We start from the raw sequence: 47,538 nt of genomic DNA, 5'->3' as shown, positions 1-47,538 counted from the left end.
CAGCTTTCTTCAAGTGGAGGTAAACGAAAGGTGAAGCAGGAGGTGAAGAGGTTATGGTCGAATTCAAAGATCTGACTGTTACATACAATCCAGGGATGGAAAACGAAAGGGTGGCACTGAAAAATGTGAGTCTCACAGTTCTAGAGGGGCAGTTCGTGACAATCGTGGGGCCAAACGGTGCGGGAAAATCCACCCTTCTTAAGGTGATACTCGGTGAGGTTCAGCCGACATCCGGTCTCTACATGATCGACGGTAAGACAATGAATTACATGAAGCCACACAAACTTGCGGAGTTCATCGGTAGGGTTTACCAGGATCCGAACACAGGCATATTTCCGGCCCTCACCATTGCCGAAAATCTGATAATAGCTTCAAAGAAGGGAAATAGGCCTTTCAAGTTCAGTTCCGTCAAAGAAGAGGCAATATCGTTGCTAAGGGATCTGGGACTGGGGCTCGAAGACAGACTGAATACCAAGGCAGGCGAGCTTTCAGGTGGGCAGAAACAGTCTCTGGCCATGGTGATGGCGATCTTGTCGAAACCGCGGCTTCTCCTTCTCGACGAACACACTGCTTCTCTAGACCCTGACAGCGCTTCCAGAGTCATGGAGTTGACTGAAAGAATAAACAGAGAATATGACATTACGATAATCATGATCACACACAATATGGATATCGCTAATTCTTATGGAGAAAGGCTGATGAGACTGATAGAAGGTGAAGTGGTTAATGACGGGATGAGAAATATCGTTCCTCGGGTGACTTCAGCAGTGTAGTTGGCGATTTGAAATTCCGCGAGTGAACAGGCTTTTGAATGCGAGTCTGTAAGGACCCTTAACATAGTAGCTCAGATAGTTAGAAAGAAGTTTTCCAGTCATTCTTCCCTTGAGAAGATCTAAATGTTCTTCTAAATTTCTGTTGAACCTTTTTCTGAAGGCGTCTGCGATTTGCAGATGCCTGGCGGCCGGGAAGAGCCTTTCAAGATATCTTTCGTTAACAGTCTTGCCTTTGTAACCATCCTCAATGATCGAAAGTGCAGCCTGTCTGCCAGAATCGAGAGCGAAATCGATACCGGCGCCCGTCCAGTTATCAACAAGTCCCGCGCTGTCTCCTGCAACCAGCAAATTCGTGTATATGTTGTTCAAACTAAGAACTACATCGGTATTGAAAGTAGGGATTGGTGTCCCCCGCAAATCAATCTCTTCACCGAAAGATCTCTTTATCAAGGTACTCATCTCTTCATAAGAGGGAGTCTTCTCCGAATCGGGGTAAATCCCACCTCCAACAGAGTTGAAAGACTCACCAGGGAAACTCCAAAGGTAACCATTGGGGATAAAGGTGACGGAAGCACTTCCCGTGGGAGAGCTGTAACCATAATATGCAACTCCAAAAGAGGGTGGTTCATGTCCAAGGAGTTTTGCCCCAAAAACGCCGGCCGAAACGATTACATAGTCAGAGGTCAACTCTCTTTCATCTGTCTTAACGACAAAACCTTGTTCCTCTTTCACGATCTCTCTCACTCTTGAAGAAAGGAATCTACCGCCTCTCTCAACTATGGATTTGAGAAGAGCATTATCAAATTCCTTCCTGTCAACAGTTTTGAATATTGTCTTCTTTGACATCAGAGTAGTAAGATGCTTCATCTGTCCGTCGATTAACCTGTTTATGCTTAACTCGTGACAGTCGAAGCCCTCGATATCCACTTCGGGAAATATCTCGTGGACCCTCTTCAAAGATCTTGGCGTCAAACCCCCTCCGCAGCCCTTTTCTCGTGGGAAGCTTTTAGAATCAAGAAGAAGGAAATCTATTCCGTCACGGGCAAAGATTCTTGAGGCGGCGAGTCCAGCGGGACCGGCTCCAACAACTATTACCTTACTGTGCATCGACTCTCACCTTCCTGACTCTCATTATTAAAAGCACAACGACCATCTCAAGAAAGATGAGAAACAAGATGAAGATAACACCGGCCATCATACCGAAGTGATGGCCAAGAAGCCCTACGAGGAAATTAGACATTGCGCCGCCAATTGATGCAGCAACTGTGAACATTCCAATTGCGAACCCGATTCCATTTTTCATGGAGGATATGAGGATGGCTTGAAGCGTGGGAAAAGTTCCAGAAAAGCCAAAACCAGCAAATACTACCGCTAACGCAATCGCAATAGCGGATTGGAGAAGCAACGCTGCTCCAAACGAAACAAAAGCTATTATCACCATCATCAAAAGCGACAGCTCGTATCCAAGTTTATCGACGAAGATCCCGGCCAGTAATCTCCCGACGAATATCCCTGCCCAGAGAAGCGCCGGAAAGATGCTCGCGTATCTCATCTCAATACCCTTCGATTCAAACATGAAGCTCGAAAGCCATGAAGTGAAACCAATCTCGTAGCCCACATAAAGAAGAACACCCACCATAATAAGCCAGAAGATCTTCTTGGAAAAAATCTCCTTTCTGAAGTGAGTAGCCTTCTCATCACTTCCTACAAAGGGTATTCCGTAAAGAAACGGAATGAATGATAACAGCAGAAGCGATACAAAGAGAGCTATGAGAAACGGCTTCCACCATGACGTGTAGTCAACAAGAAAGGCCGCCACGATAAGAGGCGAGATAATTGAACCTATCGCAAAGAAAGAATGCATGAGGTTCAAAGCTCCCCCAGGCTTTTTGTAGTTCAGTCCTGAGACTGCTATTCCAATTGAAGTTTCCATACTTCCCGTCCCGAAGCTCACTGTCATGCTTCCTACTAACAAAAGCCAGAATGACCGACCAACAGAGAGGACGGTCAATCCTGCAGCAATGCACACAATGCCTGCGGCAAGCAATTTAAAGGGTCCAAATCGATTAGAGAGAGAACTAACGACAATAGCCGAAGCCATAAAGGCAAGCGTAGGAAGCGAAAGCAAAACGCCTGCGATCTGATGGTCTAAGCCAAAGCTCTTCTCGATAGCCGGCAATGCGCTTCCAAGTATTATTGATGTAAACCCAAAGAGAAAGAAACCATAAGATGAAATCAGGCTAAAAGCTTTCTTTGTGTCCATGAGAGAATTCTAACACGAGGTATTGCAACTTTGACAGAGGTACTTCAAGAAGAAAAAAGCGCGGTCTTGAAGACCGCGCCAACCATATAACTATTTTACATAAAGAATGGTGTTACCGGGAAGAGAGAGCCAAAGACCAGAGAAACTACAGACATCAACTTGATAAGAATATCCATAGAAGGACCAACGGTGTCCTTCAGCGGATCTCCCACTGTATCTCCTACGACTGCAGCTTCGTGAGTCGGCGTACCCTTTCCTCCATACTCACCGGTTTCAATGAATTTCTTCGCATTGTCCCAGGCTCCTCCGGAGTTTGCACTGAATATAGCTATCATGATTGCGCTGGAGAGTCCGCCAACCAGCAAACCGGCAACTGCCGACCTACCAAAAAGGAATCCAACAATGAACGGTGAGGCGATCGCCACAACTCCGGGAGTAAGCATTCTGCTAACCGCACCCTTTGTCGTAATTTCAATGCATCTCCTGTAGTCAGGCACAGCTTCTCCAGTCCTGATCCCAGGAGTTTCCTTGAACTGCCTTCTAATCTCAACTATCATTAGATTTGCTGTATCGGCCACTCCCTTGATCAAAAGTGACGTGAAGAAGAAGGGAAGCATTCCTCCTAAAAGAATTCCGATAAGTGTATAGGGCTCTACCAGATTAATTACTGGATTGTTTATGATTTCTTCCGCTGTCCCAGCCGAACCCCATATGTAAGATACTATTAGTGAAAGAGCAGCAAAAGCTGCAGAGCCTATTGCAAAGCCCTTCCCTATGGCCGCAGTAGTGTTGCCTACAGAATCTAGTCGGTCTGTGAGCTTCCTTACCTTCGGATCCAGATTTGCCATCTGAGCAATACCGCCCGCGTTGTCCGCAACTGGGCCGTAAGAGTCAACAGAAACGATATATCCGACAAAGGAAAGCATTCCAAGGGCCGCTATGGCTATTCCGTAGACCCCTGCAGACAAATATGCCGCAAGTATGGCAATAGCTAAGGTTATCACTGGCCATAGAGTGCTGCCCATTCCAAGAGCGAGACCGCCGGTGATGTTTATCGCGACTCCACTTTGAGTGTCTTTCGCGAGTTTTCTTGTAGGTTTGTAGTCATCGGACGTGTAATACTCGCTGAGCTTTGAGATGATTATTCCTGCAATCAAGCCGGAAGCAATTGCAAAGAAAAGTCTCCACCGTGAAACGAATTCGGGATTGATTAAGAATGCATCTTTGAATGGATAATCGGGCGCTGCGATCCCTATAACTATCGCTACCGATGCCAGGACAAGACCGCCGGTAAATAGATTCCCAAAACTGAGACTCTTGCGGGCATCCTTAGACTTCAAGCTTGCAACTACAAGAACACCAATCAGTGAAGAAAGAACACCGGCGCCGGCTATCAGGACCGGAAGCAATATCAGCCCATAATATTGGGACTCGGTCATAGTTCCATGATCAGCAAACTTCATGAAAATAGCAAGAACTATTGCAGAGACGATCGAAGCCACATAAGACTCGAGAATGTCCGCCCCCAAACCTGCAACGTCGCCAACGTTGTCACCTACGTTATCGGCTATTGTTGCGGGATTTCTTGGGTCGTCCTCTTCGATATGCTCTTCGATCTTTCCCACAAGGTCGGCACTCATGTCAGCCGCCTTAGTGTACATACCTCCGCCTACCCTGTCGAACAGCGCAATGAGACTGGCTCCGAGTGAATAAGAGCTGAGTATCATTACACCGTCTATGTAAGAGATCCTTCCAAAGGCTTTCGAAAGATCGGTAATGCCTTCAAAAACAAAGGAGCTCTTAAAAACCAGCATTACAACTGCCAAACCCGTTAAGGAGAAACCGGCGACGGCGAGCCCCATAACGGATCCGCTTGAAAAAGCAACTTTGAAAGCACTTGACAATCCGCTCTCTGCCCCGGCTGCTACCCTTGCATTCGCTCTCGTGGCCGCATACATTCCGATTACTCCTGCGGCCTCAGAAACAAGGGCTCCAAAGAGAAGGACAATCGGGTACTTGAAAGACTGAAAGATTATTCCCAGAACGGCTGCAAGAATTACCGCAACAAGGAATATCTTTTTTGCTTCTTCCTCCAAAAAAGCAGAGGCACCTTCTTGAACGTACTTAGATAGCTCTTTCATCCTGTCGTTACCCTGCGAAAACCCAAGAGTTCTCCGCAACATGACGAAAGCAAAGATGGTAGATATGATCCCTGCTAAAAGTGGTAAGTACAGTGAGTTCATTTCTTCTCCCTCCTACTTTGCTACTATATTGGAACAATTGTCTCCATTAGGAATCCCAGCTGACATCCCATCTTTCGAAGCAGTTTTTAGGGAGCTTCTCTACGAAATCATGCCCGCTTCTAAAGACGTATCTGTTCCCTATCATAGGTCTCGATCTCCCGCCCTTCTGCCTGAGTATGTAAAGATAATCTTTCGCCCTAGTAACGGCAACATAGAATATTCGTTCTTCTTCGCTGAGAGAACCTTCTAATATTGCCATTGAATTTGGGAAATCGCCGGGATTGGCCGCTAGAATAAACACGACCTCCCATTCAAGACCCTTCGCCTGATGCACAGTGGAAAGTACAACCGACGGCTGTTTTTCAGCCGACTCGCGCTCAATGTCTATCTTTTCGCTGACAGCCAGATCCTCAAGCAGATCGGATATGGAAATGTAGCGGCCCGCGATCTCTATAAGTCTTTCAACATCCATTCTTCTCTCTCTAGCATCCGGAAACTTCTCGTCGAGATAATCACCGTAAAAATCGGCATAAAACCTTCTAACGATTTCCGTTGGAGGCTCCTCTTCATTCGTTGCACCCAAAATACTCACGAGTTTATCGAGTTTTATCCGTTTGCTCACATGGGAGTTTACTACCTCCTCAGCTCTGTGACCGTCGTTGGCAGCTGCTGAGATACCCTGAATTATCCTGAGGGAGGTCGCATTTCCCACGCCGGGAAATAGCCTCAAAATCCTACCCCAGGAAACTTGATCAAGAGGATTCTCTATTACTTTGAGCAACGCGAGAATATCCTTCACGTGGGCCGTCTCTGTAAATCTGGGACCCGAGTAGAGAGTGAAATTCATTTTTCGCTTGTCCATCTCCATCTGTAGCTCAAGGGAGTGATAGTGCGAACGATACAGGACGGCGATGTTTTCGGGATCTACCCCGTCATCTATATGTTCTTGAATTCTCTGGGCAACGAAAGATGCCTCCTCAAGATTGTCCCAGGTCTCGGCAACAACCGGGATCGGCCCGTTCATACGAACGGCTCTCAGCTGTTTTTCAATTGAATCCTGAGGAACTATCGAATTTATCAGTTCGACTATTTGAGGAGTTGAACGGTAGTTCGTCTGTATCTTGTAGATCCTGGCATCTTTAGCCGAAAGAAAATCATAGACATTCTCAAACCTTGCTCCACGGAAAGAGTAGATGGACTGAGCGTCATCACCTACGACAATGAGGTTCCCATGGACCGAGGAAAGCATTTCAACGAGTCTGAACTGAAGAACGTTCGTATCTTGAAACTCATCGACTAGAACCCATCTGAACCTCTCGGCCTCTTTGTTCAAGATCGATGGATTGTCGTTGAAGAGCTTGAGTGCTTTGAGGAGAAGATCGTCGTAGTCGACACAGTTCTGTACAGTCTTCTCCTGAACGTACCGTTTCCAGATCTCTTCAATCTCATCATAAGAACCGAGAAACTTCCTGTTCTTTCTCACCGTAGACTCTCTGAGAGATGAAAGAACGTTAACCGAATACGAGTAGATGCTCTGCAGCACGCCCGCTGAGGGAAGAGTCGAACTGTTGATACCCTTTCTCTCTTCCAGTAATTCTGTTCTACAGTGTTTTATGAGGTCTTTGGCATCTTCTCTGTCAAGAATCGTGAAGTTTTCCGCCAAGCCAGCGGCCTTAGCATACTTTCTCAAGAAATAATTGCAGACATGGTGAAAAGTACCCGAAAGCATTCCCTTAAGATTCGATCCACTAACACGTCTTGCGCGATCGATCATTTCTCTAGAAGCCGCCCTGGTAAAAGTCACCAGAAGAATGTTTTGCGGGTTTATTGAATTTGAAACAAGATGAGCGATTTTGTAAGTTATCACTCTTGTCTTTCCAGAACCCGGTCCCGCAACTATTAAAGAACGGCCGCTTGATTCAATGACAGCCTTCAACTGCTCTTCGTCAAGTCCTTCAGTTAAAAATCCGGGAATTTCTGAACTTTTGAGAGTATATTTCTTCATCGACGACAGCGGCCCCCTTCTGATAAGATTTTACCATAAGGGCGAAGTGGCTTCACTTTGACTCTTTCCACCTGGAGGAAATCATGACGAACGAAACCGGCGGTGCAAAACAGATCGTAGTCTCTCTCATTCTACTGGCAGCAGTGTTTCTGATTGGAATTATCGGGTACTCGATAATCGAAGGGTACAGTCCGATCGATTCAATATTTATGATAATGATAACGATCTCTACTGTCGGTTATGGGACGATTACCGAACTTTCTCAGGCAGGAAAAATCTTTACGAGCTTAGTGATTCTTGCCAGCATCACCATAGTTGTTTACGCTGTATCCAACATAACTGCCTTTCTCGTTGAAGGTAGGGTAAACAAAATGATCAGGAGGAGAAGAATTTTGAAAACCATAGAGAAGCTTGAGAATCATTTTATAGTAATCGGCGGTGGTGATCTGGGGTCGACTATCGCTCAAGAGATGTCAAAGAGAAATAACGATGTGGTGATTGTTGAGAAGAGCGAAGAGAGGCTCAAAGATTTGACTGCAAGAGAGGGAGGAAAGCTGATCTATGTTTCTGGAGACGCCACTGAAGAAGAAACGCTAAAAAGCGCGGGAGTAGAGAAGGCTCAAGGTTTGATGTCATGTTTACCGGACGACGTGGACAACATTTTTGTTGTTCTCACCGCCAGGGGAATGAACAAGAGCATGAAGATAATCTCAAAAGTTGCCCATCGCGAGAACATCAACAAGCTGAACTATGCCGGGGCCGACAAAGTGATTCCCATTCAAGAAATCGGTGCGCATCGAATGGTTACGATGATGCTTAATCCAACTGTAATCGGCTTTCTTGACAGTATATCTCAGTCGGGTTCGCTTCAGCTTCGCTTCGAAGAAGTGAAAGTGCCAGGCAATTTCAGAGCAGAGGGCATGACGCTTGAAGCTTTGAAAATTCCTCAAAGGATTGGGTTGATTGTGATCGCAACGGTCTGCGACGGTGTGAACAAATTCAACCCAAGCGCGTCAACTATTGTGAAGCCAGGAGACAGTCTCATGGTACTTGGTGAGCATGAGCAGGTTGAAAAACTTCAGAGCTTGCTCGGCGGCAATTTGAACGTCCAGCTTTAAGAGAGCAACTCGTTCATCCCACTTATCTGAGAGGGAAACTATCTTTCGACGTCTGTAGCAGGACAGTTTGGAAATTAATAACCAATAGTGTTCAACGACCATAACTATGTTTGATATTAAAAGGAGGACTAAGATGGCAGAAAAGGCGATCAAATACTCGGCAAACAGTCTTGATTTCGCGCAAAAAGTGGCTGGCTTCTCGGCAAAGGCAGTAGAAATCAAAGCTCCGTTTTCAGGAAGACCAGAAGCACACAGGAATCAGCACGATCTTTATGTTGTAATCTCGGGAAAGGCAAAGGTCAAGACCGGTGAACTCACAGGCAAGGTGGATGAGATTTCTGAAGGAGAGTACAGAAGCGACGAAATGATAGTGGATGAAGAACATACGCTTCAAATTGGCGAATCTCTTCTCATTCCAGCCGGCGTAGCACATACTGTGATCGTTGAATCAGGAGTCTTTGCACAGTGGGTATTCAAAATAGATAAAAGGTGACTCAGTTGCAAATGTTCCATTGAAACCTATTAGGGCAGAAGTGAAAACCGCTTTGTTTAAGAAATCTCACGGAGTATAAAACGACTACTCTTATCTCGTTTTTACTCATCGCTTTCGCCCACGGGTCTTTTTTCCTCTCTGAGACGCATTTGTAATTCCAACCAGGCAAGATATGATCTTGTTTAGTTGTTCAGGTAATGTTTTGGTGTTCTAAGATTAACGCCTGGGATCTTGAGGCTGCTTGGTTCTGTTGACTCCTGGACTTCCATACTCGTTTTTCAAATAGATTGAACTTTGCTTTGACAAGATAGCGTGGCCTCATAGCGCAGTTTACTTCTTTCTTCCAAAACAACAGATGTTACGAAATCTTTCAGTGTCTGGACAATCTATTATGAAGTGCCACAGGAATAAACGCTCTCGTAGCCCCAAAGCATTCTTGAAGAGACTTATCAATTCACACGGTTTTGTTTTTCCACGTTTCCATTTGATTCTTGAATCACAAGTCTTCTATCGGGGTGTTCCTGGCCATCTCTGAGGCCGCCTTAACTGCATCGACCTTCTCTTCGAACAAACGAATCACCTTCGCTTCACTTTCATGGTCGACTAGCCATTTGTCCTCGTGGGGTTTCACATGAGAAATATCCTCAATAAACCTTCTCTGATCTCTGGAACTTTCTTCAGTCAATCATCAAAATCCATTAACACACTTCCCAAGTTTTATGAAGAAGCAGTATTGAGTGAAGCTCACAAGCTCATCAAAGCTAATCTTCAACAACCGAGTCTCTTGCGATCAGCGCAGCTCCAAAGGCCCCTACTATCTCCGGAGCTTCAGGAACTATGATCTCTGTTCCGAAAAGTTCCTTCAAAGCATCAACAACTCCAGAGTTTCTCGCGACGCCCCCGGTGAAAACAAGGGGAACGGGAGATCCAAGTCTCGAATACATTGCTCCAACTCTCTTGGCAATGGCCCTAAACAGACCAGACGAGATGTTCTCTATCCTCTCTCCCATTCCGATCAAGGAAACGACTTCGGACTCTGCGAAAACTGTGCAGACAGAACTTATAGAAACATCTTTATTCCGTTTCCTAGCCATAAGGGCCATCTCATCTATTTCAAGTTCAAGTGCAGACGCCGTAACTTCCAGAAACCTTCCCGTTCCAGCTGCGCATTTGTCATTCATGGCGAAGTCATCGACATTACCATCCGGGGATAGTCGAATTACCTTGCTGTCCTGACCACCGATGTCGATTATCCCCCTTGCCTCTGGAAAGAGTGCGAAGACTCCCCTGGCGTGGCATGAGATTTCCGTAATCCTGTCACTTGCAGATGAAACCAGCAACCTTCCGTAACCAGTGGAAACACATTTTCCTATGCGTTTGCCTTCCTTCGAAGCCACTTCAGTCATCTCCGCAATTAGAGCTTCGGCCGTATTTGAAGCTCTTACACCGGTCTTCAATGTCTTCGAGAAAATGATTCTTCCTTCTTTGTCTATCAGACTCCGTTAGTCGTGGTAGAACCGGAATCAACCCCGGCAAAAAGCATCTTCATTCCCTCCTTGGAAGGTGACACTGATCTTACGCTATTCTTCTCCATTAATGCTCCTATTCTCGTTGACAACTGCCCTTGGGAATTGATAGGATAATCAAGTTCTATTCTGTAGACACTTTTGCCATCATTAGGACGCACAAAATCATAGAAATCACAGAACTTCGGAGCCACAAAGACCGTCGCATCAACTTTCCCATTTGAACGAAATTCTCCTTCCGAGAATCGAGCGCACGGCGATCTCCACTTAAGAAGTCTCTCTGCAACTGCATGAAGCGGATCGGGTTTCTCTTGAGTTTTCTCTGAAAATGGTCTACCTCCCAAACAGGTGTCGTTAGCAACGATCATGCCTCCCGCCTTTTCAACTGCTGCATCTAAAGCTCCAATGTCAGTTATCCCGCCGGTTATTGCAAGCCGGCTCTTGCCAGCAGTTGCTCCGTATTTCGAAGTGTAAGTTGCCTGCATGCCATTAAGTGCCTGAAAATATAGGTCCGTAAGGTCTTCTGCTGCCGATCTCTTTTCATTCGCTTGCACAAAATCGACAAGTTCGTTGAATCTACGAATGCCTTCTCGAAGATCGGTGGAAATACCTGAGCTCTCGAGGAAGTAAACTAACCTTTGAATCTCGGCTGCCAAGAATCTTACTGCTTCTCTATCCCTTTTCCAGGGTAATCTGAGGATGAATACGTTTGCCAAGGAGAGTTCATCGAGAAGGTCTCCAACTCTACGCATTGCATCGCAGGAATCGACTATCAAGAGACAATCATTCGAGTCAAGCTCCATGCCCTTCTGATAGACTGTCTTTGCATATCCGCAAAGGTTGCATCCCAGTTCATGACTTAAGGTCGGAGAAGATGTCATCAGCCTCTGGAAAGCAATATCACTACCCATAAGTACTTCCAAAGGTAAATAGCTACATGTGTAGTAGATCATCTTCTGTTCTCCAGTATTTCGAGGAAGGCTTCCACTCTTGTTCGAAGCTGCCCCGCACCTTGTGATGAATGATCGACACAGTCTCCCGTTAACTCTAGAAATGGAATCTTCTCACTTTCAAACAACCTCTTGAGGAAAGGCACGCCTCCGGAAGACTGCCTGCAACCCCAATGAGAGAAGTGAATAACCCCATCGACATTGAAATCTCTGGCGAGGCCCAAACAGAACTCGCCCCGATCAACGACGCTACCGCAAAGCGGATTGAAAACAAGCTTTTTTGCAAGGCTTTCTAGCGGTCGGTCGGGATCTACTGGATATATCCAGTCCCACATAAGTTCGTTACCTACAACTAGATTTTCACTATTAGGTGAAAATAACTCGAATAACTCATTGTCGTAATAAGGTGGTATGTGTAGCCATAGTATCCTCTTTGAGTTTTCGGGGATTACTTTAAGGCTCTCCGCGATGTTTCTGGAGCCCAATGCAATTCGAGGATCACCGGCAAGAGTATGAAGGACATACAGCGAGTTCATATGTTCGTAGAGATGCTGAGGAAGATACGAGCCGTGCGCTCTGAGCCTAGCCTTTTCGAGGTTATTTATCAGTTCTCTTTCATAAGATAATCTCAACGACAACTCATCCATCTTGAAAGGCTTCCCGGTGATCTCTTGAATTGTGACAATTACATCTTTCAGTTGAGACACGACGTACCCTACCGCTTCCTGCTTCCGACCTCTGGGCACATCGATCAAAATAAAAGGCACGTCATACTCTCCAGCTATTCTTTTGAAGGTCGGGAGGTTTCCGTCGCATAGAATGCTTGTGGTCATCACCAGTTTCGGCGGAGGAAGTAGCTTTCTCAAAGAAACACCGAGAGAAGCCCTATGAAAAGTACAAAGAGAATCGCTTATTCCAGCCTGTGAAGAAACTGAGATTGCCGTGTCCTCAAGATGCATAGACGAAAGTGCGCCCGAAATGCCTTCGGCCGAAACGGGGTTTAGCCCCGCCGAAAGAAGTAGTTCTGAAGGGTTCATCAGATTTACCCACGCGGTATTCTCGCCCTTGACTGCAAAATAGACTTCCTCCAGAGCCAAATGATTGACCGTATTGACAAATCGCGGTCGATCTCTGTCTGGAAAATGCTTTCTTCTGAAGTTCTCAAATGCCATGCCGAGCTGAAGCCATTTCTTGAACCTATCTTTGTCATCTATGTGATTTCTGAGAAAGCTCCCGAATCTAACACTCTTTCTTGACATTAACTATGCCCTCACTCCCGCCATCGAAAATCGCTGACACCACCATTATCCTTATTTAGTCAGGAATGTTAGAAGAGATTCAATTATAACCTCTTGAGAACAGAGAGTTTATCGTTCATCATAATTACTCTTTCCGCTGCCAGTACCAGCCTGACAAGAATCCCTTCTAACTGCTCGGCGGTTGAGCTTCGTTTTCCGCTTGCAACCCAAATGAAAGGGACTTTCTGAAGTGATAGCCGTATATTGCAAATTCGACTGACAAAGGGAAAAGCGACGGCTTGAAGAAAATCGTCCACAAGAGCAACGACCAGTAGTTCATTCTGCCTTTATCCTTAATTCCAAGTACCCATAGGGACTTCAAAAAAGCCTTGATACTATCGGTGAAAGGCCTAACGTGTTTAACTGAATTAGGTTTGTAGTTCTTAAGAAAGGTAATTACTCTCTGGGTGTAAGGCTTCGGCGCGTAGATGCTCTTGAGAATTCTGTAGTATCCGTCTACCAGATTCTTCATTCCCATCTTGGGAACTATGTTAGTCATAGTGCTGGTGTTGTTGCCGGAGAACTCCGATACGATCCTGTTCTCTTTTTTCAGTCTCTGGAAAAGTCTCGTTCCCGTTGGTGCAGTAAGAACACCGACCATCGCCGTCACTATACCGCTCTTCTGAATGAAATCGATCATGTTGCTAAATACCGAGGGTTTGTCATGATCGAAACCCACAATGAATCCTCCCTGAACCTGAAGTCCGAACTCCTGCATCTTTCTCACAGATGAAAGCAAGTCCCTGTTTCGATTTTGGAACTTACCGCACTCAACTAGACTTTCCTCTTCGGTAGTCTCTATCCCAACGAATACGGTTCCAAAACTTGCATCTACCATGAGTCTCATGAGTTCGTCGTCATCTGAAAGATCGATTGAGGTTTCTGTATTCAGCACGAACGGATAGTTCCTTTTTTTCATCCATTCTGCAATGGCTGGAAGAATCTCTCTCTTCAGTTTTACCTTATTGCCGATGAAGTTATCGTCAACTATGAATACTCCTCCACGCCAGCCGGCTTTATATAAAGCTTCCATTTCAGCGACAAGCTTTTCAGCGCTCTTTGTCCTGGGAATGTGCCCGTTGAGCAGAACGATGTCACAGAACTCACAGTTGTAAGGGCAGCCTCTAGAGTACTGGATGTTCATTGAAGAGTACTTTCTCATGTCCAAAAGACTCCAGTCTGGAATGGGACTACTTTCAATATCCGGAAAATCATCGGATTTGTAGATGTGCTTGGCCTGCCCTTTCTCCAAATCAAGGAGAAATGGCTCCAAAGTCTTCTCTGCTTCGCCGAGAACAAGGTGATCGACCTCACTGAACTCCTCGGGTCTTGTTGTAAAAAGCGGCCCGCCCGCTATAGTCTTGACGCCTAAATCTTTACACTTCTGAATAACCTTCTTTGCCGAGTCGAACTGAATATCCATTGAGCTAATCATTACGTAATCTGATTTCTCTATATCTTCATCGCGTAGAGTATCTGTGTTCATATCGATAAGTTTCTTCTCCCATTCTTTAGGCAACATAGCGGCAACGGTCATGAGCCCCAGCGGTGGATATGCAGCCTTTTTGGAGACGAATTTCAAGGCATGTTTGAAACTCCAGAACGTCTCTGGATACTCTGGATAAACCATCAAAACTCTCATATCTCCACTTCCTTTCTCTAACGATGCTCAACACTCTGAAAATTATTTCTTTGTAAATCGATTCCTGCAGGAAAAATTATCGCCCAACGAGTCGCTGATTTTTTTCTGCTGAGTTAACCGGCTTCGTTCACTAGAAGTCTTTATAAGACAAAGATTTGCTAATGTTGGAAAGAGTAGTAATCTGTTGGTGACCGAAACCTGGTTTATCCCGCAGTCCTTCATAAATAATTCTATCACACAGCGCCAATCTTAAAAGTCCATCGGTCCATCCTGTCTTGTCAACACAAGGTCTTCTCAACTAGACTCAAGATCTTCTGATAAAGTTACCTACCACTGAAGACAGTGTCTGTTTACTTGAAAATGAAGTTACTCTTATACATCAATTACCTTCTTACACAAACCAGTTGGAAAACCCCTTCAAGAAGAATAATAAGATGAAAACTGCTTTGCCACTACGGAAATGGAGTACCTCCTATAAATAGTTTTGCTCCCGTTCTCGGCAATCATCTTCATTCTTCTTGCGGAGGGTCTTGCATCTATCAGCAGTCTCCTTAGCTCCTTTTCGAACGAAGCCTCGTCGGTTGTATCAATGAGAAAACCATTGTATCCGTCACGTATATAACTCTTCACTCCCCCGCGCTTTGGCGCGATAGCCACAAAGCCTGCAGCCATGGCTTCAAGTATGGCTATTCCAAACTCCTCTTTGAAGGAAGGAGCAACATACGTCGGAGGCCACGGAGTGGCTTTTACTCGCGAAATACTATTTTCAAGACATCTAATCTCATCGTTGTTCATCGCAGGTAAGTGGCAGAATCTCCCGTGGAGTTCTTTGTTTTGTCTCACGTATTTCCTGATCTCCTCAAGTTCGTTTGCTTCGATTCTATTTGGATGATCCAGATCTCCCCCGACTATAACTAAATTAAACGAATTCCAGAGACCAGAGTTTCCCCAGGCCTTTAGTAGTTTCACCTGGCCCTTTGCAGGATCAAGTCTTCCAACCGTAAGAAGCAGAGGATTGCTTCTGAAAGATCTTTCGAGGTAGAATTCCTTATCTTTCTCGAATAGCATCGAATAGAGAGGCCCATTCACAAAAATCGGGCACTCATTCCGTAATGATATACCTTCCGGCATCATCGTGAGTTTCTTTGAGATACTTTCGTCGAGAAGTGGCGGATAGTATGCAAGTAGCTGATTCCTGCTCTCCTCACTTCCTATTCCGAAAAGCCTGTCGCAGTCCCTAAGCATCTTCCACGATACTTCGACTTTTGAAGTCTCTCTTAATGCATCAACAGCATCCAGTTTGATAAGAGACCCTTTCTGATCTACGAAGCGCCGCTGGGGATCGGGTGTTACCGTAAAAAAGGACCGGACCCCAGTCTTTTTCGATAGATCGAGCATCGCTTGAGAAGCGAAATCCGAAAACCTCAAATGAAATTGTCCCGGGCTAATTCCCGCAATTGAAAGTACGTCTGTAACGTTCGAAATTACAGTAGTTCTATCTTTAAGAAAGTTGTTCGTAATCATCTTTTCGAAGTCTAGAAAAGGAACGTACATGAAGTAGTGATGTTCTCTTTCCGTTCTCCACAATCGGTCCATTCTCGATATTTCCCTCATTTCGAGTGGAACGATTGTAACAACACCCGGTAAGTTCTGAGTCAGTTCATTTCCGAGTGTTCTGAGAAACGTTCCCATTCCACCACTGGAACCCTTTCCTGTCTTCAGAGGATCACCATAGAAACTGAACTGAACAAGAACTGAGTTCACACGAATCTGATCTCTCAGATCTATAAGCAAAGAGTAAATCTTTCTTAAACAAGGATCAGCAGTTAAGACCGGGTGATTATCGGGAAGATTGATTCCATACCTCACCGCTTTCAAGATAATACCGAGGTGAAGTGAAAGATCATCTCCGAAAGACTTACCTATCATTTCCCTTATTAATGGTGTTCTCTCACCTGATAGCAAGAGCAGAAGAGGGCGGACCTTTTCATTCTCTTTCCATAGATCTAGCAGGGCTTCCGGATCGAAGCCATCTCTTCCGTCAAGTACCGCTGACTCGAGAAGGACTGAAGCATGCTTTTTTGCAGCAACTAGATCGGAAGAATCATAGCGGATTACTCTTGAGAGAAGTGAATCGATCTCTTCGGACTTTCCAATAACAGTCAGCAAATCTTTAAATGCAAGTTTTCTTCCACTACGTTGTACTCCTCTGAACAACGATGTGGACAAAAGAATGTCATTCTCCCACTCCCTAAGCTTTGCTTCTAATGCCTCATAGCTAAGAACCTCACCCATCCTGATTGCAGAAAGAATTCTTACTAGATTGCTTTGACGAAGAGATAATTTCTCAAGCTTCTTGGGTTCGTTAAGCTGAGAGATCAAGTGTTGAGAAGCCGAGAAATCATCGTTAATGACAACACCGTCACGAACTTTCTCACAGGCGTCTTCGAAGGCAAGTACTGATTTCTCCACCCTATCTGCGATGTTCCGGACATTTTCGAACAGTCTCGATTCTTTATCTTGCACCTTTTCACCTCAACAACGATGATATCAGTTAGAGTCTCTTCCACCGAAGTGAAGATACACTCTAATCCAGTCTCTAAAAACAGTCTAGTCCGCAGTGCATTGTGATTATAGAGCACGCTTAGTATAGAAATCGGCCAGCAGCAATCTTTTCAAATTACTTTCATGCTGTGCAACAACTGGTAAAGGATCTTTAGAAGATCGAAGGGAGACAAAGAATATTTGATCAATCACTCTTTTCCGAAAAATGGAGTCTTTTCATACGATAGTTCATCTTTTGAAGGCGATGAGGATTTTTAAGCAAGAACAAGAGTAACTGTCCAGACAGAAACAAAAAAGGGGAGATAACTCCCCCTGGTGGAGCCGAGGGGATTCGAACCCCCGGCCTCCGCCTTGCGAAGGCGGCGCGCTCCCAGCTGTGCTACGGCCCCACATAAAATTGATTATAGCCTGAATCAACAAGGAATTCAATCATATGCAGATTAGAGACTAGACGGAATGCCTATTAGCTCCCCGAATTTGAAGATACTCAAATCAGTTGAATGACATGGCTTTAGGACAAAAGCAGTATCTATCCCGTGGTTTGTTCCGCCTGCCGAAATCACCCACTGATCAGTTCTTACAATTCCTGCATCGGCTGCCATTATGGCTATCTCAACGGCTACTTTCGTTCCCTGGCCAAAGAGGCGCAGGGCTGTCGCAAAAATCTGTAAAGGATACACGCCGCCATTCGCTTTGGCAAAAGCTACTTCTATTCCTCTGAAGAGATGGGTCACTGTAAGTAGTGAATGTCGACTTCCAGAATAGAGCTTCCTAACTTGAGGGTCGAATTCATCTTCATCTGGTTCTCGAAAGCCAACACTATGAGTGACGATTATCAACCGGACTGAATCAGGGACAAGATCAAAAGCCATTCTTGCAACTACACCACTCGTAGAAGGCAAGATCACTTTATCGATCTTCTTCTCCTCGGCCCTTTCAAATATTCTCTCAAGGAGTGTTTTAGTTGTCTCTTCGTCACTCTTTGAAAAGTACATCGTCATTGCTTCATTTCTCCTTTTCGGTTTCAGCTTCTTTAATCGCTTTGCTGATGATTCCTTCATCCACCAGATAAGGAAGCGTTATCTGCTCGCTCCCCCTCTTTTGCCTGTTGAATTCAGATGCAACGGACAGGGCGTTTTCGTTTCTCGCCCAGGCTCTTCTGGCCACACCACTCATGACGTCCCAAGATATTGATGTTCTGATAATCCCATCCACTCTCTCGCTTCCATCCAGTACAAGACCAAAGCCACCGTTTATTGCCTTGCCTATTCCAACGCCTCCACCGTTGTGGAGCGAGACCATGCTCATGCCTCTTGCAGCATTGCCAGCGAAGCACTGGGTTGCCATGTCTGCCATAATATTGCTTCCATCTTTTATATTCGATGTCTCCCTGAAAGGCGAATCGGTACCGCCGGTGTCGTGATGATCTCTCCCAATCATTACCGGCCCTATCTCTCCACATCTCACCATCTCGTTGAATTTCAGAGCGATATCGCGTCTTCCGACAGCATCCTGATAAAGTATTCTCGCCTGCGTGCCAACTACAAGTCGGTTCTTATCGGCGTCCCTAATCCAGATGTAATTGTCCCTGTCCAGGCCTCGTCGATCTGGATCAATACAACTCATTGCTGCGGCATCGGTTTTCAACAAGTCCTCCTTTTTGCCGCTCAGGCATACCCATCTGAACGGTCCGTACCCGAAGTCGAAAAGCATCGGCCCCATTATATCTTCTACATAAGAGGGAAAAATGAATCCTTCCGAAGTATCCGTTCCATTCTTCGCAATTTCTTTTGCACCGGCATCGAAAACCGCTTTCATGAAGGAATTACCGTAGTCGAAGAAATAGGTTCCCTTGTCAACAAGCATTCTAATCAGACTGAAATGCCTGACGAGTGATTTATCTACCAGTTCTATAAATCTTTTCCTGTCACTTCTCAGTAGCTCGGTTCTCTCATCGAAAGTCAAACCCTGAGGACAGTAACCTCCATCATAGGGAGCATGACAGGACGTCTGATCCGACAACAACTCAATGTGAACATCATTGTCGACGGCATATTCCAGAAGATCCACTATGTTCCCGTGAAAGGCAATAGCTTGGCTTTCTCTTTTTTCCATCTTCTTGGCCGCGAGAGCGAATGCTTCAGAAGGATCTTCGATCACCTCGTCAACCCATCCCTGTTCGAGTCGCGTCTGGATTCTTGATCGGTCAACTTCGGCAATTATGCCGACACCGCCCGCTATCTTTACAGCCTTTCCCTGAGCTCCGCTCATTCCTCCCAGTCCCGATGAGACAAAGAGATGGCCAGCAAGATCGCCTTCGTCACCAATGCCGAGTTTCAGTCTTCCTGCATTGAGAATCGTGTTGAAGGTTCCATGGACAATTCCTTGAGGCCCTATGTACATCCAGCCACCCGCGGTCATCTGGCCATAATTAGCAACTCCAAGCGCCTGTGCCCTTATCCACTGTTCCTGATTATCAAACATTCCTACCATAAGGGCGTTCGTTATGATTACTCTTGGACTAGATTTGTTTGAACTGAATAATCCGAGCGGGTGTCCAGACATTACAACCAGAGTTTGATCATCAGTCAGTTCCTCAAGGTACCTTTTGATAAGCCTGTACTGCATCCAGTTCTGACAGACCTGTCCCGTCTCACCGTAAGTGACGAGTTCATAAGGGTAAAGAGCAACATCGAAGTCAAGATTGTTATCTATCATTACCTGAAATGCTTTACCTTCAATGCACTTCCCCTTATACATTTCGATAGGCCTGCCCTTTATTTCACCCCGAGGCCTATATCTATATCCGTAGATCCTGCCCATCGTTAGAAGTTCATCTAGGAATTCTGGGGCAAGTTTATCATGAAGCCTTACAGGTATGTAACGCAGTGCATTCACTAGAGCAAGCTCTATCTCCTTTTTAGAGAGATTTAGTTCTCTCTTCGGTGCTCTCCGGATTCCCGGCTTGAATTCTGGATCCGGTGGCAAAGTATCTTCCAGCTTGATTTCCATAGATTTGAAAATCTCTTCTGAAGAAAGCAAGACATTACCTCCTTTTATTCTGATGAGTCATTATTCCTGTAATCAAAAGACCAGCTGCTTTCGACTATGCTAGATCCCGAAAGCTCCCGCTATTGATTCTCTAAAGGGCTCCCAATGGGGCGGCAGAAAGGTGAACACTACGAAGGTGACATCAAGCAAGACCAACATTACAAGTAATGCCTGCAGTCTTCTCTGCAGCAATCCTGGATGAGATCTTGAGCGCCACTAGCTGCCCCAGCGCAACTGCCATTACCATGAGAAGTACATCAAGAATGAGACCGTGGTGAATGACAAGAAAATAGGAATACAAACCTCCATGAATTGTTACGCACATACCTAGATTCCAACTGCCTTTCCAAAGAGAAAAGAAGCGGTTGGCACCTCTCTGCAAAACAGCGGTTCTAGAAAAAGGTGTATCAGTCCCGGCGTAAAAACCATTTTCAAGTGCTTCCAGACAGTTCCATTTACTGGTGTAAAAATACCTGCTATAGTATTGTCCCCGCTCCAGTCATAGGCCATGTGAAGCAAGGTACCGACAATAAATACGAAAGAGAAGCCTACTACTTCACAACTAAGAAAACTGGTCTTTCTCACCGACATCTCCACACACTACCAAATATATCCTTCCGTGAACTTCGATTTGACGATTCTCAATTTTCTGGGAATGTCGATTTCGTACGGGCACCGTTCATTACATACACCGCAATCATAGCAACTATCTACGCCGGGAGACATGGTACTGTACTCTGAAAGACCCTGCTCTTCACTTCCAAACCAGTGAGCCAGTCTGTCCCTCAAGGCATAATCTGCAGCATCCCTTACTTTTCCGTCGAGCATCTGCCTGTCATAGCGACCTTCTGCGAGAAAGAATCCGGGAATATTTATCCCTTGTGGACATGGGAGACACTTCATGCACTGCCTGCAAACATAGTTACCGAGTTCAGGAGCGGTTAGAAGCAATTCGTCAAGTTCTTCAGAAGAAAATGGTTCCTTCTCAATGAGGCGAAGATCTTCTTCAAGCTGCTCAATAGAATTTATCCCACTTACGATACACGAGACGGGAACTGTCAAAGTATACCTGAAAGCGTTTTCAGTGCTCTTCCATAAATAGCCGTCGGCAAGTGGTTTCATCGCAACTATCCCTATGTTGTTAGAGACTGCAAAGGGTATCACCTTTGTTTCTATCTCAGGGAAATTGAATCTGTCATAGTAGTTCATCTGTGTCATGAAGAGATCGAAAGGATATTCCTTGAGCGCTCTCAAGAGTGTTCCACCATAACCATGACTGGTTATTCCCACGTAACTAATAAGTCCTTCCCTCTTGGCCCATTCTATAGTCCTCAGTGCACCATCTGAGGAGGATATCTCTTCCCAGTCGCTATTCTTTGTAACGGCGTGGAGAAAGAGTATGTCTATGTGCTCTCTCCCAAGAGCTTTCAAGGTGGCCAAAAGATCTCTTTCGGAAGACTTTCTGTCTCTTCCTCCAGTCTTTGAAGCAACTATTATTCCTTCTTTAGGTAGAACTAGAGAGAGTTTTCTCTCGGATACTCCATCACCGTAAGACCTTGCGGTCTCAAAATAATTCCCGCCCGCTTCGAGGTATCTTTCGACGATCTCCTTCACAGTCTCAAGCTCTATCTCGAGAAGATGAAACCCTCCCAAGCCCAGAAGAGATACCTCAAGATCAGTCTTCCCAAGTCTGCGATATTCCATATCTTCACCCCCCGGTGAGAATCTTGCTAGGTAGTATGCGGGATGTAAACTTTCTCTTTTAACTTCGAAAGAAACGCATTGTAAAATCAATAACTGCCGAAATTCCTGCAAAGCGCTTTCCGCATTTGAATTCAATAGATGAACAAAGTTCAGTAGCCTTAAGTCATATAAATCGTGAAAAGCTTCTTCTACTACCACCCTGCCCGGACATCTTCCGGGCTTTTTGTTTTCTCGACAATCCCAATAGAGTGCTAGTTCCATTTGACACTCAGAAATCTATTGAAAGTATTATCCCTATTCTTCGATTTGCACGGCTACTCTTTACCCATTCAACGATTTTCCCTACAGGAGCGTAACCCGGGGAAAGCTCAGAGAACCGTTTTGTAAGCCTCTCTTCATTTGTAAGCCTGTACATGCTTTGTAGAAAGTCAAAGACTTTTCCATACCTTGTCTCTATTCTTTCCAGCGCATCCAAAACTCTTTTTCCTCCAGTCACTCCGATCTCTTTAGAAATCCCTCTGCAGTATCCTTATTTTGTCATCGTGAACTTCAGCTGCCGTTATCACTTCATTTCACTGATTACTCCTATGCCTTGAGGACCGAGATGAGTCCCGATAATTGCTTCGATAACTCTCAGTTCTACTTCAGCTCCGGGAGCTTTCTCGCGAAGCATCCTTTCTAAAGTTTTGCCGTCTTCCTTCCTCCATATAGTCAGAACCCTAGCTCTACGCAATCTCTCAGGTGGAATTTCACTGAGCACATGGCTCACAAGAACATCCAGAAGCTTCTTGTTTCCTCTAACATTTTCCACGGGTTTGAGCTCACCTTCGTCAACAATAATCACGGGTTTCATCTTGAGAAGATTTCCCATTAGTGCCTTCGCCTTTCCAATTCTTCCGCCCTTCTGAAGGTAGCTCAAGTCATCTGTCGAACAAAACGTTCTAGTCTTTTCGTGAAAATTCGTTCCGTATTCCACTAGTTCATCAAGGTTGGCACCAGAGTTTATCATGTCGCCAAGGTTCTTCACCAGCATTCCCGTCCCATCGGCGATAAGCTGTGAGTCTATGACATGGATGGGCTTCTCAAAGGCTTTGGCGGCAATGTTGGCAGAAACATTGGTTCCGCTCAGCTTTCCAGACAGCACCGGCACAATCAGCGCATCGTATGTCTCCAAGGCTTCCTTGAAGACAGGAATGAAATCTTGAGGTGAAGGCTGAGACGTCCTGGGCAATTCCGCAGCCGCGGCGAGTTCTTCGTAGTATTCATCGAGATTAAGCTCTGTAGCTTTAGTATAGTTACCGTTTCGGTTTATGTACAGAGAAACGATTCGTACATCGTATTCCTTTATCTCTTCGGCAGTCAGATTACATGTATTGTCAGTTACCAAACCTATTTTCATTCTACCCACCCCCTTCATTAAACTATTCTACAATTATTGCCATTAGATACAAAATCCAGTGGAAATCGAGATGTCGCAAAGGATATTCTTGCGTTACATTGATGATGCTATCCCCAATGGTAGGGAATAATGATAATGTAGAAAGGGTTGCCAAAGCAGTTTGAACGAGAGGAGCTAAAACAATTATGGCTTTTGAGATCAGGGGAGTAGTTGAAGGCTTTTATGGCAAACCGTGGACAATGGATATGAGAAGAGAAGTTATTCAGTATCTTGGAGATCACGGTTTCAACACGTATATCTATGCTCCAAAGGACGATGAGCTACACAGAAAGCGCTGGCGTGAGCAATATGACGAAAACTTCTTCAAAGAGTTCTCTATACTGGTTCAAGAAGCGGAATCCCGTGGAATATCGATAGTATTTGCGGTGAGTCCCGGGTTGAATATAACGTATTCCAGCAATTCAGATGTAAATACCATGGTAGAAAAGCTAATGAGGTTGGCAGATGCGGGTATCCGTTCCTTTGGACTTTTTTATGATGATATTCCGGAAACCTTGATTTATGAAAAAGATCGGAACACTTTCTCTTCCCTCTCATCGGCACAGGCACATTTCACAAATTCAGTTTTCAAAAGCATTAACGAGAAGCTCAAGACTCCTTCCCGGTTTATGATCTGTCCCACTCAGTACTGCGGTCGCGAAGCAACCGAGTATATGAAGACACTTGGAAGAGAACTAGACAGGAATATCTCAATCCTTTGGACCGGGCCCGACGTTTGCTCTAATGTTCTAAGTGCAGATAATGCAGAGTTGGCCGAGAATGCCTTCCAAAGGAAGATCCTGTTGTGGGATAATTATCCTGTCAACGATGCTTCTATGGTACCAGAGCTTCATGTAGGTCCTTATGAAGGCAGAGACCCGAACATTGTCAATCACGCGGAGGGTATAGTTTTAAACCCCATGATTCAACCTTTAGCTTCGAAAATCGCAATTTTCTCGGCATCGGAATTCCTTCTAGACCCTTATCGCTATGATTCTGACTTATCCTGGAGGAGAGCAATCTCCGAGATTGCACCGGGTTGTGAAGAAGAGATGATCCATTTCTGTGAATACAATCTTCGAAGTCCCGTACACACTACCCACTCCGAGAGACTTACAGGACTCACAAGTAACTTGAGCAAACTCTTATCAAAAAACAGATGGACTGAGGTCTATGAAATCCTTTTGGACGAAGCAACAAAGATCTCAGGATCGGAAAAAGCGCTAAATGAAAGGCTACCCGCTGATCTGATCCGTGAGATCGAACCCTGGATATTTGAGTTCTCTCTTTGGGGAGATGCTCTGACGAAAACAACTGGGATTTTGGCGATGAGAGATCTAATGTTTTCAAGCTCCGTGAGCTATGAGGAACTTTCGGAAACTACTAAACTATGCAGAGAAATCGAAATATCCCTTTGCAAACTGGTAAAGACCGAAACGCTTACGAGTGGTATTCTCTTCAGAGAAATCGTTCAAGAGATTCTCGTCAGAACAAAGGGCTATCTCAAACTCATAATCGATTAGTGTTACAGACCAGGTAACTGTTTTGGGAATTGCAGTTGCCATGCGATAGTTAGATCGAATTGAAAGGAGCTGAAAGAAATGAATCTGCTAAGAAGAGACGACCTGACGCCGAAGTGCCCATATTGCGAGGGAGAGCTCACAGAGCTTTACTACAAAACAAAGGGACCAGGCTTTTAGTTCAGCAAAAATGTGGTATATTTCTGCCCCGTTTGTAAGAAAGTTCTCGGCGTCTGAAGAAGCAATATCGGCTAGGGAGCTCCCGAAGCTCTTGTTAATGTCAAAGAAAGCTTGAACCTTCAGCGCCATATAGCATCAATCTTTTTTTGTTACAAAGGCTGCTGTTTTGGTGGAGTTCCTAAGAGCATTACTTACGATTACGCAATGAAGCTCGTTCGGAATGCTACTCCTCTCTTCCATCGTTCAGTGAAGCGATGCCGAATAGTTTAGTATGCGAATTGTATAGAAGTAATTACCGACCAGATTATTTGTACTAGTTGGAATTGTTTTGTAACATGTTGTATAATATTTCCATCGTATTCGGAGGGAGACTTTAAAGTTGAAGTCTAATCTGGAAGACGCTTATTCAGTCGTAACCGTGAGGGATTTTGGAAAGGCCTGGAGAAGGCGCACCGCAAGAATTCAACTGAAGAAATCAGTTGTAAGCGAAGCCGAGCTCCAGAAAATTACCCGCAAACTGTGGGAGACCTCCGGTCAGGACGTTGACGAAATGATAACGGTTTTTTATCTTCCTGGAATGGACACCAGCTCAGTGGCCTACGGTTTTGGTTCATGCATGAAGGATGGTATTGCCAGGGTAAGCTATCGATAAACTCACTTTATGTCTTTCTTATAAACAATCTTCCCCGCCTTGTATTCTTCATACCTCGCAAAGATGAAGAGAAGATCAGAGAGCCTGTTAATGTACTTAAGCAGCGTGGTATCGATTGTTTCTACTCTAGAAAGCGCAACGATGCGTCTTTCAGCCCTTCTGGCGACTGTTCTGCAAATGTCTATCTTTGAAGAACCTATAGTGCTTCCAGGAATAACAAATCCGTCAAGTTTGACCACCGACTCGAACTCGTGCACAAGTTCAGTGATCGCAACAATATCGTTTTCGACTATCGGTTCGACGTATTGCATGTCTCTCGACGCAAGTTGACCGGCTAGTTTAAAGAGAAATCGCTGGATAGACACGATGTGGCGGCCGATTTCCTCCGACACGAAATGCTTGGCTTCACCAAGAAAAGAGCTCAATTCATCCACTGTCCCGTATGCTTCAACACGTAAGCTGTCTTTGTTCACTCTCTCCCCGCTCCAAAGACTCGTTTCACCTTTATCTCCTGTGCCAGTAGTAATGCTCAAATCACACCCTCCCATCTGTCTAATGAGCCATAAATCCGGTTAATAAAGCTTACGGATTCTAAAGATTCAGCGCTCATGTTTCCATGAATAAGGATAATCATTATTTCCAGTAATTTGCTTCAAAAGTCTCTGATATTCTCTCTTCACTTTTTTTGGAGCATTAGCTTTCAGTCTCCAGCTTGTTCCCGCGACTTTCAAATAACTCTCATCGATCTCTATCCAGCTGTCAAACCATTTTGGCTTTTTTACTTCCAAAATGCACCTCCGAAAGCGAGACATTGAGAACGTAAACAAATCTCTAATTCGAATTACGAGAACTACGTTTCGAGAATTCAAGTCTTCTAGACAACTCCAGACAAAAGCCCTAACAGCATAACCAACAACCTGACATCATACTAACATATCGTTTTCTTCTTCGAGTAGAAAATTGCATGCTCTATTTCATCTGTTTTCTACCCGAGATGTTCTTGCGTTTATTGTCCTCCCGGCAACATATCCGGTTGAAAAGGCTGCTTGAAGGTTGTAACCTCCCGTCTCTCCATCAAAATCGAGAACTTCACCTGCAAAAAAGAGGTTGTTCACAATTCTAGATTCCATTGTCTTTGGATTGACCTCAGACAACGAAACTCCTCCTCTTGTTACCATAGCATTAGTGAAGTCTCCGACCCGTTCTATTTCGAAGTCAAGCTCGCATAATCCAGTAACCAACGATTTTCTTTCATCCTTTCTGACTTCGGAGCATATTCTTTCACCAACTCCGGCAAGATCAATGATCTTCGACAGCAATCTTTCAGGTAGACCATACTCGTCCAAGACATTCTTCACGAGTTTCTTTCCTTCTTTTGAAAGGAGGGAGATGAGATTGGCTTCAAGTTTCTCGCGTAACTGACCGCTCAAGTTCAATCTGATTATGTCACCAGGCGAGGCTTCTCTTGAGAGATGTAAGATAACAGGTCCAGAAAACCCGTCATGAGTAAACAGCAGATCTTCAACCCGGGTCGTAACCTTCTTCAAATTTCTCCATAAAGATACTTCAACATTTCTGAGGGAGATTCCCGACAGATCACCGAAACCAAAATTCCTAATTGTGACTGAAGTCAACGCCGGCCGCTGCTCTGATAGACTGTGTCCAAGTTTCTTAGCAAGAGCAAATCCGTCACCAGTTGACCCAGTTTCCGGATAACTCTTTCCTCCCGTAGCAATAAGAAGATAATCTGCATTAATCGAATCTGATTCCGTCTTTACCAAGAACCCGCCAGAGGGGAATTGAATAACGTCCTTGGCTCTGCAGTTATAGACTATTTTTATTCCCTGCCTGTCACATTCCTTGAGCAGCACTTCAAGTGCATCTCTCGCAGAATAGGTAACTGGGAAGACTTTCCCGTCTTCTCTTGTGTGAAGCCTGAGTCCACGATGCTCAAAGAAATCCATCAGCTTTTGAGAATCAAAAGCCATCAATGAAGGCTTAAGAAATCGTCCAGCACCAAAGTATCTTTTCAGCATAAGAGATGGCGATTCCGCATTTGTCAAGTTACACTGTCCGCCTCCAGAAATCAACAGTTTTTTTCCGGCGGAACTCGTCTTTTCAATGATCGTCACATTTCTTCCTTCTGTTGTGCAATTTATCGCTGCAAAGATGCCGGCTGGTCCGGCTCCAAGTATCACCACTTCTCTCATGATAATTCCTCCGCACACTTAGAAAACCTATGGAAAACATATGAACACAACAGAGCATAGTTCTTTTTGGCTATACTCTCTTGAAGAACAAAGAGATTCTTGACATCATCGCTTTCATTTCGCTCTTTGCACTAACCAAGAACAGGCATAAGAAAAGTCCGTTGCCTACAAGAAGCCAAATCCAAGTACTTACGTTGTTCCTGAGAAACAGAACAATCAGGTACATTGCAACTGACGACCCGAGAAGTCTCACTATCCGTTTCAAAGGCATGAATCTCAGGCCTTCCCTTGCAATCAGCAGAACATATATCAACGTAGCATTCAAAACCACTAATGAAGTACTAGCCGCGATTCCAGCATGACCAAACGGTTCTAGCATAAGCCAGTCGAAGAGTGCGTTCAAGAAAATCGAGAAGACCGCCACTAATGTGATGGACTTCAGTTTCTTTCTTGCCGTGAAATAACTGGAGCATGTATGCGCTATAGGTGATAGAACTATTAGTGCGCCGTAACCGATAAGTGCCATGCTAACGAGATTAGTTGAACCGGCATCGAATTCCCCACGTTGATAAATCACTCTCACAAGAGGTTCGGCCATCATAATAATCCACGCTGTAAGCGGCAAGGAAATATTCAGAGAAGTTGTAACGGTCTTTCTCAGGCGCTCTTCAACTCTCTTTCTTTCACCTGATACTATAAGTTCCGATAGCTCTGTATATGCCGTCATCTGAAAGGCAGAAATCGTAAAGGTAATCAGTCCGAGAAGTGTATGCGCGTACTGTAAAGAGGCAACCCGACCGGGTGGAAGAAGAGATACGAAGGCTTTGTCAACCATGTTGTTTATCACTCCAAGACTTCCCGAAAAGATCAGCGGAAGACTGAGATAAAGCGTCTCGACAATTGACGTTCCCTTGCCGACCCTTAGGGTAAAAAGATCTCTCGATTGTATGAGATATACCAGTACGGTGATCGCATTACCCAGCAACCAAGCCAGTATATACGATGCTTCAGAAAGAAAGGGAGAAGTCAATAGTATTACGGGAATTGCAATCACGTTGAAGAAGAGCTGTGACAAACCGTATTGCACAAACCTTCTATTTGACTTAAGAACTGCCCCCAATATGCTTTCAAGTCCGCCTATAAGAGGATATATCGATAAGTATCTTAGCTTCCTTGAAGCATATGCTACTATCTCGCTCGAAAAACCAGGAGCAAAGAGCCGAATCACAAGATCGGGAATCAATAGAAAGACTATCCCCATTGATAAAAAAACCAGCGAACCGGAGATAAGGACCGCGCCTGCATATCTTTTTGATCTCTCAGTGTCTTCATTCCTTATGGAATGGTAGACGGGGACAAAGATTGCGGCAAGTGCACCCGCGATTATACCTGAAAGCGTGGTCGCCGGAGTCATGGCAACGAAAACGGCATCCAGATTTGCTGAAGTACCGAATAGTCCGGCAACCAGCATCTCCCTGAAGAAACCCATCCCCTTCGATATGATCGAAAAGGTAAGAATCGCTATAGTGCCCGCTGCAACAGATGTTGATCTAGGTAGTCTCTTCATCGCGCCTCCTGTTCTTCACAGTATAATTTACCACACCTTTGATCTCCCATTCGCTCTCTTAATGGTAAACTAAAGAATAAAGATGCTTAGCCGCATTTCGTTTACCGTATTGATTATTTTCATCATCCTGAGTATTTCGGGATGTACCGGTCTGATCCGGTTTGAAACAGAACACTCACACCTCGAGCTTATCCCAGGTGAGAATTGTTTTGAGCTAACAAGAGGTGTCAAGATTTCTTTCAGCAACGTCCAGAAAGAGGTCTCAATTCCCTATGAAATAGAGCGCATATCGGAGAGAACCTTGCTAGTTCTCTTTCGTGAAGGAACCGCAAGCGCTCCAGGACCGATCTTTCATCTCTCTCACGAAGCTCTCGGAATTGAAGCAGATCAGGTCTTGATAGTACAGCCAATCCTGAATCAAACCTCTTATGTACCGACCGAAGAGAGATACGAAGCGCAATTCATTAAGGATTCTCTTTCGACTGTAGTAAGGTTCACCAAACTACCTTATTGCCTTCTTATATCTAGGGCAGATGCACTCTACACGGCCCAACATCTTCCCGGCAAGTTCCTACTTGAAGGAGATCTCCTATACCATATAGGGCCTAACTGGATCCCATCTCACTCTGCCGTATATCTTGGAGTTGATTATGAAACGGCTATGACCGACGAGAAACTTGGCTTCAACAATGAGGTGACCTTCGGAGAATCTTATCCCTTTCTTAGTCATGGGTACAATTTGGTGGAGGAGGGGGTTTTTATCTTTCCAAATGATATTGAAAATCACTCTTATGTCAACCTTTTCAACTACGATACTTATGAGTCTCGTTGGCTAAGATACTGGGCAACGAGTTTTTCTGGAGCCAGAAGGTTCCCGGGAGAAATTTCACCGCAAGACCGAAGGAAGATTTCGAGGTTCATGTACGAGACTGCAGAGAAAGGAGCTCTGTGGTCGGTTGGTTTTGCCTGGTCGGGATTTTGGGATCTTCCCTTCACCGACAGAGATCTTTATTCGTGCGTCGGTGTAGTTGAAAAGGCATATGAAAGTGCCGGAAGAAACATCGTTCCCTTCTGGGAAGATATGTTTTATCTAAACTCCTTTGAGCAATTCTCGAGAACCATTCCCGTACCAGAAATCACCTCCATGGTTGGTGACAAGGTAGAATTCAGGATCAACTCTTTAGTTGCAGAGTGGACATATGTAGGCTTTGACAAGTGGTCTTTCGGTGACCATGCGTGGATCTGGAAGTCAGAAAGTACTGTTGAGCTCCTATCTCCACAGGGATCGCTCGAAGTAAAAAACGACCACTGCATCTTTACGTGGACACCGATCGAGACTGGAGATTATCCGATCATCTTCAGGTTTTTCGGTGAGTTTGAAGGAAAGGAGGTAGAGAAGTATCACACCCTGACAGTTCACGTTACGGGGAAGGATTCCTAGATAACGCAGTGCAAGCACCAGGGGCCACCATAGACTTCTTACATTGTGCTATTAGGTGCAGACAGTTGGCGGGGATGAGACTCGCAAAGAATCACCAGTCTTTCGCAGATTCGGCTTCGGGGCCTTCCCAACCAAATACAGAAAGGTCGATCGTATCGCTTTCGTCGAAATGAACACCCTCTCTCTCAAGGATAGCCTTCTGCAGTGTGTACCCGTTAGGATCCCTAATGCTTATTCTCCCTCTTGAGTTGATAACTCTCTGCCACGGGATTGTCTCGTCTGAAATACCCGCCATGGCGTAGCCGACCATTCTAGCAGAGCACTTGCCCACGAGGGAAGCAATTTGGCCATAGGTCGCCACTCTTCCAACAGGAATCATCCTGACCATTTTGTATATTTTCTTATAGGCCGACAGATCCTCTTCAACCATCTAACTCACCAGTATCATTCTACTACATTAACTCCTAATCCACATCTTAACGCCATCTCCCATTAAGCGGTTTTACTTCGTGATATAATTCGATTTAAATGCCTGAGACCCGTAAGGAGGTAGTTTAGATGAAGGAATTGAGCACCAGGTACAATCCTTCTGATCTTGAAGAAAAGTGGTATTCCTGCTGGAAAGAAGGCGGTTTTTTCGAACCGAAGGGATCGGGTGAGCCGTTCACAATAATGATTCCTCCGCCAAACATCACTGCCCCTCTTCATATGGGGCATGCACTCAATCTGGTTATTCAAGACATAATAATTCGATTCAAGAGAATGAAAGGATACAGGGCGCTGTGGGTTCCCGGCGAAGATCATGCAGGCATTGCAACTCAAAATGCCGTCGAAAAGGATCTGGCGAAAAAAGGAACAAACCGCAAAGAACTCGGACGCGAGAGATTTCTTGAGACTACCTGGAATTGGGCAAAGGAATATAGGCAGAGAATCCGCGAACAGATAGAAGCCATGGGCTGCTCAGTTGACTGGTCTAGAGAGAGGTTCACTATGGACGAAGGCCTGAGTGAAGCCGTAAGGAAGGCTTTTGTAATGCTATACAAGGAAGGGCTGATTTATCGGGGGAAGTATATTGTAAATTGGTGTCCGAGGTGTTCAACGGTCCTCTCCGATGAGGAAGTTGAACATGAAGACGAAAAAGGCGCCTTCTACCACATAAAATACCCAATAAAAGACAGCGATGAGTACGTAATTATAGCAACTACAAGACCTGAGACTATGCTCGCAGATACCGCTGTGGCCGTTTACCCTTCAGATGATAGGTACGAAGGCTTAGTCGGAAAAACAGTAATACTACCTCTAATGAACAGGGAGATTCCCATTATTCAGGATAGATATGTCGATCCGTCGTTTGGGACCGGTGCACTAAAAGTTACCCCAGCACACGATCCAAATGATTTTCAGATTGGATTGAGGCATGGACTTGAAGTAATCGAAGTCCTCGACAAAGATGCAAGAATCAATGAAAATGGCGGTAAGTACAAGGGTCTTGACAGATATGAAGCAAGAAAACAGATAGTTAAAGACCTTGAAGAGCAGGGATTCTTGATCAAGGTGGAACCCATGGTCCACGCCGTCGGCAGATGTTATAGATGCGAGACCGTAGTAGAACCCTGTCTTTCCGACCAGTGGTACGTAAAAGTTGGACCGCTTGCAGAGAAAGCCATAGAAGCCGTGGAAGAGGGTAGTGTAACCTTCTTTCCGGAAACCTGGAAAAAAGTGTACTTGAACTGGATGAACGAGATTCGTGACTGGTGCATTTCTCGTCAATTGTGGTGGGGCCACAGAGTTCCCGTCTGGTATTGTGATGATTGTAATGAAGTAATCGTTGAAGAGCAAGATCCGTCGGTCTGTCCAAAATGTGGTTCAAAGAATATCAGACAGGACGAAGACGTTCTCGATACCTGGTTCTCTTCTCAGCTCTGGCCATTCACTACCCTAGGTTGGCCGGAAAAAACTGAAGATTTGGAGAGCTTTTATCCCACAAGTGTTCTTGTAACCGCGTTTGACATAATATTTTTCTGGGTTGCCCGGATGATAATGGCCGGATATCACTTCATGGGAGAAAAACCCTTCAATCATGTCTACATAACACGCTTAATAAGAGACAAGAATGGCAGAAAAATGTCGAAGTCGCTGGGTAACGGTATAGATCCACTTGACGTTATCAGAGAGCACGGGACAGACGCAATGCGATTCACACTTGCGATTCTGGCTGCTCAAAATCACGACATAAAACTGGACGTTAGGTTTTTCGACATTTACAAGAAATTCGCAAACAAGATTTGGAACGCTGCAAGGTTTGCATTGCTTAATATGGAAGGTTTTGAAAAGGTTAATCTCGATGAGGAAGAGCTCGCCATTGAGGACCGCTGGATTCTGTCAAGACTGGCGAAGTCTGTAAAAGCGGTTGAAGAATCGATTGATGGCTATGATTTTCCCAGTGCTTCAAAAATGATCTACTCGTTTTTCTGGAATGAATTCTGTGACTGGTATATAGAGAGTACTAAGCCAAGATTGAACAGAGAAGGCAGGAGTAGAATCGTTGCTCAGAATGTTCTGGTCAGAACTCTTGACGCTTCTCTAAGAATGCTCCACCCCTTCATGCCTTACATTACTGAAGAGCTCTGGCAGAACCTTCCCGGTTCCGATGGATTGTTGATAACTGCTCGGTGGCCAGAGTTTGATGAATCAAGCTTTGACAATCCTTCCGAAGTGGAGTACTCGAGAATCATGGACATGGTTAGGGGAGTAAGAAACATCAAGGCAGAGATGAACATACCCCCCTCTTCGAAAACCGCTGTCTACTACATCGGTGAAGTCCTGAATCAGGAAGTCGTTGAACTTGTTTCACATCTTTCCAATTCAAACGAAATAGATAGAAGGGCAGAAAAGACCTCCGGAAGCGTCTCGGCCTGGGGAGATGCAGAGAACACGTTGTATGTAGTCCTGGGAGAGATCGATACCGATGCTGAGATCGAGAGGTTAACGGGAAAGTTAGAGAAGGAAAGGGTCGATCTTGCCCGAACTTTGTCGAAGCTCGAAAACGGTGACTTCATTCGAAATGCACCCGAAGAGGTGATTACTGAAAACAGAGAAAGGCTCGCGACAAGCAAGGATAATATTCGCAGAATTGAGAAAATAATAGAAGATCTCAAATGAAAACATACTCGGAAGCAATTCAGTATCTTTACAACTCAAGGCCCTATGGAAAGATCAAGTATGGCCTGTTCAGGATCAGAGAACTGCTTGAACGGCTTGGCAATCCTCAGAAGTTGTATCCGATCATTCATATTACAGGTACAAATGGCAAGGGAAGTGTTGCGGCAATCACGAGGTCAATAATGTCTTCTCATGGGCTGAAGACGGGGCTGAACATTTCTCCGCACATTACAACTTTCAGGGAGAGGATTCAAGTCGATGGCGAGTACATATCGGAAGGTGATGTCTGTAGAATCCTGAAGAACATAGAACCGGCTCTAGAAAAGATGGACAGAAAAGGCGAAGAATACGCGCCGAGTTTTTTCGAAGTGGTAACGGCAATTGCATTTCAGTACTTCAAGGAAGAGAGTTGCGATGTAGTCGTTCTCGAAGTCGGCCTTGGTGGAAGATTTGATGCTAGCAACGTAATTGATTCTTCTCTCGTATCTGTTGTTACAAGCGTAGGTTTGGACCATACGGGAATTCTTGGGGATACTGAAGAAAAAATTGCTATCGAGAAATCAGGCATTATCAAGCTCGAATGTCCAGTCGTTTCAGGTATAACAAGACCCGCAATAAGAAGAGTTGTTTCTGAAAAGGCAAGAAGCATGAATTCACCATACTTCTTCTACAAAAGGGATTTCGACGCGACTGGAAGAGAGTATGCGCTAAATCGCAATATATTTGACTACACTGGAAGTAATAACTTTGAAAACCTACAGATCAATCTAAATGGTGAACATCAGACTGTAAACGCAGCTTTGGCAATCAAGACGTCAGAGATTGCAATGGGAGAGATTCGAAGCGGTTTGAATGAAGAGAAACTGCGGATGGCGCTGAAATCTGTCTCATGGCCGGGAAGATTTGAAGTCTTTTCTCAAGATTCCAAGTCAGTTATACTTGACGGCGCGCATAACCCCGATGCAGCCAGAGTTCTCAGGAGGACTGTCGAGAAGTACTTTCCAGGTGAAAGGCTTACGCTTCTCTTCGGAAGTCTAGACGACAAAGACTACGAAACCAATATCAAAGTGCTTTCAGAAATTGCCGACAGTGTTGTTGTGTGCAGGGTTCCAAACCATCGAAGTATACATCCCGAGAAGGTCGCCGATGTCTGGCGCAAGTATTGTTCATCTGTTCAATTCGTGGAAGAACATGAGATTGCCATGAACAAGGCGCTTGAAATCTCCGATTCGCTTCTTGTTTGCGGGTCTCTATATCTAGTAAGCGAGATAAGAAATCTCTTAACTGGAGTGAGTGAGCATGCTGGAAGGTATTGAGGGTCGCGTAAGAGAAATAAGAGAGACCGAAATTGTCATACAGGTCGGAGGTCTGTTTTTTAAAGTTAACTGCACACCGAACACAATCAGCAAGCTTCCGGTCGAAAAGGACGTTTATCTTCTTACGTTCATGGCCTACTCACAGGATAGGCCGCCTGAGCTGTATGGCTTCTACGATCAAGAAGAGAAAGAGTTGTTCAATATACTGTTGAGGGCAAGCAAGATAGGACCTAAGTCCGCCATGAAGATTCTCTCTTCGGCCTCTCCTTCAAGGATTAAGCATATTATTTCCACCAAGAATGCGGCAGAGCTGTCTTCCCTTCCCGGCATTGGAAAGAAAACTGCGGAAAGAATGATCGTTGAGCTCGCCTCGTTGGTAGACACTTCTGGAATTACAGACGAACAAACCATTCCGGGTGTTGAGAGGTCGCACGGTGAAGAAGCTGTTGCGGCACTTACATCCCTTGGTTTCGACGAAAACCAGTCGAGGAAAGTAGTTATAGAGATTCTGAAGGCTGAAAGGGAAATCGATACTCACGATCTTATAAAGAAAGCACTGAAGGAGATCCGTAAGTAGTCGAGCATTTACATGCTTCTTGAAAACACAAATTTGCCCCTTGCCAATCAAACTGAAAGACTGCAACAGCAAAAGAGAAAAGAATGATCGAAGATATCCCTCCGGAGATTTGCTTATATTTTTCTTGTTGCCCACACAATCCAAAACCATTTCTACCGGATGATTCGCCAGCAGTTTTTTGAACGGGGGACCTTTTGTTGACAGGCAAGAAGTCATCGCATCATTGAAGCAATGGGTTTTGATGGTGTAAAATTGTTTGCCGGTAAGATTGAAAGGAGTTGATCTTTTGCTCTTCGAAATGGATTCCTCGTACAGTCCGCAAGGCGATCAGCCGCAAGCAATCGAAAAGCTTATTGACGGACTCAAGAGTGGGGATAGGTTTCAGACTCTTCTAGGTGTTACTGGTTCTGGGAAGACTTTTACAATGGCGAACGTTATAAGCACTCTCCAGAGACCTGCAATAGTCATTTCACCCAATAAGACCCTCGTGGCTCAGTTGTACAGAGAATTCAAGACCTTCTTTCCCAAGAACAAAGTCGAGCTTTTCATAAGTTATTACGATTATTATATGCCTGAGTCTTATATACCTTCAAAGGACCTATTCATAGAAAAAGAGGCAGAGATCAATGAGACACTGGAGAGAATGAGAATTTCGGCTTTGAAGTCCGTTTTGACCAGAAACGATACGGTTGTACTTGCGAGCGTCTCCGCGATATATGCCAGCGGCGATCCCAAGGATTTTGCAACAATGAATATTTTCCTCGAACGCGGGAAGAGTATCAATCGCAAGGAGCTTGCGCTCAAGCTGGCTAACATTCAGTATAATCGTTCCGAAGATGTATCGGCAGGTGGAGTTTTTCATGTGAAGGGAGAGATTTTTGAAATCTTCCCCCCATACGAAGACTTTGGGATTAGGCTGTACTTCTTTGATGACGAAATAGAACGGATTGTGTCCTTCGATCCTATCAACAGAAAGACGATTGAAGAGCTAGACATGGTAACGGTTTACCCTGCTAAAGAATTCGTCACAACTCAGGATAAGATTCTTGGTGCTATGCGGAACATTGAGAATGAGCTTGAAGAAAGGGTAAAGCAGCTAGAACGGGAAGGAAAGTACCTGGAGGCGCAAAGACTTAGACAGCGAACTACTTACGACATGGAAATGCTTTCCAGTGTCGGTTACTGCTCAGGAATAGAGAATTACTCTAGATTCTTCGATGGGAGAATGCCTGGAGAGAAACCATATACATTGCTTGATTACTTTGACAGAGAAAAGTTTATTACGTTTATCGATGAGTCTCACATTGGGGTTCCACAACTGGGAGCGATGTACAGAGGAGATTATTCCAGGAAGAAAAACCTTGTGGATTACGGATTCAGACTGCCTGCGGCATTTGACAATCGCCCGCTGAAATTCGAAGAATTTCTAAGCACGGTCGGCCAGATTGTCTTCGTCTCTGCAACCCCGGGAAATTTCGAAGCTGAGCATTCGACTAGAATTATAGATCAGGTTATAAGGCCTACCGGTCTTGTAGATCCCGAGGTTATTGTTCATCCAACCGAAAGCCAGGTAGATGACTTCATTGAAAGGATGCGAGAAGTAAAGAAGAGAAATGAAAGAGCATTGGTAACTGTTCTTACAAAGAAGGCTGCAGAAATGCTTTCCGACTACTTGAATGAAGTGGGGATCAGATCGGAGTATCTACACTCTGAACTCGACGCAATCGAGAGAGTGGAAGTACTGAGAAAACTCAGGGATGGAACCGTGGAAGTTGTCGTTGGCGTAAACCTCCTCAGAGAAGGTCTTGACCTACCAGAAGTTTCACTTGTAGCAATAATGGATGCCGACAAGGAGGGTTTCCTTCGTTCTGAGACAACACTGATCCAGACAATCGGTAGAGCCGCGAGGAATGTCAACGGTCAGGTTATCCTTTATGCCGACACCATGACCGGTTCAATGAAAAGAGCAATTGATGAGACAAACAGGAGAAGGCTGAAACAACTGATATTTAACAAAGAACACAATATAACACCCGAGAGCATCGTTAAACCTCTGTATAGAAACATCTTCGAGGAGTTTGCTGGCGAGAATCTTGACAAAGAGAGGGAAGATAAGGCAAGAGCCACTTATCTTGAAGGAGTGATGGCGTTGAAAGAGTCTCTAGACTATGAGGATTACATCGCCTTACTCAACGAAGAGATGATAAGAGCTGCCGGAGAGTTGAGGTTTGAAGACGCTGCAATCCTGCGAGATGAAATGTACAGCCTCAAGAAGAGCAAACAGAATATCTAATCTTTCTGCCTTTAGCTGTGCGTATCTCTCTTTCTTCGTTCTGCTCTTAACTCAGGTACAAGCATCCCGATTGCCACAGTTCAATGGTGACAACCCATAAGTCGCAGCTGAACAGATTCAGTTTTATAATTGTCGCATCTCCTGCAAATGTAGCGGTGAGTTCTTGATAATCTCATATCGCACAAAGGAAGTGGTGCAGACTCACCTTGACGATTTGGGGAATTTCGGGCATCTCATTTGACTCATGTTTCTGAATCAGGAATCTCTTTCACACAGGCAACGCTGGAAAATCAGCCAACATTTAGTTGTCACTCTACTGAGTCACTTCCAATTTACTCCCTTCAAAACCGTATGGATTCAACTGTAAGCTTGCGGGCTTCTGTTTTATAAAGCGGTTATTCATCTGCAAAGCTCTTTCATCTCGCAAATCTTGAAGGACAAACTTCAACGTACTTCTCCCAGATCGAGAAATGAATTCAGTGTCATAATTCCTTTGAAGCTAAAGACTTTGGAAGGGTATCGCTTAAACCTAGACTAAAAAACGACTTAAGGAGTTTTGGAAGGCTTCAGATGAAAATCAATCTACTTCAGTTCCATTGTAAGCTGTCATGACCTTTCGAATATCACCGGAGATAAGCTCCTTTGCAGCGGAGACAGCTAAGCCGATTACCTTGCTGACTTTCTGGTATTCATCACCACTAAATTTACCGAGAACATAATCTACCATATCTCCGTTCTCTGGAAGGGGTCCCACACCGATTCTGATTCGGGGGAAGCTCTGAGTTCCTATCTCCGAAATCACTGATTTCAGACCATTGTGCCCGCCATCTGAACCGCTTTCTCTTATCCTCATCCTACCAAGAGGTATCCATACATCATCATACACTAGAACCAGCGTATCTTTCTTTTCGAAATTGAGGTCTTTCATGAGAAGTCTTACGGCCACTCCGCTCAAATTCATGAAAGTAAGTGGCTTTGCAATATAGACTTTCCCTTCTCCCTCAAGAAGATGTGCTTCATACAGTCTCTTTTGCACTGTCTTCCTTAGGCCAAGCTTAGCCATCTGATCTATGAAGAGAAAGCCCACGTTATGTCTTGTTAGCGCATAACGTGGGCCAGGATTTCCCAGTCCAACGAAGAGAAACACTCTTACTCCTCTTCTTCCTCTTCCTTCTTACCCTTGTTTATTACCTCGGGCTCAACACCTTCTTCAATCTCTTCGGCTTCTTCCTCTTCGACTTCCTTTGCCGCTCTCGGAAGGGCTATGAGCATGATCGCGTCTTCATCGTCAAGCAAAGGTTTTATTCCTTCGGGAATCTCAAGATCTCCAACTCGCAGAACATGGCCTACATCAAAGGAACTTACATCAACAATGATCTCTTCCACAATATCCTTTGGGAGAACCGAAACGGGTAGTTCATTGATGATATGATCAACTATTCCACCTTTTTCAACGCCTATCGGGGTACCCTTCAATCTTATCGGAATTCGGAGTTCCATCTTGTGACCGCTGGAAGGAACGTAGAAGTCTAGATGAATGACCGAGTCGGTTACTTTATCTCTCTGAACACCCTTGAGAAAGGTATGATATTCCTTTCCATCGATAGAAATAACCACCGAGGTAGTCTCGGCAATCCTGTTCATGATTCTCAAGATCTCTACCCTATCCAGACTAACAGGAACTGTCTCCAGTTCAGGACCATAAACTACCGCGGGAATCTTCCCTTGGTTCAGCAGGCTCCTTGCTTTCATTTCACCGTTGCGAAGTTCAGCAACGAGATTTATTTCGTGCATTTGTTTCCCTCCTCTATCTGAACAAAATACTCACCGAAAGATTTTTTCTTACACGAGTCAATGCCTCCGCCAGAAGCGGCGCGATGGATAACATCATTATGTTGTCGGGAAGGTCATCATGGTAAATCGTGTCTGTTATGAAGACCTTCTCAATCGTTGACTCGGCAATGATCTTTTTAGCATCACCGGAAAAAACTCCATGAGTCGCACACGCAAATATCTTATCGGCGCCGTTGGATTTTAGCATCTTCGCCGCTTCGACTAGTGAACGACCGGTGTCAATTATATCATCAAAGATTATTGCTGTCTTTCCCTCAACATCGCCGATTATGTGAACCATTTCCGCAACGTTGTCTTTGGGTCTCCTCTTGTCCAAAATTGCCAGCGGTACACCCAGCTTTGCAGCAAATTTGCTTGCGCGTTTTACTCCACCAATGTCCGGTGAAATCACCGCCATCTCATTTCGATCAAAGGCACTCTGACTGAAGAACTTCAGAAATGCAGGAAAAGACCAGAGGTTGTCTACGGGAATATCGAAGAACCCCTGTATCTGTTCTGCATGCAAATCGATAGTTATTAAACGGCTTGCTCCTGAAGTCGTGAGAAGATTTGCCACAAGTTTAGCAGTTATAGGATCCCGACCTCTAGCCTTTCTATCTTGTCTCGCATATCCATAGTAGGGGATTACGGCCGAAATAGAATGAGCCGAAGCTCTCCTGAAGGCATCTATCATTATTAGGAGCTCCATCAGATTCTCGTTCGCAGGACTGCATGTGGATTGAATTATGTATACATCATGGCCCCTTACAGTCTCATCGATTTTCAGATTGATCTCTCCGTCCGCAAATCTCTTTGTCCTGCAGTCTCCGAGTCTGATTCCCAAGTAATTTGAGATTTTCTCTGCCAGCGGTAGACTCGCAGAGCCAGCGAATACTTTCATCTCGTTAGTCTGATACGGCATCAGCTGTTCTCCTCCTGCTCTCTATTTTTTGAATACTTCCCCTCTTTGACGACTTGCCTCGCTCTACCGAATGCGAGTGAGTCGGGCGGAACATCCTCGGTTATCGCTGAACCGGCAGCAGTCACAGAGTTTTTTCCAATTCTTACCGGGGCGACAAGCGAAGTATTGCTGCCAATAAATGCCCCATCTCCGATCTCCGTCCTGTGTTTCCTCTTCCCATCATAATTACACGTTATCGTTCCGGCACCGATATTTACACCCTCACCTACATCAGTATCACCAAGATATGTAAGATGCTGTGCTTTTGATCCCCTGCCAAGAATCGTCTTCTTCAGCTCCACAAAGTTGCCAACATGTGCTTCATTCATTACTACAGCTCCGGGTCTTAACCTAGAAAGAGGCCCGACTCTTGCGCCAGAATGAACCTCTGCATTCGATACTTCAGAACGCAATATCTCAACATCGTCTCCGATAACTGAGCTATCAATTCTTGTTAACGGCCCAATAGAACAGCAGTTTCCGATTCGCGTCTTTCCTGAAAGAAAAACCATGGGTTCAATAACAGTGTCAGCACCGATCTCAACTTCTGGGCCAATGTAACAGGTGTCAGGATCGACTATCGTGACCCCGTTTCTCATATGTTCTTCATTGATTCTCTTCTGAGCAATCTTATTTATCTGGGCCAGCTGAATTCTGTCATTAACACCAAGAACTTCCTGAGCATCTTCAACAACTATAGTATCCGCTTTACCGGCAAGCGAAATCGTATCCGTGAGATAGTACTCGTTCTGATCGTTATTGTTGGACAAACTCTTGATTGCTGAACTCAGAAAACTCCCCTTAAAAGCATATATAGCGGAATTTACTTCATTAATCATTCTTGTTTCCGAATCGGCATCCCTGTGTTCCACTATTTTTATCTTTTTGCCGTCTTTAACGACTCTTCCATATCCCGTCGGATCGGCAGGCTTCATAGTAAGAAAGACAACATCGAAATCCCCTTCAATCCTTCTTGAAACAAGCTTTTTCAATGTCGATGGTAGGACAAGCGGCTCATCTCCAGCAATGACAATGATGTCTTCATCGTCGAGATAATCGAGCGCCGTCATTACGGCGTGCCCCGTGCCGAGTTGAGGGGTCTGCCTAACAGAAATGATATCCTTGTCAAGAACGGCTTCAACCATAGCAGCCTCGAAACCGGTGACCACAACGATTTTGTCTGAACCGGCCTGTCTGAGCGCTGAAATGACCCAGTTTACCATTGGCCGATCAAGAATCTTGTGAACCACTTTCGGGAATCTTGATTTCATTCTCTTTCCCTGGCCAGCGGCCAGCACTATTCCAGTCATCCAGTACAACCTCCCCGACAGGTTTTTTTCATTTCGTTCACGGCATTATTATATAGCACTCGAGCTGAAAAAGGCAGAGTACAGACACAAACACAACACTGATCCTTTTGCAGTTATTCAAATAGTGAAGAGACTTCCTTAAGTTGTTCAATTATAGGAATGTTCTGGGGGCAAAGCTCTTCACACCGTCCACACTCGACACAAAGTGAAGCTCTGTTCTCTTTCTTGACAGATCTCAAGTAAGCTTTTTTATGATCCTCTATGCTGTCAAACATGTACGCATCATTGAAGAAATCAAAACAAGTTGGGATCGCTACTCCAGTGGGACAAGGCATGCAGTAGCTGCAACCCGTACAGCTCACTTTTATCCTCTTTTTGTACTCCTCCCTGACTTTATCAACAATAGTCAGTTCAGAAGAGCTCATGGAATACGGACTTGCCTCTCTTGCTGTCTCAATGTTTTCCCTTACCTGGTCCATAGTCGACATCCCGCTCAGAACAACACCTACATCCGGGTCGTTCCACACCCATCTCAACGCCCAGGCGGCCGGCGTCCGATCGATTCCCGAGGAGTTCCAAATCGAAAGAATGTCATCTCTTACATTCGTGGCAAGCTTTCCACCCCGAAGAGGTTCCATAACAGCTACTCCGATTCCCTTACCGGCAGCGTATTTCAAACCCTCTAGACCGGCCTGGTGCTCCGTATCTACGAAATTGTACTGAATCTGGCAGAACTCCCAGCCGTAAGAATCGATGATTTCCTTAAAGACATCAAGAGTATCATGAAAGGAAAACCCTATGTGTCTGATCCTTCCACTGGCAAGAGCAGAATCCATGAACTCGAATATGTCGTGTTCCTTGAGATTCTTCCAGTATCTTCTGTTCAACGCGTGGATTAGATAGAAATCAATTACATCTGTTCTCAATCTCCTGAGTTGCTCATTCAAATAGTAGTCCATATCTTCTCTACTCTTGATAAGCCAGCTGGGCAACTTAGTAGCAAGATTTACCTTATCTCTGTAACCATCTTGAAGAGCACTGCCTACAAAGGGTTCACTTTGTCCGTTGTGATATCCCCACGCAGTATCGACATAGTCAACACCGTTATCTATAGCAAATCTCAACATTCTTGTGGCTTCATCCACGTCTATTGATTGATCGTCACGCGTGGGAAGTCTCATACAACCAAAACCCAAGGCAGATACCTTTTCTCCAGTCTTTCCCATTTCTCTCCGAATCATAACAATACCTCCGAAAGCAAGATGAAGATGATGGTAAGCACATTCTATTCTACAATATCTGCATGGGGTTTTCGATTTAGTCGATTTTTAGCTAATCAAGAGGATCATAAATCCTCTTCTCTCCTTCAAGCGCCTTTATAGAAGAGATCTCCTGAGTCACTTCCAGTGTTCCCGCATATTTTCCTAATGTATCCCGCAGAGCGAAATATCTTATGTGAACAATCTTTGGTCCAAGATTAAGCCAGAATTCTGCAACATCACGTACCCCATTCTTGAAATCTTCAAGGATCCTGTTCACAACGTGAGCGCTTTTCTGCGGATGACAGTTCTGAACCTTTCTACCGATTATTGCTCTAGTTCTAACAAAGATTCTCTCCTTCCCTTCACTGAAATACCGGACAGTGTCGTTTTCATCAACGAAAGTAATATCAAAAGGAAGGCTGTTCAACATCAAGAGTAACTGATCTACCTTCAGAAAACCACTTCCAAGATTTACTAGCCCTTCAACACCGTTGTTTTTTGATACTTCTTCAGAGAAAACGAAGGGCATCGGCTCAAATGAAAAGTACCCTATTTCATCGAACTCCACTCGAATAGATTCCCACTCATTCTTTGAAAGCAGCTTAAGCGCCGAAGGAAAGAGAATCTTGTGTTCCTTGTAGATGTGATTTGTGAAGAGTTCGCTAATTGTTATTGCGAGCTCGTTTACCTTATTTGGGTCTCCATTCTTAAGGTTCTCATATTCGATTTTCATCTTCTTTCGTAGGTTTCTAACTTCGTCATGTTCCTTCCACATGATCGCAGGAGGTTGAACCAGACCGTGCCTTTCAAGATAGGGAAAAAGCACGTTCTCCTCTTTGGAAAAATATGCCTCTAAACTATCGAGATACTGTATTGAAGATTGAAGCCTTCTTATGTCCTCGCTATCGTAATTTCTAGCAATAATCTTCCCGGTCAAATCTCTCAATTCCTTCGTCCTGTTAAGAATGTCGCGGTGTTCTTCAATCAATATGTGAAGAGGATGCCAGGAGTCGACATGAAGACTGTCTTCGTCCAGAGCCTCCTTGAACACATCAAGATGGATGTTGCACATGAGCTGGATGCTCTCGGGAGGCATACCTTCCTCCACAAGTTTCTGCTCGACCTGTGCTATTTCTACAGGTGTCAGCTCTCTTACAACTCTCATGAAATCTTCTCTAATGTTCTCAAGCTTATCGGGCTCTTCATGAAGCTTTCTGATCAATCCTTTAAGAAACTCTTCTTTGTTGAAAAGCTCACTCATCATTTCACCTCCTCATTGTCTTCATAAAGAGCGTATCCCAAATCGTTATTTACAGCAGTAACAAATGTTACGAGGGAAAAGTTGTGATTCACCGACCTTCACGGATAAGATATATATCCAATTCTTGAGAATATGGATCAAGAAATATTTAAATAATTACATAATTTCATTGAATTTGTGACTTGACAAGATCAATTTTTTGGTTATAGTATGAATATAGAGATCATATTTGAAAAGATAGATATAATTATCCCTGAAAACAGAGAATATTTTCGCGATGATAGTAAATATAGAAAGTTCAGCAAAGAGTTCTACTCAAGTCTTTTTAAAGCGTCGTTCGGTTTGTGATTAAGAATTCACCACGGGGGCTCTCAGTAATTCCTGTTGCCACAAGATTAAACGGGAAAAGAGACTTCCAGAGTAAAGAACTGTACTAGAAGGATTCGATAAGAACCTTTGAAAGGCAAAAGCAAAAACTATGCACCGAGTTGCATAAAGTCACCCCGGAGGCTTCCAACGGAAGCGCTTTCCTGCAACTGGCCCCGTGAGGGGCCTTTCCAGTTTACTGAGGAATAATCACCGATACAGAACAGCAAAATAAAGGTGCACACCAGAAGCTCTCAATTCTAAACGATCAAGACAGGCCAGAATAGCTTCACTGCATCATTTAATTGGCAGAGAACTAGTGAGGTTTGACTTTTGTTCTTTTCACTAACTGTTATTTGCATCCCTTTCCCCAATCAACTTAGATGCCTTTAACCACGCATGTCTTTCCTGCCCAACGGGAGTTGTGTTTCTGTAATCATGTTTAGAAATGTAGTTTTCGATCTCTGCTGTGAGGTCCTCATATTTATTTCTTTGGGTTTCAGCTAGCCACTGCCCACATGAATTTCTCATGTTCTTGATGATGTATCTTGAATGATTCACACAAAGGACGGATCTGGAGTTCTCATATGACCTCTGTACTTCATCTCTTTGAAGAAACTTCACGAAGGCAGAAAGATAGATTCTCTCACTATTACTGGCCACGGAACACAGAACGCAGCTCCCAGATTTCGGCTTTTTTCTAGACAAGAATCCGACATCTTTTCCATCGAGCCACGGAATTTGAGCAGCAAGAATCTCTCTAAACATTATCGAGACTGCAAGGGATCCTACTTCGGATCTCTCTTTTGCTACTTCCACAATTCTCTTTAAGTGAACTGTGCAAAGCCCATTTCTCATCAATTCCATTCGAGCATCTTCGTTGTGAAGAAGGTTGGAAAAGGCTCCGACAATCCACCCATCAACTGATTTCTCCATAGATCTGCAGACGGGACATAGTTCCCCTTCTTCAAGAAGGGAAATTATCTCGCTTTCAAGAACATTGTTGGCTTTCAACTGCACACCGGCAAACGGAACTTATCTTCCAAGCCTTAGTAACCACGCATCGGAAGGACCTTGTATCGGGCGTTTTATATCGCGATCTGATGAAGAAGTTGTGCCAATTACTATCAATTCTCTTTTTTCGGTTTCTTTTATTCTTCTCGCAAAATCATTTTCGGACCCGCCAAAAGTAGCTTCCCATTCTAGGTAACCGTCATACCCAAGCTTTATAACCCAAACGTCTCTCATACCTCTATTTTCGTGAAGGATATCGCCATCTGAAGAGTCAGTGTAACCACATATTGCAAATCCACCGTCTGCAGTTTGAACGACGTCAAACCCTTCATCGTCCTCACTGCCACCATATGTCTTGCTCCACTCCAGATCACCGTCAGAAGAGAACTTCAGTACCCAGAGATCTTTCCCACCTTTGTTCTCATTGATGTCGCCTCCGGCAGATTCAGTGAAACCAACTGCTATATATCCATCGTTAACCTCTTTTATCACATTGGCACGTTCATCGTTCTGCCCGCCGAAGAGATCTTGCCATTCAATTTCCAGCTGAGAATCGAGTTTGAGAACCCACAAGTCCTCGCCCGTCGATCTGCTGAGTGAATTTAGATCTCCATCGGAAGAAGTCGAGTATCCGCAGACGATGTATCCACCTTCCTTTGTCTGCATTGCGTAGAGAAGACCGTCTTCCGCGCTGCCACCAAAGACCTTAATGAGGTCTGTGATGAGAGTACCGCTGGAGCTCATCAACGCTACCCAACCATCCTTTGACCCGTGGTAGCCGCTGTTTGCGAAATTCGAGTCTGAAGAACCTGTAATCCCTGTGATTATAAGCTTCTCGCCTATAGTGGTATTCACCGAACGAATCTCATCGTCTCCGCTTCCACCTATATAAGTCTGCCATCTGAGTGAGCCATCGTTGTGCATCATAATAACGTATCCGTCAGTACCCCCATGATATGGATAACCGCTTCCGGAATATGCTATATCACTTGAGTCCGACCAGCCGGCCGATACGTAACCGCCAGCAATTCTGACTGTATCCATAAGTGACTCCTCATCGCTTCCTCCATAACACAACTGTGGTTCCACAACATAATTATTTGATTCGTATTGAAGAAAAGGAATCCAAAAGTCACTCTTGCCTTTGTTTTCGAGAATAAGAGAGCTGTCGGTGGAACTTGAAGTGATTCCTATTAAAATCTCATTTGAGTTTTCGACAACCAGGCCGGTCCCATTTTCATAGCCTGAACCTCCATACGTAATCTCGTGAACAAGTCTTGGGCTGTATATCGCTTTAATTGTTGTGTTTTCTTCTATTTCAACTGCGATCTCCGCCGTTTGTCTCAGTTCATTGTTTATCAACCAACCTTCAAAGTCATATCCGGGAACGAGCGGTGCCTTTACAACTATGTTCTGTCCCTTTCTGGCAGAAAAGCTGTACGGCAGCTCCCTCTCTCTGTTTCCTACTTCGATCTTTTCAATCAACGGTGTACAGCTCACTACAACTGAATACCGTCGAAAAACACATCCCGAAAGTGCAATGA

General features: G+C 44.7%; 40 protein-coding genes and 1 tRNA gene. 10 read left to right on the top strand and 31 right to left on the bottom strand.

The window, feature by feature from the left end; all coding sequences use genetic code 11:
* Nucleotides 1–53: 53 nt before the first annotated feature.
* Entirely contained in the window at nt 54–773 is a 720-nt protein-coding gene (locus BG32_RS06720; protein ID WP_099772200.1) for an ABC transporter ATP-binding protein, read from the top strand.
* Here the strand turns inward: BG32_RS06720 and BG32_RS06715 are convergent.
* The 4 genes from BG32_RS06715 to BG32_RS06700 all read right to left on the bottom strand — a co-directional run bounded on the left by BG32_RS06715 (nt 762) and on the right by BG32_RS06700 (nt 7,284).
* Nucleotides 762–1,880 carry an NAD(P)/FAD-dependent oxidoreductase gene (locus BG32_RS06715; RefSeq protein ID WP_099772199.1) on the bottom strand — a complete coding sequence of 373 codons (1,119 nt, stop codon included), beginning with the start codon at nt 1,878–1,880 and terminating at the stop codon, nt 762–764. The two genes, BG32_RS06720 and BG32_RS06715, sit on opposite strands and share 12 nt — an antisense overlap.
* Entirely contained in the window at nt 1,870–3,036 is a 1,167-nt protein-coding gene (locus tag BG32_RS06710; protein ID WP_014730726.1) for a sugar MFS transporter, read from the bottom strand. Before BG32_RS06710 ends, BG32_RS06715 begins: the two co-directional genes overlap by 11 nt.
* Nucleotides 3,037–3,131: 95 nt before the next feature.
* Nucleotides 3,132–5,279 (bottom strand): sodium-translocating pyrophosphatase, encoded by a 2,148-nt coding sequence (locus BG32_RS06705; protein ID WP_099772198.1) that lies wholly within the window; start codon nt 5,277–5,279, stop codon nt 3,132–3,134.
* A 46-nt stretch (nt 5,280–5,325) separates the two neighbouring features.
* On the bottom strand, nt 5,326–7,284 hold the full coding sequence (locus BG32_RS06700) for an ATP-dependent helicase (protein ID WP_121509834.1): 1,959 nt from the start codon (nt 7,282–7,284) through the stop codon (nt 5,326–5,328).
* Nucleotides 7,285–7,367: 83 nt separating this feature from the next.
* Between BG32_RS06700 and BG32_RS06695 the strand changes: the two genes are divergently transcribed.
* Nucleotides 7,368–8,402, top strand: a complete 1,035-nt coding sequence (locus BG32_RS06695; RefSeq protein ID WP_257211991.1) for a TrkA family potassium uptake protein — start codon at nt 7,368–7,370, stop codon at nt 8,400–8,402.
* A gap of 133 nt (nt 8,403–8,535) precedes the next feature.
* Entirely contained in the window at nt 8,536–8,895 is a 360-nt protein-coding gene (locus tag BG32_RS06690; protein WP_099772196.1) for a cupin domain-containing protein, read from the top strand.
* Between the two features lie 496 nt (nt 8,896–9,391).
* On the opposite strand, the gene BG32_RS06685 is transcribed toward BG32_RS06690, so the two are convergent.
* From BG32_RS06685 to BG32_RS06630, 14 genes are all read right to left on the bottom strand, one after another.
* Nucleotides 9,392–9,580, bottom strand: coding sequence for a DUF2188 domain-containing protein (locus tag BG32_RS06685; protein WP_121509832.1), 189 nt, complete (start codon nt 9,578–9,580; stop codon nt 9,392–9,394).
* A 76-nt stretch (nt 9,581–9,656) separates the two neighbouring features.
* Complete coding sequence (locus BG32_RS16360) at nt 9,657–10,352, bottom strand: acyl-CoA dehydratase activase (RefSeq protein ID WP_259459572.1); 696 nt, start codon at nt 10,350–10,352, stop codon at nt 9,657–9,659.
* 35 nt (nt 10,353–10,387) lie between these two features.
* On the bottom strand, nt 10,388–11,374 hold the full coding sequence (locus tag BG32_RS16355) for a 2-hydroxyacyl-CoA dehydratase family protein (RefSeq protein WP_259459571.1): 987 nt from the start codon (nt 11,372–11,374) through the stop codon (nt 10,388–10,390).
* Nucleotides 11,371–12,630, bottom strand: a complete 1,260-nt coding sequence (locus tag BG32_RS06675; RefSeq protein WP_099772194.1) for a 2-hydroxyacyl-CoA dehydratase subunit D — start codon at nt 12,628–12,630, stop codon at nt 11,371–11,373. The genes BG32_RS16355 and BG32_RS06675 overlap by 4 nt, the downstream gene beginning before the upstream one ends.
* A gap of 166 nt (nt 12,631–12,796) precedes the next feature.
* Nucleotides 12,797–14,311 carry a B12-binding domain-containing radical SAM protein gene (locus BG32_RS06670; RefSeq protein WP_099772193.1) on the bottom strand — a complete coding sequence of 505 codons (1,515 nt, stop codon included), beginning with the start codon at nt 14,309–14,311 and terminating at the stop codon, nt 12,797–12,799.
* A gap of 417 nt (nt 14,312–14,728) precedes the next feature.
* A complete protein-coding gene (locus BG32_RS06665; RefSeq protein WP_257211990.1) occupies nt 14,729–16,837 on the bottom strand; it encodes a glycosyltransferase family 4 protein in 2,109 nt (702 codons plus the stop codon).
* Between the two features lie 352 nt (nt 16,838–17,189).
* A tRNA-Ala gene (locus BG32_RS06660) sits at nt 17,190–17,265 on the bottom strand.
* A gap of 51 nt (nt 17,266–17,316) precedes the next feature.
* Nucleotides 17,317–17,877, bottom strand: coding sequence for a pyruvate kinase alpha/beta domain-containing protein (locus tag BG32_RS06655; protein ID WP_099772192.1), 561 nt, complete (start codon nt 17,875–17,877; stop codon nt 17,317–17,319).
* Nucleotides 17,878–17,881: 4 nt separating this feature from the next.
* Nucleotides 17,882–19,888 carry a urocanate hydratase gene (locus tag BG32_RS06650; protein ID WP_373561611.1) on the bottom strand — a complete coding sequence of 669 codons (2,007 nt, stop codon included), beginning with the start codon at nt 19,886–19,888 and terminating at the stop codon, nt 17,882–17,884.
* A gap of 181 nt (nt 19,889–20,069) precedes the next feature.
* Nucleotides 20,070–20,228, bottom strand: a complete 159-nt coding sequence (locus BG32_RS16350; protein ID WP_257211989.1) for a hypothetical protein — start codon at nt 20,226–20,228, stop codon at nt 20,070–20,072.
* A gap of 26 nt (nt 20,229–20,254) precedes the next feature.
* Nucleotides 20,255–20,512: a DUF6512 family protein gene (locus BG32_RS16345; RefSeq protein ID WP_257211988.1), complete on the bottom strand. Its 258-nt coding sequence runs from the start codon at nt 20,510–20,512 to the stop codon at nt 20,255–20,257.
* A gap of 15 nt (nt 20,513–20,527) precedes the next feature.
* Nucleotides 20,528–21,631: an aldo/keto reductase gene (locus BG32_RS06640; RefSeq protein WP_099772190.1), complete on the bottom strand. Its 1,104-nt coding sequence runs from the start codon at nt 21,629–21,631 to the stop codon at nt 20,528–20,530.
* A 268-nt stretch (nt 21,632–21,899) separates the two neighbouring features.
* Nucleotides 21,900–22,127 (bottom strand): hypothetical protein, encoded by a 228-nt coding sequence (locus BG32_RS06635; RefSeq protein WP_257211987.1) that lies wholly within the window; start codon nt 22,125–22,127, stop codon nt 21,900–21,902.
* Nucleotides 22,128–22,193: 66 nt separating this feature from the next.
* Nucleotides 22,194–23,030, bottom strand: coding sequence for a DegV family protein (locus BG32_RS06630; protein ID WP_099772188.1), 837 nt, complete (start codon nt 23,028–23,030; stop codon nt 22,194–22,196).
* 185 nt (nt 23,031–23,215) lie between these two features.
* Here BG32_RS06630 and BG32_RS06625 point away from each other — a divergent pair, with 185 nt between their 5' ends.
* Nucleotides 23,216–24,592 (top strand): protein O-GlcNAcase, encoded by a 1,377-nt coding sequence (locus BG32_RS06625; protein ID WP_121526595.1) that lies wholly within the window; start codon nt 23,216–23,218, stop codon nt 24,590–24,592.
* A 556-nt stretch (nt 24,593–25,148) separates the two neighbouring features.
* Nucleotides 25,149–25,421 (top strand): hypothetical protein, encoded by a 273-nt coding sequence (locus tag BG32_RS06615; RefSeq protein WP_039883013.1) that lies wholly within the window; start codon nt 25,149–25,151, stop codon nt 25,419–25,421.
* A gap of 2 nt (nt 25,422–25,423) precedes the next feature.
* Here the strand turns inward: BG32_RS06615 and BG32_RS06610 are convergent, their stop codons facing one another.
* From BG32_RS06610 to murJ, 4 genes are all read right to left on the bottom strand, one after another.
* Nucleotides 25,424–25,954 carry a cob(I)yrinic acid a,c-diamide adenosyltransferase gene (locus BG32_RS06610; protein WP_099772186.1) on the bottom strand — a complete coding sequence of 177 codons (531 nt, stop codon included), beginning with the start codon at nt 25,952–25,954 and terminating at the stop codon, nt 25,424–25,426.
* A 66-nt stretch (nt 25,955–26,020) separates the two neighbouring features.
* Nucleotides 26,021–26,209 (bottom strand): hypothetical protein, encoded by a 189-nt coding sequence (locus tag BG32_RS06605; RefSeq protein ID WP_014730711.1) that lies wholly within the window; start codon nt 26,207–26,209, stop codon nt 26,021–26,023.
* A 186-nt stretch (nt 26,210–26,395) separates the two neighbouring features.
* On the bottom strand, nt 26,396–27,631 hold the full coding sequence (locus BG32_RS06600; RefSeq protein WP_099772185.1) for an NAD(P)/FAD-dependent oxidoreductase: 1,236 nt from the start codon (nt 27,629–27,631) through the stop codon (nt 26,396–26,398).
* A 70-nt stretch (nt 27,632–27,701) separates the two neighbouring features.
* Complete coding sequence (murJ, locus tag BG32_RS06595; RefSeq protein ID WP_099772184.1) at nt 27,702–29,198, bottom strand: murein biosynthesis integral membrane protein MurJ; 1,497 nt, start codon at nt 29,196–29,198, stop codon at nt 27,702–27,704.
* A gap of 301 nt (nt 29,199–29,499) precedes the next feature.
* On the opposite strand from murJ, the gene BG32_RS06590 reads away from it, so the two are divergent.
* Nucleotides 29,500–30,639, top strand: coding sequence for a hypothetical protein (locus tag BG32_RS06590; RefSeq protein ID WP_257211986.1), 1,140 nt, complete (start codon nt 29,500–29,502; stop codon nt 30,637–30,639).
* 91 nt (nt 30,640–30,730) lie between these two features.
* On the opposite strand, the gene BG32_RS06585 is transcribed toward BG32_RS06590, so the two are convergent.
* Nucleotides 30,731–31,069 (bottom strand): MGMT family protein, encoded by a 339-nt coding sequence (locus BG32_RS06585; protein ID WP_099772182.1) that lies wholly within the window; start codon nt 31,067–31,069, stop codon nt 30,731–30,733.
* 128 nt (nt 31,070–31,197) lie between these two features.
* Here BG32_RS06585 and BG32_RS06580 point away from each other — a divergent pair, with 128 nt between their 5' ends.
* From BG32_RS06580 to uvrB, 4 genes are all read left to right on the top strand, one after another.
* Nucleotides 31,198–33,801: a valine--tRNA ligase gene (locus tag BG32_RS06580; RefSeq protein WP_099772181.1), complete on the top strand. Its 2,604-nt coding sequence runs from the start codon at nt 31,198–31,200 to the stop codon at nt 33,799–33,801.
* Nucleotides 33,798–35,117, top strand: a complete 1,320-nt coding sequence (locus BG32_RS06575; RefSeq protein WP_099772180.1) for a folylpolyglutamate synthase/dihydrofolate synthase family protein — start codon at nt 33,798–33,800, stop codon at nt 35,115–35,117. Before BG32_RS06580 ends, BG32_RS06575 begins: the two co-directional genes overlap by 4 nt.
* Nucleotides 35,101–35,694 carry a Holliday junction branch migration protein RuvA gene (gene ruvA / locus BG32_RS06570; RefSeq protein WP_099772179.1) on the top strand — a complete coding sequence of 198 codons (594 nt, stop codon included), beginning with the start codon at nt 35,101–35,103 and terminating at the stop codon, nt 35,692–35,694. Before BG32_RS06575 ends, ruvA begins: the two co-directional genes overlap by 17 nt.
* A 298-nt stretch (nt 35,695–35,992) precedes the next feature.
* Complete coding sequence (gene uvrB, locus BG32_RS06565) at nt 35,993–37,987, top strand: excinuclease ABC subunit UvrB (protein ID WP_180274850.1); 1,995 nt, start codon at nt 35,993–35,995, stop codon at nt 37,985–37,987.
* Between the two features lie 577 nt (nt 37,988–38,564).
* Here uvrB and pth read toward each other — a convergent pair.
* The 8 genes from pth to BG32_RS06525 form a co-directional block, all read right to left on the bottom strand.
* Nucleotides 38,565–39,134 carry an aminoacyl-tRNA hydrolase gene (gene pth, locus BG32_RS06560; protein WP_099772177.1) on the bottom strand — a complete coding sequence of 190 codons (570 nt, stop codon included), beginning with the start codon at nt 39,132–39,134 and terminating at the stop codon, nt 38,565–38,567.
* Nucleotides 39,135–39,136: 2 nt separating this feature from the next.
* Complete coding sequence (locus BG32_RS06555; RefSeq protein WP_099772176.1) at nt 39,137–39,781, bottom strand: 50S ribosomal protein L25; 645 nt, start codon at nt 39,779–39,781, stop codon at nt 39,137–39,139.
* A 13-nt stretch (nt 39,782–39,794) separates the two neighbouring features.
* Nucleotides 39,795–40,742 carry a ribose-phosphate pyrophosphokinase gene (locus BG32_RS06550; RefSeq protein ID WP_099772175.1) on the bottom strand — a complete coding sequence of 316 codons (948 nt, stop codon included), beginning with the start codon at nt 40,740–40,742 and terminating at the stop codon, nt 39,795–39,797.
* Nucleotides 40,742–42,091 carry a bifunctional UDP-N-acetylglucosamine diphosphorylase/glucosamine-1-phosphate N-acetyltransferase GlmU gene (glmU, locus tag BG32_RS06545; protein ID WP_099772174.1) on the bottom strand — a complete coding sequence of 450 codons (1,350 nt, stop codon included), beginning with the start codon at nt 42,089–42,091 and terminating at the stop codon, nt 40,742–40,744. The genes BG32_RS06550 and glmU overlap by 1 nt, the downstream gene beginning before the upstream one ends.
* Before the next feature lie 113 nt (nt 42,092–42,204).
* Complete coding sequence (locus BG32_RS06540; protein WP_099772173.1) at nt 42,205–43,332, bottom strand: aldo/keto reductase; 1,128 nt, start codon at nt 43,330–43,332, stop codon at nt 42,205–42,207.
* A 91-nt stretch (nt 43,333–43,423) separates the two neighbouring features.
* Nucleotides 43,424–44,617 (bottom strand): DUF438 domain-containing protein, encoded by a 1,194-nt coding sequence (locus BG32_RS06535; RefSeq protein ID WP_259459570.1) that lies wholly within the window; start codon nt 44,615–44,617, stop codon nt 43,424–43,426.
* Between the two features lie 708 nt (nt 44,618–45,325).
* Entirely contained in the window at nt 45,326–46,000 is a 675-nt protein-coding gene (locus BG32_RS06530) for a DUF6062 family protein (RefSeq protein ID WP_099772171.1), read from the bottom strand.
* Nucleotides 46,001–46,015: 15 nt separating this feature from the next.
* Entirely contained in the window at nt 46,016–47,536 is a 1,521-nt protein-coding gene (locus BG32_RS06525) for a hypothetical protein (protein WP_259459569.1), read from the bottom strand.
* Nucleotides 47,537–47,538: the final 2 nt, after the last annotated feature.

Origin of the sequence: Mesotoga sp. HF07.pep.5.2.highcov, assembly GCF_003666285.1 — a bacterium.
Lineage (GTDB): Bacteria > Thermotogota > Thermotogae > Petrotogales > Kosmotogaceae > Mesotoga > Mesotoga prima.
Note: the sequence above shows the minus strand (reverse complement) of the source record. Positions and strands in the feature narration are given on the sequence as shown.

Coding starts and splice junctions, on each gene's coding strand:
- BG32_RS06580 (WP_099772181.1), top strand. CDS start 31,198: ATGAAGGAATTGAGCACCAGGTACAATCCTTCTGATCTTGAAGAAAAG.
- uvrB (WP_180274850.1), top strand. CDS start 35,993: ATGGATTCCTCGTACAGTCCGCAAGGCGATCAGCCGCAAGCAATCGAA.
- BG32_RS06695 (WP_257211991.1), top strand. CDS start 7,368: ATGACGAACGAAACCGGCGGTGCAAAACAGATCGTAGTCTCTCTCATT.
- BG32_RS06555 (WP_099772176.1), bottom strand. CDS start 39,781: ATGCACGAAATAAATCTCGTTGCTGAACTTCGCAACGGTGAAATGAAA.
- BG32_RS06655 (WP_099772192.1), bottom strand. CDS start 17,877: ATGACGATGTACTTTTCAAAGAGTGACGAAGAGACAACTAAAACACTC.
- BG32_RS06625 (WP_121526595.1), top strand. CDS start 23,216: ATGGCTTTTGAGATCAGGGGAGTAGTTGAAGGCTTTTATGGCAAACCG.
- BG32_RS06540 (WP_099772173.1), bottom strand. CDS start 43,332: ATGATTCGGAGAGAAATGGGAAAGACTGGAGAAAAGGTATCTGCCTTG.
- BG32_RS06650 (WP_373561611.1), bottom strand. CDS start 19,888: ATGGAAATCAAGCTGGAAGATACTTTGCCACCGGATCCAGAATTCAAG.
- BG32_RS06705 (WP_099772198.1), bottom strand. CDS start 5,279: ATGAACTCACTGTACTTACCACTTTTAGCAGGGATCATATCTACCATC.
- BG32_RS06630 (WP_099772188.1), bottom strand. CDS start 23,030: ATGAAAATAGGTTTGGTAACTGACAATACATGTAATCTGACTGCCGAA.
- BG32_RS06575 (WP_099772180.1), top strand. CDS start 33,798: ATGAAAACATACTCGGAAGCAATTCAGTATCTTTACAACTCAAGGCCC.
- BG32_RS06670 (WP_099772193.1), bottom strand. CDS start 14,311: ATGAGAGTTTTGATGGTTTATCCAGAGTATCCAGAGACGTTCTGGAGT.
- BG32_RS06535 (WP_259459570.1), bottom strand. CDS start 44,617: ATGATGAGTGAGCTTTTCAACAAAGAAGAGTTTCTTAAAGGATTGATC.
- BG32_RS16355 (WP_259459571.1), bottom strand. CDS start 11,374: ATGATCTACTACACATGTAGCTATTTACCTTTGGAAGTACTTATGGGT.
- glmU (WP_099772174.1), bottom strand. CDS start 42,091: ATGACTGGAATAGTGCTGGCCGCTGGCCAGGGAAAGAGAATGAAATCA.
- BG32_RS06675 (WP_099772194.1), bottom strand. CDS start 12,630: ATGTCAAGAAAGAGTGTTAGATTCGGGAGCTTTCTCAGAAATCACATA.
- murJ (WP_099772184.1), bottom strand. CDS start 29,198: ATGAAGAGACTACCTAGATCAACATCTGTTGCAGCGGGCACTATAGCG.
- BG32_RS06715 (WP_099772199.1), bottom strand. CDS start 1,880: ATGCACAGTAAGGTAATAGTTGTTGGAGCCGGTCCCGCTGGACTCGCC.
- BG32_RS06550 (WP_099772175.1), bottom strand. CDS start 40,742: ATGCCGTATCAGACTAACGAGATGAAAGTATTCGCTGGCTCTGCGAGT.
- BG32_RS06700 (WP_121509834.1), bottom strand. CDS start 7,284: ATGAAGAAATATACTCTCAAAAGTTCAGAAATTCCCGGATTTTTAACT.
- ruvA (WP_099772179.1), top strand. CDS start 35,101: ATGCTGGAAGGTATTGAGGGTCGCGTAAGAGAAATAAGAGAGACCGAA.
- BG32_RS06710 (WP_014730726.1), bottom strand. CDS start 3,036: ATGGACACAAAGAAAGCTTTTAGCCTGATTTCATCTTATGGTTTCTTT.
- BG32_RS06600 (WP_099772185.1), bottom strand. CDS start 27,631: ATGAGAGAAGTGGTGATACTTGGAGCCGGACCAGCCGGCATCTTTGCA.
- BG32_RS06690 (WP_099772196.1), top strand. CDS start 8,536: ATGGCAGAAAAGGCGATCAAATACTCGGCAAACAGTCTTGATTTCGCG.
- BG32_RS06720 (WP_099772200.1), top strand. CDS start 54: ATGGTCGAATTCAAAGATCTGACTGTTACATACAATCCAGGGATGGAA.
- BG32_RS06585 (WP_099772182.1), bottom strand. CDS start 31,069: ATGGTTGAAGAGGATCTGTCGGCCTATAAGAAAATATACAAAATGGTC.
- BG32_RS06640 (WP_099772190.1), bottom strand. CDS start 21,631: ATGGAATATCGCAGACTTGGGAAGACTGATCTTGAGGTATCTCTTCTG.